Here is a 56,972-nt window from a genome sequence, read left to right as displayed (position 1 = left end):
CACCTACACGTAGTCAGAACGGCAACCTGAAGGTTGCCTCCTACCTCAAACGGTGGCTACATAGCGGTGGTTGACAGCACCACAAGCTATATAGTTTACTCTACAGCTTCTCAGGAGTGCCTTTGCCGATAAGTCCCCTCCAAAACATATCGGGCCACGCAACGGTTTTCTCCTAACTATATTACATCACAAGGGAGGAAATCTTATGACAAAATCAGCAATTGGAAGTTTCGCTATTATCTTTGGAGGTATCTGTCTATCACTAGAGCTATATGCTTTAAAATTCATACAAAGTTTAGAATTCAATACTGGATCGGCTAATCTTTATCCACTTGACTATGCCACTGAAGCACCTATGTCTATAGCTTTGATAATAAGCATCTCAATAATTATTTACGGAATAAGTTTGTCTAGAAGCAAGTCTGATTCAAAAAAATAATCTTACTATATTACGAGGGGAGGGTTATTGATGTTTGAAGTAAATATTGGGGATTCGTTTGGATGGATCGCTATAATGCCTGCACTAATCTACATTTTTATGAAAAGCTTTATATTAAAAATAATTCTTAGTTGTTATAGGAGACAATCACATGACGAAGTTAAGACACATAATAGTAGGTATAATTACACTCATATATTTAATGCTTTTTCTTAGTAAAGTTGAGATATCGCATGGTATTTTCACTGTTTTACTTAGCATAATACTTTTAAATCAGGTTATAGATGAGTGGAACGTTTATAAAGAGACAGCAAAGAAAATACATTTATTAATTCCAATAACTTTTTTAGTAATTATTATTATTTTCTTAGTATCATATATATTGTTTTAATTAAGAAGGAGCTGTTTTAAGTGAAGAGCATATCAAGGTGTCCGTATTGTGGTAAAGAAATGCATTTAGGCTTTATTCACCAAGATAGACGTGCCTTAAAGTGGATTCCCGAGGAAAAAGACAAAGGTCCCTTTCTACAAATGTTTTCAAAGGGTATTAAACTTACAGACTCACTCACAACAAGTAGTGTAGAGGCTTTCTACTGTAAAGATTGCGAAAAAATTGTAATTGATTTAGAAGGTAACACTCGCTAGTTGATACTCCCCATAGTGGAAGCTAGGGGTACTACGCCTAAAAAGATAAAAAATTGTCTTAGTAAAGAGGGAGGAAAAGTTAATGGAAGTAAGTATCATGCCATCAACAACTCAAGTGTTAATGAGAGGTATATATATTGCATTGTTGGGAGTCGGAGTATATGTATCTATTCTAGGAATAAAAGCTTTGAGAGCCTATGTAAAGAAGAATTCTTAGATTATACATACTAAAAACATTCTATCTAAATATAGTTCACATTATAATTTTTCGACTTTGCGTAGTGTACTCCTATAATAGTGTATAATTAAAATACTTAAAAGAAAGGGCTGATAAAATGTTAAAAGTAGAATTTCTAAAGGAATATGAATTCAAGCAAAACGCGGAAGATAATGACGCATATTGGGAGAGAGTGGATTTCACTCCAAGGCAAAAAGCACAAATAGCTAATAGTCAGTTTGGAGAAGGTTGGACTGAAGAAGAAATAGAAGATATGCCTATGGTTATAAATGCTGACTTAAAAGAAATGGAATGTGGTATATTTTTTGATGATGAGTACAGGGAAATAGAACCAGAAGATATACTTCGACTAATGAAATTAGTTAACATAGCTTCATTCGAAAAATAAAGTGTGAGTCACCTCTAACCTAAAAGTTTCAGGTGACTCACACTTTATCTTGATTTTGCTTATGAAAAAGCTCCAAATATTGAAACTAATTCAGCTTTACTATTATTATCTCTATCTTACTTAGCGCCAATGTGTATGCCACATAGTATATCCTCGAGACTGTATCGCTGTCACAGCCTCCATCTTCAATCAGACGGTCGTACAGTTCGCTTATCCCCTCTACATCCTCGCTATGCTTAAGCTGTATCTCCCTTAGCAGCTTTTCGTCTACTTTGTCCTTCAGCAGTATTCTATATCTCATATCGTCTCATCTCCTTCATATATCTAAATGTATTATGTTTTGAACGCTATTTCCCAAGCAGTGTCGAGTGTATCTCCACTCCGTACTTTCGCACCATCTCCGCCTTGGCCTTTCTGTAGGAGTCTTCTCTTCCGCTATGTCCCCTTCTGTCTATATACCTATGGGCCATTTCGTCTGTAATTACATCCAGCAGAAGCTCCGCTAGAAGCAGCCTCGCTCCGTCTGTAAACTTGCCCTGGCCGTCCACGTAAAGCCTTACAGTTGGTGCTTCCGTATTTATAAGTATTGTCCTCTCTTCTCTGCTGTAGACAGCCCTATCCATATCGTTTCCGAGGTTTCTAAGCTCGTATCCCCTGAAAACAGCCGTGGATTCTTCCATATCCCACTTGGGCCTTGGCTTTCTTTTTATAGCGGACTCCAGCCTATGAGGAGCTTCTTCTCTAACTACTATTTCACAATTTGCACTGTAGCTTCCCACCGTAGCCTCAATGCTCCCCCTGACTGGCTCTTCCGCTCTCCCTTCGAATACGAGCGTTCCGTCCTCAGTCAGTTCTGATACTTTGATTTCGGCAAGTGCTGGCACTATTCCAAGTGTCTTCGGGATATCCGTTTTAAACGAAATCACATCTCCTCTTCTCAGCTTAGAGCTGTCTACATAGAGAGATATATGGAACTTCCTGCCCACTTTTCTGTAGTAAAACGAGTCCGTGAATTCTATGGGGCTTCTGCTGCCTTCATCTTCACCGTTTGAGACCCTTATTCCAAGCTCCTCAAAAGCTATCCTGTTCATCTTCTGGAGCACTGATTCTATAAGGCTGTCCGTCTTCTGCGAAGTCTTTGCCCTGTCCACATGGCTCAGCCTGAGCTGTTCGCTCTTAACTGCATTGCTGACCATTTCGCTTACTGAATCAGAAAAAGCCTGCACAAACAAATCTTTCATATTGAGCCCGTCACGCTCGTCGCTTATGACCGCCATGCCATCTGCGAGCATCTGGGACAGCCCATCGCACTCCACTGTTCCAAAAAGGTATTCTGTTCCAAGCTGGTTTTCATACTTAAAAAACTGGCAGTCAAGCACTGCGGCTCCCGACAGCACCAGCAGTCCGTTTGTGCGCCTGTCCCCCTTGGTTTCAAGCTCTTCGTCTAGTGCCCTCTTTAGGGTAAGCGTAAAGGTATACGGTCTTTCATTGTATTTAAAATCCCCTATCTCGTTTGGCCCCAAGAGTATTTCCGATTTAGGCTCTATATACTCCAGCTTCTCAAACTCTCTCAAATTTTTTGGAAGGTTCAAGTTCACTATGCCTATATCTCTTCTGAAGATTATGTCCCTCAAGTATATATTCTCTGCAAGACTTTCCTTTAGCGATTGGAATTGAGATACGCTCACTTCTCTATTCTCCACGACTATCCCGACTTTAGTTCCCGAGCCACCTTCCGGTATCATAAGCCTTTTGTAGTCCTTCTCTGTTGCAGCTCTATCTCCGTCTCCATCGTCAAATAGGTATTCCCCTGTTTCAGCTCTGTAGAGGTCCACTCTGCTGAGTTTACCATCTTTTATGCTTTCAATCCATCCATGTCCCAATCCGTATATGGCCTGCTTAAGTCCACGCCCGAAGTATCCTCTTCCCACTGTTTCTCCTTTTGAAAGCGAGCTAAAGGCGCCTCCGTAGGTCAGTATGGACTTAAGCCTTTCAAAGTCCATTCCCTCGGCTTGATCGGATACAGATACAAAGGCCCCGTTCCTGTGTCGCTCGTAGCCTATATTTATCACTCCGCTTACAGATCTTCCTCTTCCCTCCTGCCTTGTATAGCTATCGTCACAGTTTGTGATAAGCTCTATCAGAGCTTTATCTACAGATGCAAAACGCCTTGAATCTATATCTATGACCCTCTGGTCAACTGGTAGTATAGAAACCGCCATAAAATCACCCCTTAGATTGTTTTATCTTGAGTTTATACCCCCTTTCAAAGTTTTTTCCCAAGACAAGCAAAAGCCCCGGCCATATTTCGGCCGAGGCTTTATATTGTATTATACTCCTAAAAACATCTTCATGTCTTCGTCTACTGAAGTTATTCCGCCTATTCCGAAGTTCTCCACAAGCACCTTTGCCACGTTTGGCGAAAGGAACGCAGGAAGAGTAGGCCCTAGGTGGATGTTCTTAACTCCTAGTGAAAGTAGTGCAAGCAGTACTATTACGGCTTTCTGCTCATACCAAGCTATGTTGTAGGCTATAGGAAGCTCGTTTATGTCGTTTAGCTCAAACACCTCTTTAAGCTTAAGCGCTATAACTGCAAGCGAGTAAGAGTCGTTGCACTGTCCAGCGTCTAGAACTCTAGGTATTCCGCCTATATCTCCAAGCCCTAGCTTGTTGTATCTGTACTTGGCGCATCCCGCTGTAAGGATGACTGTGTCCTTTGGAAGCTTCTCGGCGAACTCAGTGTAGTAGTCTCTAGACTTCATTCTTCCGTCGCATCCTGCCATTACAAAGAACTTTCTGATAGCTCCAGACTTAACAGCGTCTACCACCTTGTCGGCTAACTGCATAACCTGTGCGTGTGCAAATCCTCCGACTATTTTCCCAGTCTCTATCTCTGTAGGAGATGCGCATTTCTTGGCGTGCTCTATTATGGCAGAGAAGTCCTTGTTTCCGCTCGAGTCCATCTCTATATGAGTGCATCCTGGGAATCCAGAAGCTCCTGTAGTGTAGATTCTCTTTCTTATTTCGTCGCTCTTAGGCGGCACTATACAGTTTGTTGTGAACAGTATCGGCCCGTTGAAAGAAGCGAACTCAGTCTGCTGTTTCCACCAAGCGTTTCCGTAGTTTCCTACAAAGTGGTCGTACTTCTTGAAAGCTGGGTAGTAGTTAGCTGGAAGCATCTCTGAGTGAGTGTATACGTCTACTCCAGTTCCGTCAGTCTGCTCTAGAAGTCTCTCCATGTCCTTAAGGTCATGGCCCGAGATAAGTATTGCAGGGTTGCTTCTAACTCCTATATTAACCTCGGTTATTTCAGGGTTTCCGTATGCAGAAGTGTTGGCAGCGTCTAGAAGCGCCATTACGTCTACTCCGAACTTTCCAGTTTCAAGCGTGAGCGCCACTAGATCGTCTATAGAAAGAGTGTCGTCCAATGTTGCAACTAGGGCCTTTTCTATAAATGCAAATATGTCGTCCTTAGTAGATCCAAGGTTGTAGGCGTGCTCGGCGTAGGCAGCCATTCCCTTCAGCCCGTAAGTTATAAGCTCTCTAAGCGATCTCACGTCCTCGTCTGCTGTGGCAAGCACTCCTACAGACTTCGCCTTTTCATCATATTTAGACTCCGGTGTTCTCCAAGTAGCAGCATCTGCCGTTATAGGCTCGACTGCCGAACCGCCTTCCCCTCTTCCGAATAGTCTGTCCAATAACGACCTCTTCTTAGGCTCCTGCGTCTTCATGACTTCCGATTTTATCTTGTCTCTAAGCTCGAGTCCTTCTGTTATAGTTCTCACTATTGCGTCGTAGTCGAAGTTGGCATTTGTGATGGTCATGAAAAGACCTTCCATTATAAAGGCATCGCCTGCTGAAGTGTCCAGCTTAAGCTCTCTGGCTCTCTGGTTGTAGAGCGCGATCCCCTTAAGTGTGTGTACTAGTAAATCCTGTATATTAGCTACAGCCGAAGTCTTTCCACATACACCTCTCTGTGTACATCCAGTTCCATTGGCTGCTTCTTGACATTGATAACAAAACATGCTCATATCGTATTCCTCCTTGATTTCATCTTATGTACATATAATACCTCTTTTAGAGCTTAGCCTCCGTGACTGACATCAAACTTATACGTGATATATATCACAACTTCTTTTTATACTTGTAGCTTATGTCCATATCGCAGGGGTAAAAATAAACACAAGAATAATTTATGGGGGATGATGGATATGAGTGGAAAAATTCTTATATACGGTGGAAGCGGAGCTGTGGGCTTTGCCAGTGCAGAGCTGTTGAAAGACGCAGGATACAATCTGCATCTTGTAGGCTCAAATGAGGAAAAACTTAAAGCTGCGGCCCAGAAGCTAGGAGCAGATATATCAGTAGCAGATGTAAAAGACCCTGAGTCTTTTTCAAAGGTGGCTGAAGAAGCTGGAAAGGAGCTCGCGGGCCTTGTATATGCAGTTGGAAGCATAAACCTGAAGTCGCTGAGAAGGCTTAGTGTAGAGGATTTTATAGAAGACTTCAGATTAAACTCGCTAGGGGCAGCGCTGGCTATCCAGTCTTCGCTCTCGGCACTTAAGAAGCATAAGAACTCTTCAATCGTGCTCTACTCTAGTGTAGCCGTCCAGCAGGGGCTATCTATGCACGCCTCTCTCAGCATGTCTAAAGGCGCTGTGGAAGGACTTGTGAGGTCGCTTGCAGCAGAGCTGGCGCCAGATATAAGGGTAAACGGAATAGCTCCTTCCCTTTTGGGCGACAGCAGCCTTTCGTCTTCTATCCTGAGAGACGAAAAGACCGTGGACTCCATGGCCAAGACACATGCCCTAAAGAGGCTTGGGAGTGCAAGCGACATAGCCAGCCTCACTGCATTTCTGATTTCAGAAAAGGCCTCGTGGATTACAGGCCAGATTATGGGTGTAGACGGCGGAAGGTCTGTTATCCAGGCCTAGTGTGTGTGTTTCTTAGGAGGTGGTGTCTATGGCTGAAAACATGATAAAAGACTATGAATTCGACAAGTTTGAAAACCCCTATTCCAATTTCAAGCGCTCAGAGCTTGGGGACAAGCTGGCCAAATTCGAGAGGCTTGTAAATAATTTAGATATACCCGTGCTGATCATAATCGACGGGTGGGAGTCCTCCGGAAAAGGATTTGTACTGAACGACCTCATAAGAGAGCTGGACCCTAGGCTCCACAAGGTGAGCGTGTTTGAAAACCCCACCGAAGAGGAGCGGGAGCGCCCTTTCCTCTGGCGTTTTTGGAAGAAGACACCTGCCAAAGGGAATATTGCCGTATTCGACAGAAGCTTCTACTTTAACCTGATGAACGACTTGAATATAGACGGTGATGAGTTGAAGCAGGCCATAGCGGATATAAGCTCTATTGAAAAAGAGCTGTATGAAGATGGAGCTATAATAGTGAAGTTTTTTCTCCACCAAAAGGAGAAGACTCAGAAGAGCAGGATAGACGAGCTCAGAAAGGACAAGCACAGGTCTTTTCTGGTGACCGACGAGGACGAAGCGCAGTACAAAGATTATGACAAACACCTCGCCCACTTTGATAAAATCCTGAAGCTCTCTAATTTCGACTACAGCCCTTGGAATATCATATCCACTGAGGACATGAAGTCGGCTTCCAAGAAGATACTCGGTTCTACACTCGATGCGATACAGGATGGAATAGACCGTTATATAGGCATGCAAAACGGAGGGATGAGGTATATCCGACAGTATATCCCCGAGAAAAGGCCTCTCTCCAATGTGGACTTGAGCCTTTCACTTAGCAACGAGCAGTATGTAAGCGAACTTAAGTCGCTTCAAGAGGAGGCCGGCAAACTGGCCTATGCGCTCTACACTCACAGGATACCAACTGTCATAGTGTTTGAAGGCATGGACGCAAGCGGAAAAGGCGGAGCTATAAAGAGGCTTACAAGGCTTATGGACCCGAGAGGATATGAGGTAATCCCAATTGCAGCTCCGGACAAGACGGAGAAAAGCCACCACTACCTCTGGAGGTTCTTCAACTCCGTTCCCAAGCGAGGTAATATGACTATATTCGACAGAAGTTGGTACGGGCGAGTTATGGTGGAGCGAATAGAGGGCTTCGCCAAGATAAGCGAGTGGGACAGGGCCTACGATGAAATAAACAATATGGAAAAGCATCTACACAACTTCGGCACCCTTTTGCTCAAGTTCTTCATATATATAGACAAAAACGAGCAGCTGGAAAGATTCGAGGGCAGGGAGCACAAGTCCGACAAAATCTACAAGATAACTGACGAGGACTGGAGAAACAGAGAGAAATGGGACGAATATATCGAAGCTATGAACGAGGTGCTTGTAAGGACAAGCACTGAGTACGCCCCTTGGACTATAATAGAGGGAAAAGACAAGAAATACGCCAGAATAAAAGTCCTTAAGCAGTTTATAGAGTCAGCTAAAGAGGCCATAGCAAATGCCAATAAGTCTTTGTAAGAATCCTCTGTCTATGATAGTATATTCTGTGAATGGAGGGATTTTTAATGTCAAAACTGCCAAATTGCCCAAAGTGCAATTCAGAATATACCTATGAAGATGGAACGCTGCTCATATGTCCAGAGTGCGCCTACGAGTGGACTGCTGGCTCGGAGTCTGAAAGCGACGAGCTTGTGGTCAAGGACTCAAACGGAAATGTGCTTCAAGACGGAGACTCTGTAACTGTAATCAAAGACCTCAAGGTCAAAGGAGCTTCTTCTGCCATAAAGAAAGGCACAAAAGTGAAAAATATAAGACTTGTAGACGGCGACCACAATATCGACTGCAAGATAGACGGATTTGGAGCTATGAGCCTCAAGTCTGAATTTGTAAAAAAGGCATAACAAAAGACCAGGAGCTTTCCTGGTCTTTATGTCATTATGTCCACTATTAGTCCCTTTATGGCGTCTATGCTGCCGAGTATCTTGGTGTGCTGAAGAGGGCTTTTGGTGAATTCATTTGTCAGGGAGTTCAGCTCTCTGTCTACATTCTTTATCATGGAATGCACCCTATGCCTTCCCCGCCTGTCTAGAAAGCTGTTTTGTGAAAAGACATTGGAGTTTTCGGTCGCTACCTTCATGAATTCCCTCACCAGCTTCTTGTACTCTATCACGTTTTTCAAGCTGAGATTGTCCTTTAAAATATCAGCCTTTTCATTTATCTTCTCGAATATACCCTCTAGCTTTGTCCTGACTTCGTCCGACTTTATCTTCTCAAACTTCTGGGCAAATCCGCTTTTCTGTGCGGTAATCTCTTTTTTGTCGCTATTGTTGTTCACGCTATTTTGACTGCTCAGAACTTCTTGATGCCTTGGAGCAGACCCTACCCCTCTTATGTTTTCCAATTTACACATCTCCTTCTCATCCGATCAAGTGTCTCGAATTAAGTATATCACTTAACTGAATTATCGGCATACTGTTTTTTACACTTTAGAGGACAGTCCTCCTATTAAACAATTTATGTCTTTATGTCGATATAGAATTTTAGAAAGCAATACTGGAGGTGTTTTCACCCGATGATAGAAAACAGAATAAACTCTAAATATTCAAACGCCATAAGCTCTTACACTTCTTTAAGCTCCTCTTCTAGGGTAGTTGGAACTTTGATAGAGAAGATAAACAACAACATAAAGCTAGACTTAGGCGACAACCGCATTTTCAGCATTGAGCTAGTCGAAGACATGGATTTAACTGTAGGAGAGACAGTCTCTATAGAGAAATCCAATATAAAGAAGTCAAGCCTCGAGAAAGACGTGCCAGACGCTCCACTGGCGAAAAGCCAGTCAGATTTTTACTCGCTTCTCCTAGCTGAGTTCAACGCTGAGATTTCTAGCGAAAATATATCGGCACTTGAAAAGATGGACAGACATGGGATTCCTTTAAATTCTGAGAACTTTGAAGCCTACAGAATTGCCCGAGACTCTTTCAGACAGATCGAGAGCTCTCTAAGCTATGATTCAGCTGTAGCGCTTGTCCAGCAGGATGTCGATCTAGAGAGCGAGTCTATAGACTCTGTGGCAAGGCGACTGTCGGATATATCGTCTGAGCTTGAAGGCACAAGGCGAATTGAAGTCTCCGGCGGAAGCGAGCTCTCGACAGAGCAAGCTGAGGATATCGCCCTAGAGATATATGGAAGCCGTATGGGTAAAGATATAACCGACATAATAAAGGCTCTTCACCGTGAAGGCCTAAGCATAAGCAAAAAGAATATAGACAAGATAAACGACACTTTCTACAAGCTGAACGACTTGCGCGATGTCAAAGACGCAACTTTTGTGGAAGCTCTTGGGGACGAGCTGGATATAAGCATAGACACGCTCTACAGGCTCAAGAACTATTCAGCCAAACTAGACTCGTCTGAACTTTCAGAGGCTGATATGATAAGACTTCAAAAAATGCTGTCCAAATCGTATTCAAGCTCCTCTAAAAGCCCTGAGCTTTCAGATTCAGTTGTCCAGCTCTCTGACGAAGATATATCAGAGTTTTTAAAGTCCATAGGAGTTGAAGCTTCACCTGAGTACGTTGATATGGCCAAAAAGCTTGTGATTCACGGAATCGAAGTGAATACTGAAAATCTGGCCGCTTTAGATCATATGAAGCAGTCGCTTTCTCATGTGCTTGGAAGCCTCGACTACGAAAATTCGTCTGCGCTAGGTTCTATCGGTGTCGACATAGAGAATACCGATCTGAGAGAGCTGTCTGCCGAGCTGAAACTCATGAAAAACAGTCCTGAGATAACAGAAACAGAGCTTCTTTCTCTTTTGAAGAGATCTCAGGATATAAAGGTTTCAGAGCTTCCAAAAATCTCTTTGAGCTCCGAGCCTGCCCCTGAAATAAAGAGCATCGCCGATATTTCCGATATATTCAGCAACTTGGAGCGACTCGACTTGAACGCTATATCTGTGCAGATAAAAAGAAACCTCCCTCTGACTCTTTCTGGCATAAACGAAGGATTCCTCACAGCTGAATCCTCGACTGCTCTTGAAGTCGACAGAGTGGACAGCTCTGCTCAAAATATGCGCAGGATAGATGAAGTGTACAGAAGCTTCCAGTTCTTGAAAGCCGAGCTCACTACAGCCATGGTCTCTAAGTCCGTATCAGAGAGTATTTCGCTTGAACATGTGGATATAGTGGTGGCCTCTAGGTACGTGGAGCAATACCGTGACAATATGCTCAAGTTCGAGCGTGACAAGTCTCTGAAAGCCGAATCGCTAAAAGAGAGCCTGTCTGAGATTTCAAGCAGTGGGGACGACGCAGCTCTCCTTGTCCTTAAAAGCAAGAAGCCGCTCCTACTTTCGGAAATCAGAAGCGCCCACGCTCTTCTTGCAAATAAGGATCAGTTAGGACACAAGCTTTCCGAGTTTTCAAGCTTGACGCATTCTGAAAAGAGCGGCGAAGCTTTGGCTCTTTTGCAAAAGCTAAAAGAGAGTGTATCTGCAATATACAGGAGTCTTTCACGCTCTAGAGACGAAGTGGAAGCTTCCTATAGAGATATGGAGCAGCAGCTCAAAAACATGGAGTCCAGCTCAAGTTTGTTCGGAAGAGATGAAGAGCTGGCTCGTGGAAAACTATCTGAAGCCTTTGAAAAGTTAGATGAAAACAGGCGTCTTTCTCAAGAAAATAAGATAGTCCAGCTGCCTGTATATATGAACGGGCAGTTCTCAAATTTGAATATGTACTTTAGAGATAGAAAACAGCGTAACTCGGCTAAAGACCCGGATGACATATCAGCCGTCATAAGTATAGACACAGCGAACATGGGAAATCTGAATATAGGGCTTGAAGTCGAGTCTAAGAGTATCTCGCTTAAAGTAGGTGTTGAAAATCTTGATTACAAAAACAGCCTCGAAAAGAGCATAGGAGCTTTTTCAACCTCTCTTGAAGAGCTTGGCTACTCGCTCGCCTCTCTCGATTTCCACGAGCTAGACGGCGCCAGCATGCTGGACAATTTTACATCGGAATCTGAGTCTGCCGAAAGACCGAAGGTCATGCACTCAGGTGCTTTTGACTTGAAAATCTAGGAGGTAACAATGGAAAGTAAAGATAAAGATAATTCAGACGCTCCTATCATCCCAAACGATGTGCCTGAAAGCTTTTTTGAAATTGTCTCAGGGCTTCTGAGTGCAATAGAGGAAGCCGACAGCTCTGAATCGCAGTGAAAAATAAACCCGCAAAGCAGATTCAAACACCTGCACTTGCGGGTTTTTCAATGTCTTTAGCTATATCCCTACAGTCTCTCCATTTCTGAGCTTCGTCCTCATCTCGGATACAAGCTTGTCTATCGCTTCAAGCTCTGAAAGCCTGGCCTTTTCTTCTGGACCTGTCTCTATTATACTTTTTATTCCGCCGTTCTTTATGACTATCCTCCTGTCGGCCATAAGGGCGAGACTAGGGTCATGGGTGGCCATAAGCACTATCTTCTCTTCGTTTACAAGTACGTCTAGCGCCTTCTTTCTGTCTATACCGGCATTCTCTATTTCGTCTATAAGCACTATAGGCGAAGTGCTGAGTATGGCTGTGTCCGCAATCATAAGGGCTCTAGACTGCCCTCCGCTAAGGCCTGTCACAGCTGTATCCAAGCTGAACTTCTCGCCTGCAAGTTCGTTTGCGGCTTCAACTATTCTCTGCACCATTTCCTCCACGTTCTCCACCAGCCTGCTCTTGGCGTGTAGCTCCAGAAACTCCCTTACGGTCAGGTCCATTACAAAGTTCATGTTCTGCGAGAGCTGGGCTACAAGCTTGTTGCTTGTGGAAAACCTGTTGCTCTTGTCCGGAGTTTCTCCGTTTACAAGTATCCTTCTCTTTGTAGGGGTGTCTCCATCCGCCGCCCACTCTATGTCGGCAAGCAGCCTGCTCTTCCCAGACCCTGTAGGCCCCACTATCGAGACTATCTCGCTCCTCTTTATGGTGAACTCTCCAAAGCTTTCAGTCTCTCCGCTCTTGTTCACTCCGGCCAATATCGTAAGGCTCTCTACCTTGTCTTTTTCAAGCCCAAGAAACTCAACCATCTGGGAGATATACTCGGCCAGGTCCTCTTCCAGCTTTTCCGTATCTATGGCCCACTCGTCTATCTCCTCTAGCGTGTAGCTGTTCAGATACTCCCTGAAGCTCATATCTCCAATGGATTCTAGGTCCAGCTTGTTGTCCTCAAAGAACGAGTCCACAAAAGGGTATTCGCTTCTTAAATCCGCTATTTTCTTTGAAACTATCTTCTCTCTATTTATCATCTTCATCACCTAGCTCTATTTTTCTGACATTTCCCATCTGGTAGTCGTCTCCTATTCTCGTCTCCCCGAGGCAGTACGAGCAGAGCGCCGAAGGCATAGGGAATCTCAGCTCCTTACCCTTCACAGTCTCTATCTCGTTTTTCTTATCCCGAAGCAATGTGCTGAACTCGAAAGCCCCTTGACCGGTAAGCCCGTTTACATGGATTATTACGGCCTTAGGATTCACCGAGTTGACTCTAGAGGCGAATACCTCTCGCTCAGCCTGCGAGACTATGTCCCCTTTAGTTATCACAACTATGTCCGCTGTCTTCAGCATAGGACCTATCTTTTTAGGGGTGTTTATTCCGCTTAAGTTGTCTATCACACACACCGACACTATGTCTTTTATATAGGGCGAGCATCTGTTGCAAAGCCCGGCGCTCTCGGTTATGAGCATATCCAGCTCCTGATTTATGCCCCAGTTCACCACTTCCTCTATATTGCTCACAAAGTAATGGTCCGGACAGAGAGAACCTGAAAGGCCTTTCCTCACAGGCACTCCGGCCTTTCTGTAGAGCTCGTCGTCGTCTGTATAGAGGCAGTCGAACTTCACCACTCCCACCTTGAGCCCTTTCATCTTTATCGCATCTATGGTCTTCAGTATCACCGAGGTCTTGCCCGACGAAGGCGGTCCCGAAACTGTCACAAGGTTCATCTAAATCTCCCCCTTCACTGCTCTGTTGAATATGTCTTCGCAACTCGCTATGAGCTTGCCTATGTCATTTGAATTTATGAAATCCCATCCTACCCACATAAACTTCTGGGTCTCGTCAAGTTTGTTGTCCACTTCCGGATTCACGCTAGGAAATCTTCCGTTGTGGGAAAGTATCTCTCCCACCTCTTTCGAGGCGAAGAAGTCCACAAGCGGCTTCAGCTTTTCGCTCTTTTCGCTCTTGCTCAGCATAAATATAGGGCTTATTATGGCTCCGTCCTCCGGCCACACAGGCTCCATAGGGTCGTTCTCTCTTATCATATTGGTGAAGAAATAAGGCATTATCGTAACCACTGGCTTATCGGAGCTCTTTCTGTACGACTTGACCATCTCCGCTGGGTGCATGCTGGACTTAAGTATCCTGCCTAACTTCACCACCCCGTCTTCTCCGAAGTTCTTGTAGACTGCTAGAAGTATGGAGTTGAAGAGGTCGAAATCGGCTATAGGAAGGCTGACGCTGTTGAAAAATTCATCTGAGAGCAGTTCCTCCCAGCTCTTCGGTATCTCTCTTCCGTCAAGCTCCTCTGTATTTACAAGGAAGACCGCCGGCACTACACCTACCATAGAGTAATGTCCGTCTGGGTCTCTCAGGTTTATCTCCTCGTTTTCAAAGTCCGAGTTGTATCTTTCAAATCCTGTTATGTCTTTGAAAAGCTCGCTGGACCTGTACTTTCCAAAGAGCTCTTTGTCGAAAAACAAATCGAATCCAGCTGAAATAAAGAGGTCTGGAATCGACTCCTCTCCCTTTTGCTCTAGCGACTCGATCAACCATCCCAGTCCGCTTGAAGCGGCCTTCAGCTCGTGCTCTATTTCAAACCCAAGCCCTTCCGAGTTTTCAGCCAGCCATTTTTCAAAGGACTCCATAAGCGGAAACTTCACAGGGCATGGAAGCACACCTGCTATCTTTACGGTTTCACCACTACCGCCGGTGCTTGTCTCTTCTCTGCTCTCTATTCTCTCTAGGAGCTGCTCTGAAAATCCCTCTGCGCTTATCTTTTTCAGCATAAGGGCCTTTTCAAGCGTTATATGCTTTCCAAACTTCGCCCGCTGCTCTGCATCTGCCATATTCTCAAATCCAATTGAAACTAGAAGCTCTATGGCCTCTGGATGTTTTTCAGTTATCTCGTATAGGGTGTCTTTTATGCTAAAATACCTATTCTCCATTCAATCCATCTCCTTGCATTTTTCTTATAGCTATATACTATCAGCTTTGGCGATGAATCTGCTATGATTTTAATCACATATAGAGTATGACTTAAATCACATTATATCCATGGCGGAATAGATATGCTTTCTACTACAAGCTCCCCTGTGTACTCTTTTGAACTGGGATTTTCAAATCCAACTTTAGGGTACTGAAGAGTCACTGTCTTGTCTGCTTTTACAGCTACACCCATAGGCTCTCCACTGTCTCCATTCAGCCCTGATGGAATATCCACTGAAACCTTGTATCCCTTGCTTTGGTTTAAAGACTCTACCATATCCCTATAAAGCCCTTTTACTTCGCTTGAAAGCCCTGTCCCAAATATGGCATCTACGATAACTTCACTTTCCATCACAACGCCTCTTGCATGCTCCAGCTTTTCTTCAGAGTCGCTATTTTCTCCAAATAACTCTATAATCTCTATCTCTTCATTCTCCGGATTCTTATTCTTAGACAGTCGCACTAAGATTTCGAAATTTGTCTTTGCATCCCCTTTCAGCTTACTAGAAGAGCCTAGCAGCACCACACTTACACTCTTGCCCTCTATATAGAGATACCTCGCCACTCCCAGCCCGTCTCCGCCGTTGTTCCCAGCTCCCGCTATAACTGTATACTTGTCTCTGTCTCTTGGAATATGCTTTAGCACCTTCAGCACTGCATTTTCCATAAGCACTATCCCAGGTATCCCGTAGTCCTCTATCGCTTTTCTGTCTATCTCTCTCATCTCTTTCGCTGTAACATATCTCATATCTATCACCTCATTTTGTTTCTACCCACCAAATCTCTGTACAATTAAGAAAGTCTTAAGAAATAGCCTCGCTTTTCCTTAAGAACTCTCTGATATATTTGAATTAAAGGGAGGTGCTGACTGTTGTGCTATAATCTACTTAGAATAAAACTTGGAGGTAACGGAATTGAAAATACTTGCTTGCGACGACGACGCTGAAATACTGGAAGCACTTAATATCTATCTCTCTAACGAAGGCTACACTGTCTTTAAAGCTTCAAATGGAGCTGAAGCCCTGAAAGTGGTCTCTGAGAACGAAGTGCAGCTTATAATAATGGATGTGATGATGCCTGTTATGGATGGGCTTCGAGCTGTCATGAAGATCCGGGAGTCTCAAAACATCCCGGTGATAATGCTGTCTGCCAAGTCGGAGGACACCGACAAGATAATGGGGCTGAACATGGGGGCAGACGACTATATGACAAAGCCATTCAACCCGCTAGAGCTGATAGCCAGGGTGAAGTCCCAGCTCAGAAGGTACACTTCGCTTGGAAGCCTAGAGAAAAAGACCAGCGTCTATACAACTGGCGGACTTTCCATAGACGACGAGCAGAAGTCTGTGTCCGTAGACGGCGAGGAAGTCCAGCTGACGCCTGTGCAGTACAAGATACTGCTCTTGCTTGCATCTAATGCGGGGAAGGTCTTTTCGATAGATGAAATATACGAAAGTGTCTGGAATGAAACTTCTTTCAGCTCCGAAAACACAGTGGCTGTACATATAAGAAGGATAAGGGAGAAGATAGAGATAAATCCTAAAGAGCCAAAATACTTAAAGGTGGTGTGGGGAATTGGATACAAAGTCGAAAAGCTTTAGCCATTCGCTCTTTGCAAAGGCGCTGGCGTTTATAATTGCCATAGTTTGCTTTACAGGGGCGATTTACAGTTTTATAGATATGGTTTCAAATAATAGGGTTGGGCTTGATTTGCTCTTTAAAGACAACTACTATGAAAGTCAAAATTTCACAAGTGATATACAAGATGTGGTCTCTCCGCTTCAAAACCTCTCTAGCTACAAAAGCGAGGAGAATATAAAGAGCGGTGGAACTGTCACCGACGGTAAAATCTCGTCTAAAAAGGATGTACTTTATTCGGATTTCGAGATGAATTCATCCTCATATGATCCTAACCTAAGCTACGAAGAGAACTATGCCGTATTTGAAAAAGTTGAATCTGAAAAAATAGCCAAGCTGAAAGATGAAGTTATCTCAGATGATCTACATGCCTTTAAACTGGGTATGGAAGCTCTGAAAGAAGCTGTTTCTGAAGGTCTGCTTTACTACTATAGCGATGGCGAAGTCATATTTTCCAATACAGATTCCATAGAGGCAGACGATTTCAAATCATATCCTCTGTACCTAATAAGCGAGCGAGGCATAACTAATGTCTACCCTTTGGAAGCTGAAGTCGCCTTGAATAATTTTTCGAACAATTTTGGGCTATTCTCTGAACAAGGTTCTTCAACTATATATATAGCCTTTAAAGAATCTGCTCTTGAGAAGAAAACCTTGGAGTTTGAAAAAAAAAGAGACAGTTTAAGAGAAGATTCATTGAAAACAGCTGGCTTCCTGATGGGTCTGTTCGCCTCTTTTATATACTTATTGGTGGTAGTTGGTAGAAACAGCTTTAAGGACGATTCAGTCCATTTAAGCCGCTTCAATAAGCTCTACAACGATATAAATCTATTTCTATGCTTTACGACTGTAGGGGTCTGGTTCGTCATAATGCAGGATTTTTTCCGAAGCGACAGCTTGAAGATACTGATGGTTCCTACAGCCTTGTTGGGCTCTATAGGGCTTCTCTTGGTGCTCTCTATGGTAAAGCATATAAAGAACAGAAGCTTTTTAAAACACACTCTAGTTTATACGCTTGGCTCTAAGTTCTTCGGCTTCTTTAAAAGCGTATACAACAGCGGGTCCGTGGCGGTAAAAGTAGTATCTGTAGCCATAGCTTATCCGCTCCTTGTCGCCGCAACCTTCTTTATGTTCCCAGTGACCATAGGCCTTGGAGCTTGGTTTGCCTACAAAAAAGCCAAGGAATTCCTGGCTGTTTCAGACGGGGTTTCTAAGATAAAGAGCGGAGACATACGTCACACAATAGAGCTTTCCGGTGATGGAGAGTTCAAGAAGCTCGCGGACGATATAAACAGCCTAAAGGATGGGCTTGGCGCAGCAATAGAGAGCGAGCTCAAGAGCGAGCGGATGAAGACTGAGCTTATTACAAACGTATCTCACGATATAAGGACTCCGCTGACCTCTATAATCACATATATAGACCTGCTGAAAAGCGAGAGCGATCCGTCAAAGCGTAGCGAGTATATAGGTGTGCTTGAACAGAAGTCTCAGAGACTTAAAACACTTACAGATGACTTGTTTGAGGCGGCAAAAGCCTCTAGCGGAAGTATTCCCGTGGAACTTCAGAAGATAGACATAGTCTCCCTCTTGAAGCAGGGCTTTGCAGAACTTGACAGCGGCGGTAAGAATCTAGAGTTCAAAGTTGACTCCAGTTTCGAGAATCTATTTGTCATGGCAGACGGAAAACTGCTTTGGAGGTCTATAGAGAACCTGCTTTCCAATGTATTCAAATACGCCCTCCCAAACTCCAGGGTATATCTGGACTTCTCTGAGTCCCAAACAGATGTATTCCTCACTATAAAGAATATCTCCTCCTACGAGCTGAATATAAGCTCCGAGGAACTTATGGAGAGGTTCAAGCGAGGAGACGAGTCTAGGGCCAGCGAGGGAAGTGGACTTGGGCTTTCCATAGCCAAGAGTCTGCTTGAAGCCCAGCATGGAAGCTTAGTCATTGAAATAGATGGCGACCTGTTTAAGGCCATAGTGAAAGTCCCTAAATACAGCCAATAAAAGACCTAGCTAGTCAGATATCCTCTGATTAGCTAGGTCTTGGCTTTTAATACCCAAGTTCGTCTAGTACCCCGTTCACTTCGTCTTTGACTCCGCTTTCCACGTCTAGGTATACGAAAGTGTTCTCTATAGTGGAGATAGCCCTATACCTTCCATCGCTGTTCAATGTGTATTTTGCAGAGTTCTTTCCGCTTACATCGGTCTCTGTAGCGCTTGATCCTTTCTGGGCCTCAAAGTTGGCCTTGTTCCCATTGTAAGCCTGGGCCGCCTGCTCTATTGTCTCCATCTCATAGAACTCTATCTGGTAGCTGTCCTTTAGCGCTATGTAGACCTTTTTCACTCCTTCTGAGCCCTCAAACTGAGATGTCGCATCCTGCACCTCGTATCCCTTTTCCTCCATCTTACTCTTGAACTGGTCGGATGTAAGCGCAGTCTTTTCCCCACAGCCAGCCAGCGCAAACATCATGATTGCAAAAACAGATAATAGCATAATCAATTTCTTTTTCAATTTAATCCCCTCCCTTGTACGGATTTATACCTCCTGATAGACTCTTATAAACAATTTTTATGGCCAGAGAGCCAATATATCGGCCGTACTGCATAATATAATTTCAACGCAGTATCTTATTTGGAAGAAAGGTGAACACAATTTAATTCCTACAAATACATCGGAATATCTTAATATATATTGAAAAATGCATATTTATGTTGTAGAATGAAAATGTTTTCATAAATGAGTTTTTCGTGAAAAGCAATATATTTTAAGAAATGGGGGAATGAATTTGTTAAAGACAATAAGGGGAAAGCTTATAGCACTTATCGTACTGCTTATAGCTGCAATAGTTTTTTTAGGTCTGTTTTCCACAAATAGTCTAAAAAAGGTAAACGAAAAATCCACAGAGATTTCTAGCATATGGATACCAAGAATAATCCTAGCTGAGGAGCTAAACACGCTAACTTCTGACTTCAGAGTCAACGAATACGGGCATTTAGTTGATTCCGACAGCGGTGCTATGGCAGAGAGGGAAAAGATCATGGAAGAGCTGAAGTCCATGATAGACAGCAGGCTTTCAGAATATGAAAAAACTCTTTCTGACGATAGTGATAGAGAGCTTTACAAAAAGGTAAACGATGAGTGGAACAGTTATCTGCAGACTCATCAAAAAATAATAGAAGCTAGCAGATCAAACGATGAAAACGCCGAAAAGCAAGCCGGGGCCCTAATGACAGGAGAAGCAAAAGCCTCTTTTGATGAACTTTCGGGAACTTTGCTTCAGATAGTGGAGTTTAACAAGGACATGGCCGCTAAAGCAAATACAGATGCCGACGAGCTATTTGAAAGCACTGAAATGATATCTATAGCTATAATAATAGCTTTATCCGTGATTTCTATCATTCTAGCTACGATCATAATATCCAAGATAGTAAAGTCGCTGAACATCTTGAAGCAAGAACTAACAGTGCTTGCGGAGAGCGGTGGAGATTTGACTCAGGAAATCGTGGTCGACTCAAAAGACGAGATCGCAGATCTGGCCAAGGCTGTAAATATGTTCTTGTCTAAACTAAGGTACACTGTGCAAAGCGTCAAGAATGCAACTGAAACTACTGTAAAGGTAAACGGTATAATAGAGGCGAGCCTAGACGAGCTAAAGCTGAACATAGAAGAGGTTTCGGCGACGACAGAAGAGCTCTCCGCTGGAATGGAAGAGACAGCCGCTGCCTCTGAGGAGATAGCTGCTACTACAAAAGAGATAGAGCGAGCTGCCGAGTCGATAGCCAGCAAGTCCCAAGAGGGGGCCATAGCCGCTGGAGAGATAAATGTAAGAGCTAGAGAGACAAAGGCAATAGTGATAAAGGCCCAGAGTAAAGCAGACGAGATATTTGTACAGACCAAGTCTGAGCTAGAAGAGGCCATAGCTGAGTCCAGAGTGGTGGATCAGATAGAAGTACTGTCTCAAGCCATAATGGACATAACTTCTCAGACTAATCTGCTGGCTCTGAATGCAGCCATAGAGGCCGCAAGGGCTGGAGAGGCTGGCAAAGGCTTCTCTGTAGTGGCCGAGGAGATCAGGAAACTGGCACATCAGTCTGAAGAAAGCGTAAACCAGATACAGAATATAACTGGAAAGGTCATGAGATCTGTGGAAAACCTGTCTGACAGCTCAAACAAGCTGCTTACATTTATGTCTGAAAACGTTTCAAACGACTACAAGACGCTTATAGACGTGGCTGAAAAGTACAGCGAGGATGCCTACTTCGTAGACAGCCTTGTGACAGAGTTCAGCTCGACTTCCGAGGAGCTGCTGGCATCTGTTCAGGATACGATGCAGGGCATCGATCAGGTTGCAAGCGCCGCGAACGACGGGGCCGAGGGAACTACAAACATAGCCGAGAAGGTCGCAAATGTGGACCACAGCACAAACGAAATCGTAGTAGAGATGGCAGACAGCAAAAAAGCTCTAGATGAGCTAAATCAAGAGCTGGATAAATTTATAGTATAAGAATAAAGGTCTTGGGAACCCCAAGACCTTTATCTTTTACCACCACTTGTCGAACTTGTCTCTGTCTTTATAGCCCAAATAGATATACAGCTTTCCATCATGGTCTCTAAGCCTTATAAACCTGTCAGACGATTCAAACTCGGTAACACTCTCGTCGTCCATCTTGCTGTAGGCGTACTCAGCTTCGTCTCTAAAGTAGAACTTCAGAATCTCATCAAAGACAAGCGGTATCTTTTCTGATCTCGGTACATCCTCGTACTGCCAGTCCCTTACCACTATGGATACCTCGTAGATGTCTGGCCTATCTCTGTATACCCCTATTGGATTGCTCAAGCCAGGAACTCCGTCCCAGTTTCCGCTTCTGTCCTTTTCAAACCCAAGCTCTTCTATCAATACATCCATATTAGACTCATGGCTTTCGCTCCAAGGAGTCTTTATCTCTAGCACTTTGTCCTCAATCATAAGGGCTACTATAGAGCTCACCTCTGCACGGCTTATTGGCTCGTCAGGCTTGAAAGTCTTGTCTGGGTAGCCCTTTATATACCCAAACTTCGACACCGCCTCTATGCTTTTTTTAGCCCAGTGGCCATTTACGTCTTTAAATTCCACAGCTTTGCCATAATCTTTTATCTCTCCGTTTTTCTTTAGATAGTTGTGCACCATCGTGACGAATTCTGACCTTACGATATTGTTTTTAGGCTTGAAAGTCTTGTCTGGGTAGCCGTTCACTATGCCTTCAAGATAAAGGTGCTCTATATAGGGCTCGCTCCAAACTCCTGATATATCCTTGAGCTCAACCGAACCGGTCTTCTTTTCTCCCACATATTCAGATACTATCTTGCTCGCCTCTTCCCTCGTTATATCCTTATTCGGCTTGAACGTTCCATCGGGATAGCCGCTTATTATGCCCTCGCTTATAAGCAGTCCTATCCTTTCCTCAGCCCAATGACCTCTTATGTCCGACGTCGCTTCCGCTTTTTGCTGCACAGGTACAAGCCCTATGCTTAACGTGGCCAGAAGTGCAATCGCAAATTTGCTTCGCTTTAACATTAAAAAACTCCTCTCATTTCTGATATATACTATTATATCTTACCACCACATTAACTCTTTTGCCATGATTTTTGTTACAAATAAAACAAGAGGCCTATAGGCCCCTCACTTTCTAACTGTTCCCTTATTTATATTTACATAGTATCGCTTGCCCTGTTTTCTGCTCTCCATAAGTTGGTCTATCAGCTCCTTGTACTCAGAGTCATCCGATATCCTCTTATGGCTCTCCAAGAGATATAGATTCTTTGTCTGTGGCCTTTTTCTGTAAAGCATGTTGTGTATTATCTGCTTTGCGTATTTAAAGCTCTTGATATGAGTATGCCCTTCTCCAAATTCCAGATTTGTATTGTGGACTATATGCCCATTTCCCACTCTGTAGATATTGAAGTTCTTCATGCTGAAAACTACCAACAAAATCATCTCCTCATATTTAATTTTTTATTAAATCGAGTATCTCTTGACTTTATTTTGACTTATTTCAGCGAAAAAATGGTTATAGAAAAGTTAAGGACCGGTTACATCTGTATTAAAAAACCCCTTAGAGCTTGTCTAAGGGGTGTCATAATCATATTTTAAATTATATTATGTTTATGTTCTCTGCTTGAGGACCTTTAGCTCCTTGAACTAGGTCAAAGCTAACTGCTTGTCCTTCTTCTAGAGTTTTGAATCCTTCTTTGTTTATTTGTGAGAAGTGTGCGAATACGTCTGCTCCGTCTTCTCCTGTTATAAATCCAAATCCTTTTTCTGAGTTAAACCATTTTACTGTACCGTTCATTGTGATACCTCCAAAAATTTTATTATTTTAATTCCAGTAAAAAATGTTGCGTTTGAAATTTCTGAAGTGTACCTAATGAAGTTTGAATCTCAGAAATTGTGTAACATATATTATTTTTACTTTTGAATTAAGCTTATAAATAATGATACCACATACTTCTTTTAAAAGCTACCTTTTTTTAAAATTTTCCAAGAAATAATTTAATAAGACCCTGAACTAAAGGTTTTTTCAAATTGTAATCCCTAGTTTAAAAGTATATAATTGTATTAATAAGAAGTAATAATTCTTTGGAAAGAGGAGATATCCAATGAAAAATAAAATAGTATCTCTGATTATAGCTTCTCTGGTCTCGGTTCTGCTCATTCTGGGCTTTTCCCTGATATACAAAGAGCAGATCGATTCTGTCTCAAAGCAGAACAGGCTTTTAGCTGTTCAAGAGCTTACAGTCTATAGCGACAGAGTTCAAAGCATAATAAACACCAGTCTTCAGTATGCGGAGTTTATAGACCTCTTGGTTACTACAAACCCCGACATTCCAGAAGAGACTTTTGAGAAGTATTCAAATTTGATATTGAAAGACCACACTATCATAAAAAACATAGCCATAGCTCCAAACGCCATTGTGAAGCATATCTATCCGCTTTCAGGAAGCGAAGCCGCTCTCAATCACGACTTGCTTTCTGACAGCGAGCGACGCCCGTTCGTCAAGGCTGCAATAGAGTCTAAAGAGTCCGTAACTCAAGGTCCTGTCAAAGCAAAGCAGGGCGGGTATTTGGTATTCAACAGAAAGGCCATATTTTTAAATGAAAACAGCAAGTTCTGGGGACTTTCAGTCATAACTATAGATTTCGATGAAATAATAAAGAAAATAGGACTTGCCCCTGAAAAAAACGGCTACCTGCTTGCACTTAAAGCTAGAAAGACTGACGGCAAAAATGACTTTATATGGGGAAACCCTGAAGTGTTTGACAAGGACTACCTTGGAAAAAATATCTCACTGCCAAATCAAACATGGGAGCTCGCCATATACCCCGTGGAAGGCTGGGCTTACAGGGAAAATCACTCTAATGGCATCGTCTATTTTTTCTATGTGATTGTGGCAATAGCCTTCTGCTTTGTGTACTTGACGGTAGAGCACTACCAGAGCAAGATAACCCTCTCAAGGAAAGATCCTTTGACGGGAACTCTGAACAAGATGTCTTTTCAAGATTTTGCAAAAAAGCAGCTTTTGAAGAGCAAGAAACGTCATGCCATATGTGTTATAGATTTGAACGGATTTAAGGAAGTAAACGACACTTTTGGACACCCTGTAGGAGATGCCGTTTTAATAGAAATAGCAGATAGGATAAAAACAACCCTTAGGAGCACAGATCGTGTCTCTCGGTTTGGTGGTGACGAGTACATTCTTTTTTTAAATGACTTACGTGAAGAAAAGAGTCTGAAACTTGTCCTAGACAGAGTCAACAGCATCACTGAAGAGCCTGTAGTGGTAGGCGACATCGAGATTGAAACTAAATTTGCCCTAGGCTATGCAGTCACACCTGACGATGCGGCCACCTACGAAAAGCTCTACGCCATAGCTGACAAGAGGATGTACAAGCATAAAGAGTCTCTAAAGAACTCAAAAGAAAATAGCCAAGATTAATAAGAAATTAATCTTGGCTATTTTTATGGTTCTAAACCGTGAACTTGCTCATATTGATGTTGAGCCCTTCTGAAAGCTCAGCTTGAGACTCGGCCACCTTAGAAACTTCATCTATAGACCTTGTCACCTCTGTCATATTGTTTGAAATCTCCATGCTGCTTGCGGTGGCTTCTTCCACTGCGCTTGACACAGACTCTATGGATTCGTTTATCTGGCTTATAGACTCGTTTATCTCGCTCGCCCTTCTGTTGAAAGTGTCCATTGAATTTTTCACAAAAGTAGCGTCTTCAAGGTACTTCTCCCCGACCTCCGCCAGAGTGTCGTAGTCAGCTATTACCTTATTGTCTATAAACTCCAGGAGCTTCTCTGATCCATTTGAAAGCTCGTTGAAAGCTGTGTTCACCTCTCCAACCATGCTGTTTATCTGGTCTACAGTGCTTGTAGAGGCTTCTGCAAGCTTCCTTATTTCGTCAGCAACTACCGCAAAGCCTTTTCCGTATTCGCCGGCTCTAGCCGCCTCTATGGCTGCATTCAAGGCAAGCAGGTTTATCTGCTCCGAGATGGCCTGTATCGAGTCGGACATGACCTTTATCTCTCCCACAACTGCGCTTTTCTCTATTGAGTTCTTTATCTCTTTCTGTCTTTCAATGTAAATGCTGTAAGCCTCCTTTTTTGAAGTCTCTGCATTAGACTTCATGTCCTCGGCTCTTCTGGATATTTCAATTGCATTTTCGTTTCCATTAACGGCATCTTCCACAAGTGCGCTTGAAAGCGAGGATATCTGATATCCCGAGGCCCCTATTTCCTCTATTGCAGCCGAAGTCTGCTCCATCCCAGCCGCTATTTCCTGAGTGGCCGAGCCTACACTTTGAACTTGCCCGTTTATCTCTTCCACAGTTGCGCTGAGCTCTTCGCTTGAAGAACTTACGTCCATGCTGTTCTCACTTATAGTCATTATTAGACCTTTAAGATTTTGAGTCATAAGCTCAAATGACTTGCTGAGTTCCCCTATCTCGTCTTTCCTCGATACGTACTTCTCATCTATAGAGCTTGAAAAGTCTCCGTTTGCAAGCTTTTCAGAGTGTTCAACCCCTGCTTTAAGCCCTGAAACTATGCTTCTAGATATCACGAAGCCTATTGCAACAGCAAGGATTATGCTGACTATAGTTGCCGATACGGCTATAGCTCTTCCTCTAGCAGCATGTGCATCGCTTTTCTCCTTTAGCTCGCCTCCTAATTTCCCGTTCAGCTCTTTCAGATCTCTCAGTATCTGCTCAGCTGACTCTCTCTTAGAGGCCGCTTCCTGATTTAGCTTTATTGCTTCCTCGTATTTGCCTTGCTCTAGCAAACTGTATACTTCATCTCTAAATTCTCTGTACTCACTATTTGTATTTAAAAAGCTATCCAGCAGTTCAATTTCGGCTTCAGAATGATCTGTACTGTTGTACTGCTCTATCAAGCCGTTATTCGTTTCAGCCAGCTTTCCTATTTTTTCTTTAGATGCCTGAATATCCGACGGCTGAATATTTCCTGAAAGCGCCTTGAATATTATCTGGCTCACTTCAAATCTCGCATCAGCTTGGTTAGTCTGAACCTCTCCTATAATGGCATTTGGAAGCATCCTCTCCTCGTAGATTGAATCCAAGTTTGCACTTATCCCCTCGATTGTAGACACACTGTAGACCCCGACCACCGCAGTTATGACTGCCAGCAAGATGAACCCGGAGACTATCTTGGTCCTGGTTTTTAAATTGTTGAAAGAACTTATCATACTATGTATCCCCCCTGAAATGAAATTAGAGCTTAGATTTGATCTAAGCTCCAACTTCATTATATTATACAGCGGATTTTTATACAACGCTGTTAACTATATTGCAATAGGATATCTCTCCTGCTTGGAAAGTGCCTTCGCGCTGTAGACAAACTCCTCAAAAAGCCTTTCCATTCTTCTGTCTCCAGAAGAAGCCAACGCTTCCGGATGCCACTGTACCCCTACTATAAACTTATGCCTCGAGTGTTCTATTCCCTCTATAAGCCCGTCAGAGGATATAGCAGTCGCTCTGAACCCTGGAGCAAGCTCTTTTATGGCCAAGTGATGGAACGAGTTCACCTTCAGAGTCTCTCCAAGCAGTTCTCTTAAAATAGATCTCTCTTTAGTTCTAACCGCATGGCTCTCTGGGTCTTCGCTCTCGAACTGGTCGTGAGCCTCTTCGCATCCCTCTATATACTCGAGATCTTGATGGAGGCTTCCTCCAAGCGCCACGTTCAACACCTGATGACCTCTGCATATTCCTAGCACTGGAATACCCCTCTTCACTGCGCCTTCAACTAGAAGTATGTCGAACTTGTCTCTCTCCGGAAGCGTCTCGTTCAGCCTTGGCTTTGGAGCTTCTCCGTACTCGCTTGGATCTATGTCATGTCCACCGCTCAGTAGCAGAGCGTCTATTCCGTCTAGCTGTATGTCTATTATCTCCTTATCTGCCGTCATAGGAATTATCACCGGTACTCCTCCTGACTTAACTACTGCCTTGACGTAGTCTTCGTTTACATAAGCTCTTCTTGAGCCAGTGAAAGGCCCGTTCTCTATATCTAAAACACTTCCCGATATTCCTATAATCGGCTTTGCCATAAGTTATCCCTCCAATCATCTTATTTCTTAAATTCCAATCAACTTACTATGTATTAATTTATATTCTACCTACTTTCTCTGCTCTTGTCAAGCAAAAAGGCCTCAAAAACAGTTGTTTTTGAAGCCTTTTTGACTATTTTTTTAAAAAAGCATGCAGACTGCTCTGCATGCTTTGATCTCATATCAGTCTATAAAATTACTGTGTATCTTGCCTTTTATCTTAACCCCCAAAGCTCTAAGCACCTTATCCAATGCTTTTAGTGTTATGTAGAGCTTTTCTTCGTAGCAATTCTCCCCCATATGACCTATCCTTAATACCACTCCTGCCAAGTAGTCGAAAGCCCCTGCTATCATTACACCTTCTGACAGCATGCCATCATATATCTCTGAGTAAGACAAGCCTTCAGGTATCACAACAGAGGTCACGGCATTTGAGCGCGAGTCTTTTGCATATATCTCAAGTCCAGAGCTCTCGAGTGCCGTTCTCACTCTTTCAGCTATTTCAGCATGCCTTTCTACTGTAGTCTGCTCTTCTATTATATTCTGGACAGCTTTGCTCAAGGCGTAAATATCGCTTATAGGCTGCGTATACGGGAACCACTTGTTTTCATACCAGTTTTCCCATATCCCCAAGTTGCAGTAGAATCCAGCTACAGGCGTCTTCCTGCCCTTCACCGCATTCCAAGCCCTATCGCTTACGCTCAGGAAAGTCAGCCCTGGCGGTGCCGACAGACATTTCTGCGAGCCCCCAAGAGCTATGTCTATCTTCCACTTGTCTACTAGCAGTTCTTCCCCTCCTATAGACGATACAGAGTCTACAACAGAGATTATGCCGTGTTCATCCAAAAGAGGGCATATTCTGTCCACCGGGTTCAATATCCCTGAAGGAGTCTCGCAGTGGACGAGTGTAGCCAGTTTGAAGTCGCTGTCCTGCTTTAAAAACTCCTCCAGTGCAGCTACGTCCAGTCCCCTTCTGTAGTCTGACTCAAAGTAGACCACTTCCGCACCGTACATCTTGGCGAAGTCCCCAAAACCTCTTCCAAATATGCCGTTGTCTATGCAGAGCACTCTGTCTCCGACCTCTATCAAAGAGGCGCATGCGGCTTCAAGCCCGAGTATCCCTTCCCCGTCCAGGATGAGCACTTTGTTTTCAGTGTTCAAAAGCTGTCCTATCTTCTCGCAAGTCTCCCTGTAGAACTCATAGAAGCTCAGATCTATGTCAGGATTTGTTATCTCTTTAGACATTGCATCTCTTACATCTTCCGAGACATACGTAGGCCCCGGCGTCATTATAAGCGGCTTTTTCATCTTGCACCTCCTAAAGTACTTTCGACTTCTTAAGCGCCGGAACTATAGCTAGCGCGCCAGCTCCTCCAACTATTATCTGAAGTAGATTTCCCCCTACAGAAGCCGCTGGAGTGATCCAGTTCCCAAAAGTCACAGCCTCTCCTACATAGTAGCCAGCTATCATTATAGCTCCTCCAACTACTATTGCAATGGCGTTTCTAGCGAAGCTATCTCCAGACTCTCCATTCTTAGTTGCAATCATTCCTACAACATACCCCATTATCGCCCTAGTTATGATTGTGGTCGGCGCCCAGATAGTGTACTTTGAAAGTATGTCGAACATGCCCATTGCCACCGAACCTGATACGGCTCCTATTTTCTTTCCATATACGAGTGCAAGTATATAGGACATCCCTGTTCCAAGGTGCACCAGCCCTCCACCATTAGGTGTAGGCAACTCGAACTGTATTAGAGTCGCAACATATACAAGCGCTATAGAAAGCCCCATTATAACCATTTCTCTTGTCTTGCTTCTCTCGCTTCTTCTCTTTATAGAGCTATTTTCAATTGTATGGTTCAATTGTATCCCTCCTCTGTTTATTATTCTTGAATTTATTATATAACAGTTTTTTTCGGGATACAATATCTAATTTAGTTTTAAATTGTATCGATTTAATTTCTATGTGCTGTAAACCGCCTATCCACTCTTGTCTTGTAGAGATATCTCATAAGCACTGGAAACAAAATCAGTGCAAGCATTAGCACCAGCCCTACGACCGATAGCACAACTTCATTTTTATCGGATAAAAACGAGAACGCATAGCTCACGCTGTTGTTGACCATGTGTATAACTATGGGAGCCCAGATGGACCTTGTCCATGCGAGCGAAAGCCCAAGCACAATCCCCAGAAAGACAGTGTAAATGCCTTGGGCTACGTTGAAATGGTATATTCCAAACAGCAGTGCTTGAACTACCACTGTGGCCTTTATACTCATTACTTTCTCAAGCTCTCTAAAAATCAGCCCCCTGAATATCACTTCCTCTACTATTGGTGCTGCTATCCCCACACTTGCAAACACTATGAACTTGTTTCCCTTTAATATAAGCTCCATATTCTCCATATGCTCTAGATAAGCGGAGTCTAGAAACATCGAAAGCCCGGCTAAAAGCAGTGAACTTACAGCTAGTCCAGAAATTCCAAGTACAGCGGATGTAGCTAGATGTCTTCCCGAAATAGCCCTGAACCTGCACTCATTTAAAAAACTCTTATCTCGCAGCCTTAAAATTGCGATATAGACAAGCACTGCCGTGATTCCTGCCATTATTATGGTGCTGCCAACTCCTGATTCCGGCTGCATTCCAAATTGCTCCAGAAGTTTAGACAAAAACGAGTATCCAAGCTGTAGAGACATGTATACAGTGAGATAAAAAAATACCCAGGCAAATGAGACTGTAGCTTTTCTAGTCATTGTTCCCCACCTCCATTTCCGTATATGAAAAAAGCCTAGATATCTAGGCTCTAGTATTTAAAAGTTGTAGAAGAGGTTTTCTGTAGGATATTCAGGGTCACTTGTAACCTCTATTCCAAGCTTTCTGAAAGTCTGCTCATCGTTTGTGTTCAGTATAGTGGTTGAATGGGCCTGACATCCCCTTAGCTCTGAAAGCTTCTCCATGGCTGCCTGCGCTGTAGGGTTTGTAGCCGCCGAAATGCTCAGCGCTATCAGTATCTCCTCGCAGTTTAGCGCAGTGTTCTTGCTTCCGAACTTGTCTCTCTTAAGCCCTATTATAGGCTCTAGCACAACTGGAGAGATCAGGTGGAGGCTGTCTGAAATATTCGCCAGATGCTTTATGGCGTTTAGTGTAGCTGCCGCCGTTGCGTCCATAAGCAGCGAGCTTCTCCCTGTGAGTATCTCTCCGTCGCATAGCTCTATGCTTGTAACAGAGCAAACCTCTGCTTTGCATGCATTTTCCTTTAGCTTTGCAGAGTATACTCTGGCCGGCTCCACTACCTTTCTGTCTGATTCCTTTAGGTTTAGCTCATCCATTATCAGCTTTATTCTCTCTGAAGTCTCCTTGTCTGCATAGCCTTTCTTGTAGTCGCATATCGTATGGAAGTACCTTCTTATTATCTCTTGCTTTGAAGCTTCTCTTACAGCTTCGTCATCTACTATTCCGAATCCTACCCTGTTTACTCCCATATCTGTAGGCGACTTGTATACAGATTCCTCTCCAGTTATCTTCTCTATTATCCTCTTTAGCACTGGAAAACTCTCTATATCCCTGTTGTAGTTTACTGCAACTTCATTGTAGGCATCGAAGTGAAATGAGTCTATCATATTGACGTCTTTGAGGTCAACTGTAGCAGCTTCGTACGCTATGTTCAGTGGATGCTTAAGAGGCACGTTCCAAACAGGGAATGTCTCGAATTTAGAGTATCCAGCAGACTGTCCGCATCTGTATTCGTGGTAAAGCTGGCTCAGGCATGTCGCAAGCTTTCCGCTTCCAGGCCCAGGAGCTGTGACCACCACTATTGGCATAGTGGTCTCTATATAAGGGTTTTCTCCATATCCCTCGTCGCTGACTATGGTGTCTACATCTGTAGGGTATCCCTTCGTCTTTCTATGTTTGTATACCTTTATGCCTCTTCTCTCAAGCTTGTTTATAAACACGTTTGTAGAAGGCTGGTCATCGTATCTTGTTATCACGACACTGTTGACTAGGAGCTCGTACTCTCTAAGGTCGTCTATAAGCCTTAGCACGTCCATATCGTACGTTATCCCATAGTCTCCTCTCATCTTGTTTCGCTCTATATCTCCGGCATATACGCATATAACTATCTCCACTTTTTCTCTCAACTTGTAAAGTAGCTTTATTTTAGCATTTTCATCGAATCCAGGTAATACTCTTTTAGCGTGAAAGTCTCCTATCAGCTTTCCTCCGAACTCCAGGTAAAGCTTGTCGTAGTTGTTCACCCTCTCTAGGATGTATTTTGACTGCTCTTCTATATACCTCTGATGATCAAATCCTGTTTTATTCATTCGAATCCTCGCCTTTCTTGTCTTTTATCTTAATTTTTATATAACCCAAAATAACAAAATAAAAGCAAGGCTATGCCCTTGCTTTGCTTAGCTGCTCTAGAAGTATCAACTTCATAAGCTGATGAGGAAATGTCATGTCTGAAAAAGAAAGCTTGTAGTCGCTCCTCTTCGAGACTTCCCTAGAGATTCCAAGCGAGCCTCCTATTACAAAGGCCACGCTTTTCTTGTCCCCTAAGCTGGAAGTCATAAGGCTTCTAAACCCCTCTGAATCCAGCTTCTTGCCGTCTATTTCAAGAGTTATGACGTAGTCTTCTGGAGCTACTTTAGACAGTATCCGCTCCCCTTCTAAAGACTTTATTCTCTCTTCCTGCTTGGAACTTCTCGTATCAGGGGTCTTCTCGTCCAAAAGCTCTATGACTTCAACCTCATAGCTTTTCTTAAGCTGCTTTATGTAGTAGTCTACTCCCTTCCTCAAGTAATCCTCCTTGAGTTTCCCGACTGTTATCAACTTTATCTTCAAGTCCTACACCACCAAGAATCTGGGAGGATTGCTGCAGTATTCACAGCTCTTTGGACTCGCCCAGTCTGTAAAGCTCACTTTGTCTAGCTCGTATACGTCTGGAGACTGTCCATAAGTCTCTACAAATTCCTCTATAGCAAGCTCAAGATGCTCGTTGCAAACTACATACATAGCTTCTCACCCCTATTACTTTTCCTATATTATAACTCTTTCTAGGCCAAAATACAAAGAGAGGTTTGGCTTAAAAACCAAACCCCTACTTAGGGACATCTGCAAGCTTCACCAGTAGATCTCTAGTCTGTCCGCTTCTGACTATTCCGATCCTTATTTCCTGTCCCGGCTTATATCTGTAAAGCCTCTCTCTAAGTGCTTTGAAGCTCTCTATTCCATCTCCGTCTATGCTCACTATCACGTCTTCAGGTCTAAGTCCAGCCAGTTCAGCAGGTGAATCCGCAGCCACTTTAGCTACCAGGACTCCCACTTTGACACCTAATTCTCTGCCTGTCATCTTCTGATACCTGGCCACATCTATTCCCTCTATGCCTATATATGCTTCTCTGAATTCCCCTGTCCTGACTATCTCTTCCACTATTGGCTTGGCCATATTTATAGGGAGTGCAAACCCTAAGCCTTCTCCTGAAGATATCTTGAGTGTGTTTATGCCCACTACCTCTCCTTTGGAGTTCAGAAGCGGCCCTCCGCTATTTCCAGAGTTTATGGATGCGTCTGTCTGGAGAAGACCTTCCATCTTGTTGAACTCGTCTATTGACACAGATCTGTCTACTCCACTTATTATTCCAGAGGTGACCGTCCTTTCAAATTCAAGTCCCAGCGGATTCCCTATGGCTATTGCAAGCTGTCCTATGCTCACGTTTTCTGAGTTTCCAAGGTGAGCCACGTCCAGGTTTTCAGCTTCCACTTTAACTACAGCAAGGTCCATCAGAGTGTCATACCAAACCGCCCTGGCTTCCTTCTCTTCTCCGTTCATAAACATTATCTTTATGTTTTGAGCGGCGCCATTTGAAATCACATGTGAATTTGTAAGTATATAGCCGTCTGCGCTTACTACTACTCCAGACCCTACCCCTTGAACTTCCTGAGTGCTCCAAAGGTCCTGAACCACTTCGGTTGTAGTTATTCCGACTACGGAGCTCATAGCCTTCTTCGCCACTGCTTCCACCGTCGTAACATCGTCAGATGGATTTATAGTTATATTGCCAGTGTTCTGAGTCTGCTGAGTGTCCTGAACTGGCTCTTTCTCGGTGTTTAGTGAAAATGCAACTGAAAAGATAAGTGCCCCCAGTATTGCGGAAACCACTGACACCAGCACATAAGAAGGATATGACCTTGTTTTCCCTTTGCCGTTTTCATCCCAATTCTCGTTCATAAAATCACCTCTCTAAAACTCTAAATCTCGTACACTTTAGTGGACCTATCCCTGTATGTCATATCTACAGAGAGCGATCCCATTCCTGCATCTTCAAGCACGTTTCTTACAGTCTGATATGCCAATTCCGGAAAATTATTCTCCATGCTCAAATGCCCAAGCACAACTCTGGCATTTTCATTCAAGTCGAGATTTCTGACTAGAACCCCCGCCTCTTCATTAGAGAGATGTCCAAGCTTTCCAAGAACTCTCTGCTTTAAAAACTGAGGATATCTGCCTATTTTAAGCATATTGGGGTCGTGGTTGGACTCCACCATAAGCAGGTCTGAACCTCTGAGGGCCTCTTCTACTTCATTCCCGGCCACACCTGTATCTGTAAGTACCGATATCTTTTTGTTCTTGTTGTAGAAAGAGTAGCCTAGCGGGTCTCTAGCGTCGTGAGATATACTGAAAGGACTTATACCTATGTCCTTTATCTCAAAGCTCTCTGAGTTCTTTATCACCCTTATGTTCCTGTCTTCCAGCTTGCCCAAGGAGTCCCTCATGCCTGCCCAGGTGCCCTCGTTCGCATATATCGGTATGTCAAACCTTCTTGAAAGTATTCCTACACCCTTTATATGGTCCTGATGCTCGTGGGTCACAAGTATCCCGTCGATAGAAGAAGCTTCGGCGTCTATGCCTGCAAGAAGCTCTTGTATCCTTTTGCCGCTCAGTCCAGCATCTAAGAGCAGCCTGGCTTTTTCTGTAGCTATATACTGACAGTTCCCACTACTTCCGCTTACAAGAGAACAAAATCTAAAACCCATTTAATCCCTCCGTTTTAAGATGTCTTAAGGTTTTCCTCGGCGCTTTCCACTTTAGTTATTCTAGCTCCAAGAGCTATAAGCTTGTCTTCTATATTTTCATATCCTCTGTATATGTGGTAAGGCTCATTCACCACAGTCGTTCCCTCTGCCATAAGCCCAGCTATTATAAGTGCAGCTCCGGCTCTTAAGTCTGTAGCCCTTACTTCAGCTCCGCTCAGGCTCTTTGCCCCCTGAACTACAGCCGTCCTTCCTTCCACCATTATATCTGCGCCCATTCTGTTTAGCTCGTCTACAAACTTGAATCTGCCCTCGAACATATTCTCGTTTACTATGCTAGTGCCAGCAGCCCTAGTGAGCAGAGTAGTCATTGGCTGCTGAAGGTCTGTAGGGAAACCTGGATAAGGGAGAGTCTTTATGTTTATGCTCTTCAAGCTGTCTGTTCCTATTACCCTTATGCTGTCTTCATACTCCAGCACTTCCACGTCCATCTCTCTCAGCTTGGCAGTTATGGCCTCTAGGTGAGTAGGTATCACGTTTTTAAGTGTCACGTCTCCTCCTGTTCCAGCGGCAGCCACCATATAAGTTCCGGCCTCTATCTGGTCAGGTATGACTGTGTGCTCCGCCCCGTGAAGCGACTCCACTCCTGTTATCTTTACGGTATCTGTTCCAGCGCCTACTACTTTTCCTCCCATTGAGTTAAGCAAGTTGGCTATATCCACTATATGAGGCTCTCTGGCCGCATTTCTTATTATAGTCGTGCCTTCCGCCATGGAAGCCGCAAACATTATGTTTATGGTAGCTCCTACGCTCACCGTGTCCATATATATGTCGGCCCCTACAAGCTTGTCGGCCTTGCAGCTTATTATGCCGTGGTTTATCTCCACTTTTGCCCCCAGCGCTTCAAATCCCTTTATATGTAGATCTATAGGTCTGCTCCCTATATTGCATCCTCCAGGCAGCGATATCTCAACATTTTTGAACCTTCCAAGCCCTGCTCCTAGCAGGTAGTAGGATGCCCTTATACGAGACGAAAGCTCGTGTGGAGCCTTGCATTCCTTTATGCTGCTTGTGTCCACCTTTGTCTTTCCATCTCTGTCTGTTGCAATCTTGGCCCCGATGCACCTCATTATCTCTTTCAAGCACTCTATGTCCTCTATCTTAGGCAAGTTGTTTATAATGCACTTGTCCCCTGCAAGCACTGTTCCCGCAAGTATAGGAAGTGCTGCATTTTTAAATCCAGTTATAGATACCTCTCCGCTTAGTTTTGTTCCGCCCTCTATTATCAATTTCTCCATTCTATTTTAAACTGACCCTGTCAGTTTGCACCCCGCTTTCTATTTTATTTTGACCTCTAGTCCTATAGTTTTCTCTGTCCAAACCGTGTTTTTTTCAATTCAAGTCCAGCTTCCATTATACTACAAACCAATTATTTTGTGTTAACAATAAAAGCTATAAATCAAAAATCTATCAATCTCTTTTCATTATACCACCTATGGCTTTAGTTCTTTCGTCTTATATTGAACACTCCTAGGTGACTGACTTCATCCACCTCTCTGAAAATAGCCTTCTTATGGATATTATGCTTTTGGCCACTTCCTCTAGAGATATCAGTGCCACGACTCCGTATACCGGAAGCTTGAACACATAGGCACCTATTATGGATATCGGAACGCCTATGCACCACATCGTGAAGGCCTCTGTCCTTAGCCCGAACTTCGCATCTCCTCCGCCTCTGAGTATCCCTATTATAAGCACTACGTTCAGCGACCTCAACGTGAATATCCCGGCTGTTATATAGAGTATTATCTTGGCGCTTTGCCTAACTGACTCCGATATGTTGAATATAGAGACTATCCCTCCAGCTGTAAGCGCTATTAGTATTGAAAGCGCAACACCCAGGTATATAGTGAGGATAAAGGAGTTGTAGCTGTACTTTTTGGCTTTTTCGTAGTTTCCTGCTCCAATTTCCTTCCCTATCATTACAACAGAAGAGGCCCCCATTCCCAATACCAGTATAAAGAAGAAGTTCTGAACCGTATTGTATATCTGTGCCGCTGCAAGCGCACCGCTCCCTATTCTGCCGTATATTATGGAATAGACAACTGTGCCCATTCCCCAGAGCAGTTCATTCAAGAGCACGTCTTTCACTATGGAGTATATCTTCTTAGTAAAGTCCATACTTATCTCGAACACTTCTCTGACATTTCCCCAGAGTACCTTATTTGTTCTAAATACGTATATGAATAGTATTATAAACTCCAGCGCCCTAGCTATAACAGTCCCCAGCGCCGCTCCTCTAACCCCCATAGGCTCAAGTCCGAACTTGCCAAATATGAAGATGTAATTGAGCCCACCGTTGGCAAAGAGAGCTATTATACTGGTGACCATAGGCGGCTTAGTCTTTTCTACACATCTAGAGGCAGTTGCAATCGCCACCGACAATGCATTGAATAGATAGCTAAGCCCGACTATCTTTATGTATCCGCTGCCTTTCTCGATCACTTCAGCTTCCTTGTTGAATATAGAAATGACCCATTCCGGGAAAAACCATAGCACGACTGTAAACAGCACTGCCACAATCGCAGACCCGATAATCGAAAGCCCCATAACTCTCCTTATGTTGTGTCTGTCGTCTTTACCCCAGTACTGGGATATGAAAACTCCGCAGCCACTTGAAATCCCCAGGGATAGTATGTAGAAAAGCAGGAATATCTGGTTTCCTATGCCTACAGCAGCTATGTCTATATCTCCGAGCACCCCTACCATCAGCGTGTCCAGCATGTTTAGGGATGAAACTATCAGGTTCTGAATCACTATGGGAATAGCTATCGCTGAAAGCAGCTTGAAATACTCTCTGTCTTTAAAAAGTTCTCTGTTCAATGTACTTATCATTTAATCGTTAACACATCCTTTTCATCTTTATAAAGTTGATTATACTACAGTTTCTGATTTTTTTCTCTAAAGCGCGTAAAAAGACCCTTGAGACTTGCGTCTATTGGGTCTTTCTGCTCTTTTATATATAGTTTTCAGGATTCACCTTTTCTCCGTTTTTTATAACCTCGAAGTGAAGATGTGGCCCTGTGCTGTTTCCTGTGCTTCCTATTGCAGCTATCACGTCTCCTGCATTCACAACATCTCCTACGCTTACATATAGCTGGCTGCTGTGCGCGTAAAGCGTCTCGAATCCATTCCCATGGCTTATCTTCACCATATATCCGTATCCGCCGTTGTTGTATCCAGCGTAAGTCACCTTTCCGCTGTCAGATGCCACTATTGTAGTTCCTGTAGGAGCCGCTATATCAAGTCCCCTGTGGATAGTCCCCCACCTTGGACCGAATCTAGACGAAATATATCCGTTTGCAGGTGTCTGGAAGTTCCCTGTCCCAACTCCCGATGGCCTCTCTTTCGTTCCCTTGACTATGACTTTGCTGACAGGCTCTAGCAGTATCTCCTCGCTCAAGACTTCCGATTTTACTTCATTTCCGTTTACAGACGTCTTTTTTATCTTTTTCTTGGACTTTCCGTTCACTCCCTCAGTCTTGACCGCTTCAGTGTCATTGTACATCTCTTCGCTTGTCTCGTATGTCGTTTCAAACGCAGTCTCTTCTTCGACCTCTAGCTCTTCTACAAGCTCAACTGTTATATATGGCTTTGGCGAGTTTATCTTTACAATCTCGCCGTCCCTTACTTTTGTAGGGTCCTTGTCAGGATTAGCTGCTTCTATAGCCTCTGACGTGGTGTTGTAGTCTTTCGAGATGGTCCAGAAGTTCTCCCCCGGCTTCATCTCATGCTCTACTACCTCTACTCCGCCTGTCTCTATTATTTCCACCGCTTCTTCAATGCTCTTTACCTGGTTTGCATCCACTTTTGAAGCTTTCGGCTCTACACTCTGAACTATTTTGGCCTCTACAGTGTGCTCTGTCCCGTACTTCTCCATGTTTCTAGACTTAAGGGACTCCACTATCTTGGCTGCATCTTCCTGAGAATCTACTGAAACTACAGCTTCGCCTTCTATTACTATGTCCACTGCGTCTACAAGGGCCACTACTTTTTCCTCTAGCTTGGACTTAAGCTCTTCAGGCTCTATCATCTCAGCCTTTTCGGCCTTCACCGCTTCAACCTCTATAGCCTCGTCTAGCACTACTTCTTTCTTGTACTCTGTTGACTTTTCATCCTCTATAGACTCCAACACCCTGTCTATACTGCTCTTCTTGCTCACAACTCCTACTACCTCTTTGTCTACTTTGACTTCATAAGCCTTTCCAGACTCTTGGTAGACTGCAAATCCTATTGTGGAACTCAACAGCACAGCTGTAGCCATTCCGATCCCTACTGTATTTCGCTTATCTTTTAAAAAGCTCTTTATTCGCTTCATTTGTTTACACTCCTTATACTTTACTGTAACTCTTTTGTAATAAATCCTTTTTAATTATAGCACAGTATGGTTTTTTTTCAATACATCTTTTTGAGAAGCGAAAGTCACATACCTCTAAAGCCTTTTGTATACTTGTATCCACGAATTAAAAATTTTTCGTAAAATAAAAAAAGCCAGAAATATGGCTTTTTCTGGCTACTGTATATTTGCTTTTAAAATCTGATCCACCACCTGCTGTCCAGACAGCGCCACCATGGGCATTCCGCCACCTGGATTCACGCTTCCTCCTACAAAGAAGAGATTGCTGTAGAACTCGCTTCGCTTAGGGGTCTTGAAGCCCTTGTTTTTTTCCTTGTCTGACACGACACCGTATATAGCCCCTTTGTTGGAGTAGTACATATCCCTTATAGTCTCGGGAGTCCAAAGCTCCTCTGTGACTATATGCTTTCTAAGGTCTGTAAGTCCCATCCGCTCCAGCTTCAGCAGCACGTTCTCCTTGTACTCCCCATAATCTGCTTCTGTAAATGGATTTTCATCGTCTACGACAGGTATATGTGGAAGTATCTTTATCACCTCGTACCCTTTTGGCCCTTGGCCTTTGTCTGTCTTCATAGGAGCCACCAGGTATATGGTGGGGTCTTTAGTAAGGCCCCTTTCATGAAAGATCTTTCTAAAGTGAGTTTCTGGGTCCTTGGAGAAGAAAAAATTGTGATGCCTAAGCTGCTCGTACTCTCTGTCCACTCCCAAGTGAAGCGCAAACCCCGAGCAGGCTGGTCCGTATTTGTCTCTATACGGCTTTATCGAATCGTCGCTTTCCCTTGAAATCTTTTCATAGAAAGGTATGACCTCCATATTGGAGACCACTATGTCTGTGCCTAGTGTCTCTCCGCTGTTCAATTCCACCCCGGTTATTCTAGATCCCTCTCTCGTTACGCCTGTGACTTCTGTTTCTTTTAAAATCTTCACTCCCACCTCGCTGGCCAGCTTTTCAAGCCCTTTGGCCAAGTTGTACATTCCTCCATCCACATACCAGAGCCCGAACTCCCACTGCACATATGGCAGCAGATTGAGTATAGCAGGTGCATCGTAGGGAGACGATCCCACGTACTTCACAAAGAAATTGAGTATGTCCACCATGTACTCGTTTTTTATCCTCTTTCTCACCCCTTGGTCCATGGTCGAAAAATAATCGCTCTTGCCTAAGATCTTGAAAGGGTTGTAGTGCTTGAATATGTCTAAAAGCTTCTCACTCTGGTTTTTAAAGTAAACAGCATCCGAGAATTCGTACAGCTCTCTGGAGTACTCCATAAAGGTCCTGAGGTCACCCACTTCGCTTTCGCTTAAGCATGACGGCTCTTGTTTCATTTTTTCAATATCGCCCTCTAGGTCCAATATCTTCCCGTCTTCAAAGAAATTCCTCCAATGAGGCTCTACTCTGCTTATAGTCACATAGTCCTCCATCTTTTTGCCGTGCATTTTAAAGAGCTCCTCGAATATATGGGGCATGGTCAATATGGAAGGTCCAAGGTCAAATGAAAATCCGTCTTTTTCCAGCACGTTCAGTTTCCCCCCTAGATGACTGTTTTTCTCAATCAGAGTTACTTCAAATTGTCCTCTACGTCTGGCAAGTGATATAGCCGCTGAGATACCTCCAAGCCCTCCGCCAATCACTGTCACCTTCTGCTTGTCCATAAAACATTCCCCCTCACACTAGTATATATACGGAATAAATCTGTACCTTTCAGCTTTCCACACTCTGTAGCTGTCCCCTATCGTATTCTCCATCACAATCTCTTCCTGAATCATCCTCTTGTTTAAAAGCCTGCCTACAATTGCGAATGCAAATAAAAATCCCACTATATTTCTGAAAAACAGCGGCACCCCTATGGAAAGCAAGAACAGTCCCAAGTAGAGGGGATGTCTCAGTATTTTATAGGGCCCGTCGCTTACGAGCTCATGGTCACTTTCAACCTCTACATCTCTTGTAAAGTACTTCCCAAGGTATACTGCTCCCGAGTACCTGAAAGCTATTCCTGAAACATAGCACAAGAGTCCTATCCAGTTCATCGCAGTTCCGGCCAACCCTCCAACAGCAAAAAGCTCTGCGTATGAAAGCGATAAAGTAAGCGCTATGCTGGCCACTATTGAAGCCAGAATTCTCAGAAACGACTTTTTTTCGCTGTAGTCCCCATCTTCATGCCTAGATGGAAGGACTATAAACTCACCTATCCAGAGTGCCGTAATCAAATAAAACACTATGTACCGCCAGTCTAATTTAAAAAATATATCCACTTCTATCTCTCCCAATATTATCTACTTTAATACCCTATATACCTTAAGAGGCGTACTTTATTCACTCTTCTGAAAATATTTATATCCTGGAATTGTGATATAATGAGACTAGAAATTGATTGAGGTGATTCAAATATGGCATTTTTCATAGAGACTACAAAAGTGGACTTGGGCTCTACGCCAATAGAAAATATATTCTTAAACGACTTTATGCCAATGGCCGACGGGACACATGTGAAAGTCTACCTGCTGGGCTTTAAGCTCACAAGAGACGACGACAAGCATCTTGTAATCACAAACTCCTTGCTTGCCAAGCACTTGAGCATACCGCTTTCCGATGTTTTGGCCGCTTGGGACTTCTGGGAGCAGAAGGGCATAATCATAAAGCACCCTAAGGAAAACTCGGCGGATCAGTTTGACTACGATGTAGAGTTTAAAAGTCTTGTACAGCTCTATATTACAAACAACTACCAGATATTTATGCCAGAGAAGCCACAGCCCAGAAAGAGCGTGGACACGCTCTACAGGAGCACTGTGGACGATCTTGTTGAAGTAAGCTACAATCCCCATATAAGCGATATGTTCAAGAAAATAGACCATATAGTCAGAAGGCAGCTTCAGGCGGTAGAGCGCACGAAGATACTGGACTGGTTCTACAACTACAACGTGTCTCCCGAAGTCATAGTGCAGGCCTTCTATATAGCCGTGGAAAAGCAGGGCAAGAAAAGCGTAGGATATGTCGAAGGGATAATCAGAAACTGGTACGACCTTGGAATCACCAACGCAGAGGAGCTGGAAAAATACCTTAAGCAAAACGAGAGTGCGTACCACAGATACCAGCAAGTCAAGAAAGCCATAGGCGCCGTAAATACGATTCCTACAGAGAGCGAAAAGAAGATAATGAACAGGTGGTTTGAAGACTGGAAGTTCTCCACAGAGCTTGTGATGAAGGCATGTGAGAAGTCCTCTAGCACAGCTAACCCAAGCGTAAACTATATAAACGGAATCCTGAGCTCTTGGCATGAAAAGGGGATCCGAACTGTGGAAGATGTGGAAAGAGAAGCTTCCAGCTACAAGTCGGAAAAGCCTCGCTCTAATCCACCTGCTGTCAAGAAAACAGCTTTCCACAATTTCGAGCAACGCTCTTCTGGCTACTCGAACGAGGACTTAGAGCAGCTGATAAGAGAGAAAAACAAAAGCAAGTAGAAAAGTATAGAAAAGCAGAGGTGAAACCTTGAACTCAAAATTAAATGAAATACTAAGAGAATACGGTCGAAAGAGAGACCGTGCCGTAGCTGAACAGAAGAGGCGACTTGAGCTTATATATGCAAAAGTACCTAGAGTGAAAGAGATAGACTCGGAAATAGCCAAGACAGGTGTCACTATAGCCAAGTCTCTTTTAAACGATCCCGACTCCTACGAAGAGAATTTAGCCAAGGTAAAGGCGCATATGAGCAAGCTGAAGTCTGAAAAAGCCTTTCTTCTGACAGAGAACAACATCAGTTTAGACCAGCTTGAAGTCTCCTACGAATGCTCTGCATGCAGCGACACCGGGTACCTGAAAAATGGATCTAAATGCAGCTGCCTTAAGCAAAGGCTTATAAGGGAGTCCTATAAGATGTCTAATCTAGACAAGAAACTTAATTCAGAGAATTTTCAGACTTTCGACATAGACATCTTTTCAAATGAAAACTTCGACGGCGAAGCCCTGACTCCACGAGAAAATATGATGGAACTTGTAAACACAGCTGAAGTCTTCTGCATCAACTTTGACAAGGACAATGGAGAAAACCTGCTGTTCTACGGAACTACAGGGCTTGGAAAGACCTTTCTATGTAACTGCATAGCAAAGTCGCTTCTAGATAAAGGGAAGGTGGTCATATATCAAACGGCCTTTAAGATAATGGAGATTGTAGAGGCGCATCGATTTAAAAGGGAAGAAGGCTCTGTGTTCAGCAGAGAAGACTACAATATGCTGTTTGAAGCAGATCTGCTCATAATCGACGACCTTGGAACAGAGCTCTCCAACTCCTTCACCATAACTGAGTTCTTCAATATAATAAATTCAAGGCTCTTGAGTGGCAAAAAAACCGTTATCTCGACCAACCTGTCTCCTAGAGATATTTCAAATATCTACACCGATAGAGTCTTTTCAAGGCTTTTTAGCCAATTCAATATGCTCAAGTTTTTCGGTCCAGACTTGAGATGGGAAAAAAAGAGGAACAGGGGCAGTTAAGCCCCTGTTCCTCTTTTTGTTGCTTTTATTAAAGTAGTTCTTTTCTAAGCTCTGCTCCTGATTTTGGTGAAAGATATGCATATGGAATGTCGAATACAGTAAGCGCACCTACTCTTCCTTCTGAAGCAAATCTATTTACCGCTCTTGCGCATGCAACTAGCACGCTTGAAGTGAACTCTGGATTGCTTCCAAGGTTTAGCTTGAACTCTATAACTTGGCTTGTTCCTTCTCCAGTTCTACCTTGACGGAAGACGCTTCCTCCATGAGGCATTCCAGTGTGCTCGCTCTGGAACTCTTCTTCTGAAATAAAGTTCACTGTAGTCTTGTAGTCTGCAAAGTAGTTAGGCATTGTAACTATTTCCTTCTCTATGCTCGCCGCATCTGCCCCTTCTTCCAGCACTATATAGCATACTCTTTCATGTCTGTCTGTAGCTGATATGTCCAGCTTTTCCCCAGCTCTCACAGTAGACAACGCATCTTCGCTAGGAACTGTATACTGAACACCGCGCTTAACTCCGCTTATCCTTCTTATTGCATCAGAGTGACCTTGGCTAACTCCTTTTCCCCAAAAAGTGTACTCGTCACCCTCTGGAAGCACGCATTCTCCGAGAAGTCTGTTTAGAGAGAAAAGTCCTGGGTCCCACCCTGTAGATATAAGGCTTGTGTTTCCGCCCTCTTTAGCTGAGCTGTCCACCATTTCAAAATACTCAGGAATTTTAGCATGAGTGTCAAAGCTGTCCACTGTATTGAAATGCTTAGATATCTCAGGCCCTTGCTTCTCTAGATCAGTCGCAGACCCCCCGCATAGAAGCATTACGTCTATTTTCCCCTTGTAAGACTCTATATCCGCCATACTTACAGCCGTTGCATTAGTGTCTATGCTCTCAGGCGATCTTCTTGTAAAAACCGCTACAAGCTCCATATCTGGGTTTTGAGATATGGCTTTTTCCACACCTCTTCCTAAATTACCGTATCCAACTATACCTAATCTTATCTTACTCAAATGCATTCACTCCCTTGTTTTTTTCTTTCTCTATATCTTGCCACAATTTTTTGCTTTTTTCAATCAAAATTTAAAGCCTGTATTTGGAATCGCATTTGAACGTAAAAAAAAAGCCCTAGAATCTTACGTTCTAGAACCTTCCTTTTATTGGAGCTGGTGAGAGGACTTGAACCCCCAACCTACTGATTACAAGTCAGTTGCGCTACCGTTGCGCCACACCAGCATGTTTTGTGTGTGTTGTTTTTTTGGCGACCTGGAAGGGACTCGAACCCTCGACCTCCAGCGTGACAGGCTGGCATTCTAACCAACTGAACTACCAGGCCGCGTTTGTTTGTTTCATATTTTTTTATGGTGGTCGCAGTAGGGCTCGAACCTACGACCCCCTGCTTGTAAGGCAGATGCTCTCCCAGCTGAGCTATGCGACCACTTATGGTGACTCTACCGGGAATCGAACCCGGGTTACCGCCGTGAAAGGGCGGTGTCTTGACCGCTTGACCATAGAGCCATAATTGGTGATCCATCCGCGACTCGAACGCGGGACACCCTGATTAAAAGTCAGGTGCTCTACCGACTGAGCTAATGGATCATCTTGTAGCTGTCCCCAACCACAAGATATATATTACCCTATTAACTTTAAAGTGTCAATATTTTTTCAACATTTTTTATTTTTAATTATTTAGAGCCCAAGAGTCCCCTATTTTCGGACTTTCTCAGGCTCTAGTTGTCACTCTATATAAGCGCGTTTCTTATTATAGTCTCATTTCTCTTAGGTCCTATGGAGACTATGCTCACTCTGACCCCTGTTAGCTCTTCTATCTTCTCTATATATCTCTTGGCGTTTTCCGGCAGCTTCTCGTAGTCCTCCACGCCTTCCATCTCTTTGTCATCCCATCCATCTATCTCTTCGTACACCGGTTCACATTTAGAAAGAGTCTCTAAGCTTGCAGGGAAGTCCACTATTCTCTCTCCCTCTAGCTCATACCCTACGCAGAGCTTGAGCTTCTCGAATCCTCCAAGAGTGTCCAGCCTTGTAACTGCTATGTCTGTAAGGCCATTTATTCTGACTGCATAGTTAAGCATTACCATGTCCAGCCATCCGCATCTTCTAGCTCTTCCAGTCGTAGTTCCGTATTCGTGTCCTTTTTCCCTTATGGCATCTCCCATCTCGTCGAAAAGCTCTGTTGGGAATGGTCCTTTTCCAACTCTAGTTGTATAGGCCTTTACAACGCCTAGCACTCTCTCTATGGCTAGCGGACTTATTCCAGCACCTATTGGAACTCCTCCCGATATAGGGTGAGAAGACGTAAGGTATGGATAGGTTCCAAAGTCAAGATCTAGAAGCGTGCCTTGAGCTCCTTCAAACAAAACTTTCTTGTCCGACTTTATGGCGCTGTCCACAGTTACAGATGTATCTTCCACATATTTTTCTATCTGGTCTAGATAGCCTCTGTACTCCTGAACAATGCTCTCTTCGTCAAGTGGCTCTTCGCCATATAGCTTTGTTATTATCTCGTTCTTTTCTCTTATATTCTTTCTGAGCTTCTCTTCAAAGCTCTCTCTGTACTCTGCATCGCAAATTCTAAGCCCTACTCTGTCCACCTTGTCTCTGTAGCAAGGACCAATTCCCTTTACAGTAGTTCCGATTTTCTCTATCCCTTTTTTTCTCTCCTCCAGCTCGTCCAGCTTTAGGTGATATGGAAATATGATATGGGCTCTGTCGCTCACTCTCAGGTTCTCAACTCCTATGCCCTTTTCCTTGAGGTACTCTATCTCTTTTACTAGTGACTTAGGGTTTACCACAACGCCATTTCCTATTATGCAGCTTTTGTCTCCGTAGAATATTCCAGACGGTATAAGATGCAGCTTGTACTCCTGATCTCCAACTTTTACCGTATGTCCTGCATTGTCACCGCCTTGATATCTGACTATATAGTCCGCTTTCTCAGCCAGATAATCCGTGATCTTTCCCTTTCCTTCATCTCCCCACTGCGCTCCTAATACTACCAAGGTTGACATATATACCACTCCTTATGTGAATTGTCGTCTATAACATGCTATCAAAACGCTTTTTTGATGTCAATTCATTTTCGAATATTTTTCTCTGTTTCTATTTAATCATTCGTATTTTAAACTGATCTATTTTGACTTGCAGTTTATACTCACAATGTTATCAACAGAACTTTGTCTCTTTTCTCGCTATTATTCAGTATTTACCCCTACTTATCCACTTATCCACAAAGTTATTCACATTTTTTTCAACATGTCTTTGTGGATACTGTATTGTACATATTTTTGCTAAGCCTCATCTTGTAGTAGCCCAGCATTATAAACGGCCCCACTATCCAGAAGCTCTGCCTGAACTCCTCCTCTTTGCGTTCTTTCAGCTCCTCTATTACAGCGTCGTAGTACTCGTCCTCAAGCCTTGCATAGTACTGTCTTACATGCTCAAACCCAAGGTTTTCATAGCATCTTATAGCTCTCTTGTTGTGCCTTGCGACGTCTAGAAAAAGAGTTCTCATTTTGAGTTCGTTAAAGTAGTAGTCCAGAAATATCCTCAGGCTTTCAGTACCATATCCACAGTTTACATAGTTCATATCAAAAGTTATCCCCAATACAGCAGTTTTGAAAAGCCTGTTTATGTCTCTTATGCTTATAAAGCCTATCACTTTCCCACTGTATGTCTTTACCGAGTATGACTTCATATTCTTTCTGGCTATTCTAGCTTCATACCAGCCCTTGACATTGCCGTCTTTTGTAGTTAAAAAGTGATACTCCCTTGAAAGTATATCCTCTGCCTTTTTCCAGTTCATCATCTGATATACGTCCGAAAGCTGAAGGCTTTCTATATAAATCCTTTCCCCTTTTATCATCCTATCCTCCAAAAAACTCCCCGCAGGCTGTGGGGAGTTTTCTATGCTGAACAATTTTATTTAAAGCTCTCTATCAAACTCTCTCCTATTTCCCTGCCAAACTCTGTGCATTCATTTTCTTCTTGGTCCTCTTTAGGGACAAACAGAACCTTTAGTCCATCTCCATGGGGCTTCAGCTTTAAAAGCTTGAATATGTTGTTCACTATCCCAACAGCTTCCCCGCTCCAGCCGTAAGATCCGAACGCTCCTGCTATCTTGCCCCTGCTTGTCACGGGATTTATGGCCCCGAAAACTTGGTATATCTGAGGAAACGTATTCTGATTTATGGTAGGCGTACCTATCAAAATGGCATCCGCCTTCTCTACCTTGCCCTCTAGCGTTTCAAAGCCCACTCCAGATTCCACGTCCAGAAGCTCTACATCTATATCTCCAGCCGATTCAATGCCTTTGGCTATCAGCTCCGCTATCCTCTTTGTGTTCCCATAAGCTGAAACATAAGTTATAAGTGCATTGGGTTTGCCCTCGTGTTTGTGCTCAAGCGAATCCTTGGCATATTGCTTAGTTGTCTCGACCCATTTCTTCCAGTTGTCCCTCAAAACAGGTCCATGTCCTGGAGCTATTATGTCTATATCCAGCTTTTCCACCTTTTCGATGGCGTTTAGCATATGCTGGCTGAATGGACTCATTATCACGTCAAAGTAGTATTTGAAAGCGTCGCTGAAGTCCCCAACCAGGTCTTCAAATACATTTTCGTTGCAGTAGTGGCATCCAAAGGAGTCGCAGCTGAAGAGCACCTTGTCCTCTTCCACATATGTGTATATTGTGTCTGGCCAGTGCAGGAAAGGGGCCCCTATAAACCTGAGCGTCTTATTGCCAAGGTCTAGCGTATCTCCATCGCTGACTATTATATGCTTAAACTCTTGATTCGTTATATCTCTTAAAAACTTTACTCCCGTCTTGCTGGCAACAACCGTGGCGTTTGGAGCTATTTTCAGAAGCTCCTTCAGATTCCCAGAGTGGTCCGGCTCAGTGTGGTTCATCACTATATACTCTATCTCTTCCGGATTCACAACACTCTTTACCTTTTCAAGATATTCTTTCTGATATGTGTCTTTTGAAGTCTCTATTATCGTCTTTTTATCTGCGTCTATAAAGTAGGAGTTGTAAGTGGTACCGTACTGAGTCTCCATGACCACGTCAAAAGTTACAAGAGTTGGGTCTAATATCCCTATCCACTTTATGTCTTCTTTTAAGTTCAAAACCTTGGTATTGTCCATTGCAAAGCCTCCCTTTTATGGTTCAACTCTATTTTTCTCTAAGTTCAGGAATTTAGTGTACTCGCCCACGAATACAAGCTCTATATTGCCTATAGGCCCATTCCTGTGCTTAGCTATTATAACCTCACCTATGTTTTTCTTCTCTGAGTCAGGATCGTAGTACTCGTCTCTGTAGAGGAACATAACTATGTCGGCGTCCTGCTCTATGGCCCCTGACTCCCTTAGGTCCGAAAGTATAGGTCTGTGGTCGGACCTAAGCTCAGGCGCACGCGAAAGCTGCGAAAGAGCAACTACAGGACAGTCTAGCTCCTTTGCAAGCCCTTTTAGCCCCCTTGATATAGAGGATATCTCCTGCTGCCTGCTCTCGGTTCGACCTTCTCCAGACATAAGCTGAAGGTAGTCTATCATCACAAGATCAAGCCCCTTTTCTATCTTAAGCTTTCTGCACTTGGCCTTCAGCTCTGTAAGCGTTATGCCCGGTGTGTCGTCTATAAATATATTAGCCTTGGAGAGTGGTCCCATGGCGCTTATAAGCTTTGGCCAGTCGTCCTCGCCTATGTTGCCGTGTATTATCTTTTGAAGCTCTATATGGGCCTCTGCACTCAGCATACGTTGCACAAGCTGGTCTTTGGACATCTCCAAGCTGAATATTCCTACAGAAGCTCCTCCCTTTAGCGCCGCATTTATAGCCACGTTCAAGGTGAAAGCCGTTTTTCCCATCGCAGGCCTTGCCGCTATAAGCACAAGATCCGACTTCTGAAGCCCTGAAGTCTTGTTGTCCAGGTCTATAAATCCAGTAGTCACCCCTGTCAAGCTGCCCTGAGACTCCGCCATTTTCTCGATCTTTGAGAGACTCTCTATAAGCACTGTCTTTATGTCCTCTGGCCCCTCCTGGTTTCTCTTCTGGGTTATGTCAAATATCTTTTTTTCCGCCTGCTCTACTATACTTCCTATCTCTTCGTTGTCTTCGTAGCTCTTGGCTATTATGTCGCTTGAAGCTCTTATCAGCTTTCTCAGTATGGATTTTTCCTCCACTATGCCGCAGTAGTACCTTATGTTCGCCGTAGTGGAAACTTCGTTAGACAGCTCCGCTAGATAGACCGTTCCGCCTATGGCCTCTAGTATATCCCTCTTCTTCAGCTCCTCTGAAAGCGTTATGAGGTCCACCGGCTCGTCTCGGGTGAACACAGATATTATGGACTCGTATATCTGCCTATGGGCTTCATGGTAGAAGTCTTCAGACCTTATCATCTCAACTCCGGCCACTATTGCCTCTCTGTCTAAGAGCATAGCTCCTAGCACTGACCTCTCGGCCTCCAAGCTGTGTGGTGGAACTCTTCCTACTGTTCCGGCTCCTATTTCGTTTGTTTCCATTCCATTTCTCCAATCTAAATTTCTTTCTATAAGTATATTATATACTAGTACCTGTCTTTTTAAACACAGAAGTATACAAAATAAACGCCAGAGATATTTCTGGCGTTTCTAGTTATTTCTGCTCTTTTACAGATATTTTAAGCTTTCCTGCTATCGAAGGGTATACCTTTACTTCGGCGAAAGTAGTTCCCGCCGTCTTTATATTCCCTCCATCTATGTCTATCTTTCTCTTGTCCACTTTTATTCCATGGTCTTTTTCAAGTAGTTCCGCTATATCCTTGCTAGTTATAGATCCAAATAGCTTGTTGTTTTCGCCTACTTTTGTAACTATCACCACTTCTGTCTCTGATATCTTCTTTGCAAGTGCTTCGGCAGCCTTTTTCTCTTCAGCTTCTCTGAACTTGTCAGACTCACTCTTGTCCTTTAGCTCTTTCAGGCTGGCTTCGTTTGCCTCCTTTGCAAGCCCCTTAGGCAGCAAGAAGTTTCTTGCATATCCGTCTTTTGCATTTACAAGCTCCCCAGACTTTCCTATTCCCTTTACATCCTTTAATAAAATTACTTTCATTATATTTCACCTTCCTCTATATATTTATAAATAGCTTTTTCTAAAAGCTTCTCACTTTCATCTATACTGCTGTTTTCAATTCTTGTCCCAGCGGAGTTCATATGTCCTCCCCCTCCCAGCTCTTCCATTATGACCTGTACATTGACATCGTCTATAGACCTTGCGCTTATATGCACATCGTTCTTTATCCTAGAGAGCACAAAGGATGCGTCTACGCCTTCCGTATTCAATAGCTCGTCTGCCGACTGGGCTGCTACAAGTATGGAGCTTTCGCTTTCTTCTTCTAACCTTGAAATGGCTATATGCTCCTCTATTATTCTAGAGCTGGCCACGACTTTGGCCCGCAGCTTCAGATCGCTGAAACTGCCTTTGAAGAGCTTTCTGACGGCCTCTGTATCTGCCCCGAACCTCCTCAGAAATGCTCCTGCCTCGAAAGTCCTTACGCCTGTCTTCACGGAGAAATGCTTTGTATCCAGCGCTATGCCCGCTAGAAGCGCCTCTGCCTCGTGCTTCTCTATGTCTATCCTGTCGCTTATGTAGGACAGTATCTCTGTCACGAGCTCGCATGTGGAAGATGCGTAAGGCTCCACATAAGTCAGAACTGGCTCTTCTATGAACTCCGCTCCTCTTCTGTGATGGTCTATGACTATGACTTTCGAGCATTTTTCAAGTATCCTGGCAGATTCAACCTGGCTTTTCTTGTGATTATCCACCACTATGCAGAGGTTTTCACCTCTCATCATATACATGGCCTCTTCAGGGCTTATTATATGTTCCATAAGCTCTTTCGACTGAGACTTCAAGTTATTGTACATAAGCTTTATAGAACTATTTACCCCTTTTAGAACTATATATGCATTTTTCCCTCTGCTTCTGACCGCCCTGTACACGCCTATAGAGGCTCCAAAGCTGTCTAAGTCGGGAGACTTATGTCCCATTATAAAAACCACTTCTTCCTGGTCTATCAGCTTTCCCAGTGCATGGGCCACAACTCTAGCTTTCACTTTTGTTCTCTTCTCCATGGTCTTGCTCTTTCCTCCGTAGAAATCCAGCCTGTCTCCTGACTTCACAACAGCTTGATCCCCACCTCTTCCTAGCGCTATATCCATAGCGTTTTGAGCGTGGCTGTATGTCTCTTTCATATCCTTTCCCTTTGCTCCAATCCCTATGCTTATGGTTATCGGAAAGTTCCCGCCGTACTCCACGTTCTTTATATCGTCCAGTATTTCAAACTTCCTGTTTTCTAGAAAGCTGAGATATCTGTTTTCAAAGAATATAAGGTACTTGTCTTCATCTAGCTTTTCCAGTATACCGTTTATTCTATTTGAAAGTCCCTTTATCCTCTTGTCTATGTCTATTATATAGCTTTTCTCTTCAATGTTGTTCCCAAGCAAAAACACTTCCTCGTAGTTGTCTATGTATATTAGACCTATACATATGCTCTTTTCCTCAAGTTCGCTTATCTTTTTGCTCAAGTCCGTCCTGTCTATCCAGTAGAATATAAATATCTCTTCTTCTTCAAACTCGTTTAGCGCCCTGTTGTAGTGGACTTCATAGAGCCTGTTTCTGTGGTTTACATTGAAGGAGCCCCTCTCTTTTTCCACATAGTCAAGGCTGAACCTTGGAACTATCTCGTCCATTCTCTTGCTGTATATATTCTTGTTTTCAGCTATATCAAGGAATTCCTCGTTGTTCCAAACCACTTTCCCGTCCTTGTCCAGTATGCTGAGTGGAAGAGGGATGCTCTTGATTGTATCTTTGTTTATAAGGCTGTTCTTGCTCGATATGTCCTCTATAGACTCAAGCAGCTCCAGCTTTTTCCCTATCATGTACGTAGCAACTGTGACTATGGATAGCGACAGAAACATCACTGCCATGCCTAGCAGAAAATTATACTGTACAATTATCAGCGATATGATCAGAATAAGAGCTATCTGTACATACAGCTCAGCCTTTATGACCTTTATATTTTTGTTTTTCGGCATAATTTCCCCCCGGACATCAGTCCTTTATTTTTCTGAAGTTAAACACTATATCCAAAACTCCAACAAAAGATACAAACATGCTAAGTGCTACATTAAACGCCAAAAAAACCAGTATGGTGGTTCTAATTGCTCTATTGATTCTAGTTTTCCCTAAAAAGTACGCTATCACTCCTATACCCTGTATAAATACAACTAAGTACAGTGCTGTAGTAAGGTTGAGTACTAGCGCTTCGTATACAGGTAGCCCCATAAGCTTTATGGCAAATGTAACTATTAAAATCACTACAGCCGCCACTGAAAATTTGGAGGACAGCCTGAAATTGCTCAGCTTCAAAGTGTCTACATGAGATATCCCGTTTCTTTTTAGAATATGCGATGCCACCCAGTAAGAAACTACACTTATCATGAAAGCTCCTGACACCATTATAACAGGGAATATAGCTACCATAAACCCTATGGACTCCTCCATTGCCAGTTTGATCGAAGCTATATCGTAGTTTTCCGTGTTCGAAGCGCTTCCCAGCTGCTCTATAGTTTCTTTAAGTCCAAGTCTAAGGGACGACTCTAGCGATTCAACTACGTCGACTTCGAAAATCAGCTTCAGTGCTACAGATATAGCGGCCAGTGCCAAGAACATATAGGTGCCTCCAGCTAAAACTATCTTCGAGACTCGTTCCCTTCTATTTATATAGATACTGAGTACTGCGGCAATCCCTATATAAAGCGACAGAGGAAGCACATATCCCATGCCCTGCACTGACGATATCGCCATTATAGAAATAGCCATGCTCAATATGCTGTACTTTAAGCCGTGTTTCACGCCCACTATGACACTGAATGCAGGGAATATCAGCATAAGCAGCGAAAATCCATTCACACCGAAAAAACCTGTAATCGATGTAAGCAAAATTGCAATCGATAAATCTTTTAGCGTAGTTCTGCTCTCTTGGTTGCTCAATTTAAACCCTCTTTTCTTGTTTTAAATATGTATCTAAAAAAACGTCGACATCGTCGACGTTTTCTATTATTCTGCTGTATATGGTAAGAAAGCTACTTGTCTTGCTCTCTTTATAGCTATTGTCAACTCACGCTGGTGAATTGCACAGTTTCCTGAAACTCTTCTTGGAAGTATCTTTCCTCTTTCAGTCACATACTTCTTGAGCTTATTTATGTCCTTGTAGTCTATTACAGACTTCTTGTCTGCACAGAAGCTACAAACTTTCTTTCTAGTTCTGAATCTTCTTGCTCCAGCCATTCTCTTTCCCTCCTTTAGAATGGAATATCCTCATCATCTATCGAATCGTCAAGATGAAATCCTTCTGTGTTAAAATCTCCAGAGTTGTTGCTCTGTTGAGGTCTAGATACGGCACTTGGATTTCCGCTCGAAGCACCGTCTCCCCAGTCTATAAACTGGACTCTCTCTGCAACCACATCTGTAGTATACCTCTTGTTTCCGTCAGCCGCTGTATAGCTTCCTGTCTGGATTCTTCCCTGGATAGCTACGTTCCTTCCCTTTTTCAAGTAGTTCGCACAATTCTCTCCTTGTTTCCCCCACACGACTATGTTTATGAAGTCCGCTGTAGGCTGACCCTTGCTCTCCATCTCCTGCTTCTTGTCTCTAGACAATTGCTTGTCTACAGCTATAGAAAAACTAGCTACAGCTGTTCCGCCATTTGGCAGAAATCTAAGCTCTGGATCTCTAACAAGTCTTCCAATCAATACAACACTATTCAAGAAAAGCACCTCCACGGCTGTCTATTATTTTTCAAGATTTATTATCATGTTTCTGATTACACCATCAGTTATCTTACATATTCTCTCAAGCTCTGCTATTACAGCTGTCTCAGCTTCAAAGTTTATAAGTGTATAGTAGCCCTCTTTGAAATCGTTGATTTCGTAAGCAAGCTTTCTGTTACCCCAGTCGTCTAGAGTAGTCACAGATCCAGCTGACTCTATTACGCCTTTTAGCTTTTCGATTATCTCGTTTCTGTTTTCTTCAAGAACTTGTGGAGAAAAGATAAATACTCCCTCATAGTTTCTCATTCAATTCACCTCCTTTTGGACTTAACGGCTCTATTCTGTGATAGAGCAAGGATTACGTCACATCCATAAAATTATATCATCTTATAGAGTTTAAATCAAGTTTTTTATCCTTGATCCGAAGATGAAATGACTTTTTTCACTCGCTTTACAAAGTCTTTTCTAGGTATCCAGACTTGCCTGTCGCATCCAAGGCATTTCACTTTAAAGTCCACCCCTGTTCTGACTATCTCCCATTTGTTCTCACCGCAGGGATGGCCTTTTTTAAGCTGAACGACGTCTCCTACACTGTAATTTTGAACCATGCAATCACCTCTTTCCGATATCTTCACAAAGATAAGTATATCAGACCCCTATATGTGTTTGCCATATAAAAATAGAGACACCTAAGCTTTGGTACTCGGTGTCTCTGCATCTATTGACTAGTATATCTTTGTAGCAGTTCTCTCTTTGCTGTTTCTTATAATTCTGAATATACCTTTTATAGAGATATCCTCGTTTTCAACTAGGTTCTCCATTATGCCCTTCACCTTATCCAAGTCCTTTTCTTCAAACTTTACCGAAAGCCCACAGCTCGCAGTTATCTCTCTAGGTGTCGGTATCATTCTAAGCTCTATCCCTTCCTCTTTAAGCCTCTTCTCGCTTTTTATGGCGTGGTGAGTTGAATTAAAAGAGATTACAAAATTATCAACTTCTATCATATGACCATCCCTGTCCTTAAAGTTTTATAGTGTTGGAAGCCTCCATGAGCTTCTCAACTATGGTGTACATATTTGTGACTCCTCCTACTTCTAGGCCGTCTTGAAGCCCGTAGTAGTCTAGGCAAGTTCCGCAAGACAGGATTTCAACCCCTCTTGCTTCAAGCTGCTTTATATCCTCTATCACAGCTGACCCTGTAGTAGTCAGCTTTATTCCTGAGTTTACGAAAAGCAGTGCTGAAGGAAGCTCTTCCAGTTCAGTAAGTGTATATATAAAACCCTTTATGAGCACTGCTCCAAGCTCGTCGTTCCCATGTCCCATCTTGTCCTTGTCGAACATGATAACCGTGTTTTTAGACACGTTTTCATCTGAATCTTTTTTCGCTCCTGCTCCAGCTATTTCTACCTCTACGCTTCCTGCAGTTATATAGTAGTCTCCCTCTTTCTGATCTACTTTGAAATCAATATCCATGCTCTTCAAAAGCTTGCTTACATTCTCTTTGGCCATTTCATTGTCCACTATTGTGACTATACCTTCCCCTGCTCCTATGCTTTCAAGCGCCTTTTTAGTCATTATCACAGGCTTAGGGCAGTTTTCTCCTCTTGCATCTATCTCTATCATCATTATCTTCCTCTCATCTGTATTCTAGTACATTCCTATAACAATACTTTATTATATTTTGAGTTTTCAAACAACAAGCACTTGGAATTCTAGATATAGATTTTTTCTATGTACTCGACTTTACTCATGTAATCTTTTATTTTTCACTAAAAAAAATCCATCTACTCTAAAAGTAAATGGATTCTCTATGGCGGAGAGGGTGGGATTCGAACCCACGTGGGCTTGCACCCTAACGGTTTTCAAGACCGCCCCGTTATGACCACTTCGGTACCTCTCCAAATTGGTGATCCATCCGCGACTCGAACGCGGGACACCCTGATTAAAAGTCAGGTGCTCTACCGACTGAGCTAATGGATCATCTTGGCTGGGGTAGCAGGATTTGAACCTACGCATGTCAGAGTCAAAGTCTGATGCCTTACCGCTTGGCGATACCCCATCGTTTTGGCGCGCCTGGGAAGATTCGAACTCCCGACACACGGATTAGAAGTCCGTTGCTCTATCCTACTGAGCTACAGGCGCATTTGGAGCGGGTGAAGGGAATCGAACCCTCGCAACTGGCTTGGAAGGCCAGGGCTCTACCACTGAGCTACACCCGCATATTTTGGTTTTTTTATTTAATTTTTTGGTTTTAAATGGTGGTCGCAGTAGGGCTCGAACCTACGACCCCCTGCTTGTAAGGCAGATGCTCTCCCAGCTGAGCTATGCGACCATTTTTGGTGACTCTACCGGGAATCGAACCCGGGTTACCGCCGTGAAAGGGCGGTGTCTTAACCGCTTGACCATAGAGCCTCACAGTTTTAGTTGATTTTTTGAATTAAATTGGCTCTCAGGGTGGGACTCGAACCCACAACCTTTCGGTTAACAGCCGACTGCTCCACCGTTGAGCTACCCGAGAACATTTAAATCACTAACCAGCGACGTCCTACTCTCCCAGGTCGCTTCCAACCAAGTACCATCGGCGCTGAAGGGCTTAACTTCTGTGTTCGGTATGGGAACAGGTGTGACCCCTTCGCTATCGTCACTGGATATGTCGCTCGAACTTCCACTCTCACAGCCATTCACGTTATGTGAAATGTCCTGCTCTCTCAGCTTCCTAAATCTAAAATCTGCGAACTCGCTTGCGCTCAGACACACAGATTTCTAAACGATTTACTCGCTTCTATTACAGCATTTCAGCTATAACATTCACGACGCTATTCGAATTGAAATATTCTCGCTTCTGTTTTGAGAAACTAGTGTTTCTCTATTGAGCATCTGTACACTCAAAACTACACAGTGAATATATCCTTTTGGTCAAGTCCTCGATCTATTAGTATCACTTAGCTGAAGACATTGCTGCCCTTACACCTGTGACCTATCTACCAGGTAGTCTTCCTGGGATCTTACTCTGTTAACCAGATGGGAAATCTAATCTTGAGGGATGCTTCGCGCTTAGATGCCTTCAGCGCTTATCACTTCCAGA

The 56,972-nt window shown here is 43.4% G+C and carries 56 protein-coding genes, 13 tRNA genes and 2 rRNA genes; 15 read left to right on the top strand and 56 right to left on the bottom strand.

Annotation, left to right across the window (positions count from 1 at the left end; genetic code table 11):
• The first annotated feature begins 205 nt into the window (after nt 1-205).
• From EUAN_RS09780 to EUAN_RS09765, 4 genes are all read left to right on the top strand, one after another.
• Nucleotides 206-439, top strand: a complete 234-nt coding sequence (locus EUAN_RS09780; RefSeq protein WP_071064127.1) for a hypothetical protein — start codon at nt 206-208, stop codon at nt 437-439.
• Nucleotides 440-850: 411 nt separating this feature from the next.
• A complete protein-coding gene (locus EUAN_RS12895; protein ID WP_281182095.1) occupies nt 851-1,084 on the top strand; it encodes a PF20097 family protein in 234 nt (77 codons plus the stop codon).
• Between the two features lie 82 nt (nt 1,085-1,166).
• On the top strand, nt 1,167-1,301 hold the full coding sequence (locus EUAN_RS12970) for a hypothetical protein (protein WP_281182094.1): 135 nt from the start codon (nt 1,167-1,169) through the stop codon (nt 1,299-1,301).
• 118 nt (nt 1,302-1,419) lie between these two features.
• Nucleotides 1,420-1,710, top strand: coding sequence for a hypothetical protein (locus EUAN_RS09765; protein WP_071064123.1), 291 nt, complete (start codon nt 1,420-1,422; stop codon nt 1,708-1,710).
• 85 nt (nt 1,711-1,795) lie between these two features.
• On the opposite strand, the gene EUAN_RS09760 is transcribed toward EUAN_RS09765, so the two are convergent.
• The 3 genes from EUAN_RS09760 to hcp all read right to left on the bottom strand — a co-directional run bounded on the left by EUAN_RS09760 (nt 1,796) and on the right by hcp (nt 5,741).
• The gene (locus EUAN_RS09760) at nt 1,796-2,011 is read right to left on the bottom strand and encodes a hypothetical protein (RefSeq protein WP_071064121.1); all 216 of its coding nucleotides are present in this window, start codon (nt 2,009-2,011) and stop codon (nt 1,796-1,798) included.
• A 46-nt stretch (nt 2,012-2,057) separates the two neighbouring features.
• Nucleotides 2,058-3,932 carry an ATP-binding protein gene (locus EUAN_RS09755; RefSeq protein ID WP_071064119.1) on the bottom strand — a complete coding sequence of 625 codons (1,875 nt, stop codon included), beginning with the start codon at nt 3,930-3,932 and terminating at the stop codon, nt 2,058-2,060.
• A 108-nt stretch (nt 3,933-4,040) separates the two neighbouring features.
• Nucleotides 4,041-5,741 carry a hydroxylamine reductase gene (gene hcp, locus EUAN_RS09750; protein ID WP_071064117.1) on the bottom strand — a complete coding sequence of 567 codons (1,701 nt, stop codon included), beginning with the start codon at nt 5,739-5,741 and terminating at the stop codon, nt 4,041-4,043.
• Nucleotides 5,742-5,921: 180 nt separating this feature from the next.
• Between hcp and EUAN_RS09745 the strand changes: the two genes are divergently transcribed.
• The 3 genes from EUAN_RS09745 to EUAN_RS09735 are packed head-to-tail and all read left to right on the top strand — an operon-like array spanning nt 5,922 to nt 8,549.
• Nucleotides 5,922-6,644, top strand: coding sequence for an SDR family NAD(P)-dependent oxidoreductase (locus tag EUAN_RS09745; RefSeq protein WP_084655889.1), 723 nt, complete (start codon nt 5,922-5,924; stop codon nt 6,642-6,644).
• A gap of 28 nt (nt 6,645-6,672) precedes the next feature.
• On the top strand, nt 6,673-8,166 hold the full coding sequence (pap, locus tag EUAN_RS09740) for a polyphosphate:AMP phosphotransferase (protein WP_245674484.1): 1,494 nt from the start codon (nt 6,673-6,675) through the stop codon (nt 8,164-8,166).
• Nucleotides 8,167-8,213: 47 nt separating this feature from the next.
• Entirely contained in the window at nt 8,214-8,549 is a 336-nt protein-coding gene (locus EUAN_RS09735) for a zinc ribbon domain-containing protein YjdM (protein WP_071064113.1), read from the top strand.
• A gap of 26 nt (nt 8,550-8,575) precedes the next feature.
• On the opposite strand, the gene EUAN_RS09730 is transcribed toward EUAN_RS09735, so the two are convergent.
• Nucleotides 8,576-9,049, bottom strand: coding sequence for a YaaR family protein (locus tag EUAN_RS09730; RefSeq protein ID WP_169817377.1), 474 nt, complete (start codon nt 9,047-9,049; stop codon nt 8,576-8,578).
• A gap of 171 nt (nt 9,050-9,220) precedes the next feature.
• On the opposite strand from EUAN_RS09730, the gene EUAN_RS09725 reads away from it, so the two are divergent.
• Both EUAN_RS09725 and EUAN_RS12965 read left to right on the top strand, forming a co-directional pair.
• On the top strand, nt 9,221-11,725 hold the full coding sequence (locus EUAN_RS09725; RefSeq protein ID WP_071064111.1) for a DUF6240 domain-containing protein: 2,505 nt from the start codon (nt 9,221-9,223) through the stop codon (nt 11,723-11,725).
• Between the two features lie 9 nt (nt 11,726-11,734).
• A complete protein-coding gene (locus tag EUAN_RS12965; protein WP_281182093.1) occupies nt 11,735-11,863 on the top strand; it encodes a hypothetical protein in 129 nt (42 codons plus the stop codon).
• Between the two features lie 60 nt (nt 11,864-11,923).
• On the opposite strand, the gene EUAN_RS09720 is transcribed toward EUAN_RS12965, so the two are convergent.
• From EUAN_RS09720 to EUAN_RS09705, 4 genes are all read right to left on the bottom strand, one after another.
• Nucleotides 11,924-12,937, bottom strand: coding sequence for an ATP-binding cassette domain-containing protein (locus tag EUAN_RS09720; RefSeq protein WP_245674483.1), 1,014 nt, complete (start codon nt 12,935-12,937; stop codon nt 11,924-11,926).
• On the bottom strand, nt 12,921-13,625 hold the full coding sequence (locus EUAN_RS09715; RefSeq protein WP_071064107.1) for a GTP-binding protein: 705 nt from the start codon (nt 13,623-13,625) through the stop codon (nt 12,921-12,923). Before EUAN_RS09715 ends, EUAN_RS09720 begins: the two co-directional genes overlap by 17 nt.
• Nucleotides 13,626-14,846, bottom strand: coding sequence for an ABC transporter substrate-binding protein (locus EUAN_RS09710; RefSeq protein WP_071064105.1), 1,221 nt, complete (start codon nt 14,844-14,846; stop codon nt 13,626-13,628).
• Between the two features lie 101 nt (nt 14,847-14,947).
• Nucleotides 14,948-15,634 (bottom strand): NAD(P)H-hydrate epimerase, encoded by a 687-nt coding sequence (locus EUAN_RS09705; RefSeq protein ID WP_071064103.1) that lies wholly within the window; start codon nt 15,632-15,634, stop codon nt 14,948-14,950.
• Nucleotides 15,635-15,800: 166 nt separating this feature from the next.
• Here EUAN_RS09705 and EUAN_RS09700 point away from each other — a divergent pair, with 166 nt between their 5' ends.
• Nucleotides 15,801-16,487 (top strand): response regulator transcription factor, encoded by a 687-nt coding sequence (locus tag EUAN_RS09700; protein WP_071064101.1) that lies wholly within the window; start codon nt 15,801-15,803, stop codon nt 16,485-16,487.
• Nucleotides 16,462-18,534, top strand: coding sequence for a sensor histidine kinase (locus EUAN_RS09695; protein WP_071064099.1), 2,073 nt, complete (start codon nt 16,462-16,464; stop codon nt 18,532-18,534). Before EUAN_RS09700 ends, EUAN_RS09695 begins: the two co-directional genes overlap by 26 nt.
• A gap of 46 nt (nt 18,535-18,580) precedes the next feature.
• On the opposite strand, the gene EUAN_RS09690 is transcribed toward EUAN_RS09695, so the two are convergent.
• Nucleotides 18,581-19,042: a hypothetical protein gene (locus tag EUAN_RS09690; protein ID WP_084655887.1), complete on the bottom strand. Its 462-nt coding sequence runs from the start codon at nt 19,040-19,042 to the stop codon at nt 18,581-18,583.
• A 274-nt stretch (nt 19,043-19,316) separates the two neighbouring features.
• Here EUAN_RS09690 and EUAN_RS09685 point away from each other — a divergent pair, with 274 nt between their 5' ends.
• Nucleotides 19,317-21,035: a methyl-accepting chemotaxis protein gene (locus EUAN_RS09685; RefSeq protein WP_071064097.1), complete on the top strand. Its 1,719-nt coding sequence runs from the start codon at nt 19,317-19,319 to the stop codon at nt 21,033-21,035.
• A gap of 36 nt (nt 21,036-21,071) precedes the next feature.
• Here EUAN_RS09685 and EUAN_RS09680 read toward each other — a convergent pair whose 3' ends face one another.
• From EUAN_RS09680 to EUAN_RS09670, 3 genes are all read right to left on the bottom strand, one after another.
• Nucleotides 21,072-22,085, bottom strand: a complete 1,014-nt coding sequence (locus EUAN_RS09680; RefSeq protein ID WP_071064094.1) for an S-layer homology domain-containing protein — start codon at nt 22,083-22,085, stop codon at nt 21,072-21,074.
• Between the two features lie 105 nt (nt 22,086-22,190).
• Complete coding sequence (locus EUAN_RS09675; protein WP_169817376.1) at nt 22,191-22,481, bottom strand: hypothetical protein; 291 nt, start codon at nt 22,479-22,481, stop codon at nt 22,191-22,193.
• A gap of 181 nt (nt 22,482-22,662) precedes the next feature.
• Nucleotides 22,663-22,860 carry a cold-shock protein gene (locus tag EUAN_RS09670; protein WP_071064090.1) on the bottom strand — a complete coding sequence of 66 codons (198 nt, stop codon included), beginning with the start codon at nt 22,858-22,860 and terminating at the stop codon, nt 22,663-22,665.
• 307 nt (nt 22,861-23,167) lie between these two features.
• Here EUAN_RS09670 and EUAN_RS09665 point away from each other — a divergent pair, with 307 nt between their 5' ends.
• Complete coding sequence (locus EUAN_RS09665; protein WP_071064088.1) at nt 23,168-24,505, top strand: diguanylate cyclase; 1,338 nt, start codon at nt 23,168-23,170, stop codon at nt 24,503-24,505.
• A gap of 31 nt (nt 24,506-24,536) precedes the next feature.
• On the opposite strand, the gene EUAN_RS09660 is transcribed toward EUAN_RS09665, so the two are convergent.
• From EUAN_RS09660 to EUAN_RS09590, 15 genes are all read right to left on the bottom strand, one after another.
• On the bottom strand, nt 24,537-26,276 hold the full coding sequence (locus EUAN_RS09660; RefSeq protein WP_071064086.1) for a methyl-accepting chemotaxis protein: 1,740 nt from the start codon (nt 26,274-26,276) through the stop codon (nt 24,537-24,539).
• Nucleotides 26,277-26,372: 96 nt separating this feature from the next.
• Nucleotides 26,373-27,134 carry a gamma-glutamyl-gamma-aminobutyrate hydrolase family protein gene (locus EUAN_RS09655; RefSeq protein WP_071064084.1) on the bottom strand — a complete coding sequence of 254 codons (762 nt, stop codon included), beginning with the start codon at nt 27,132-27,134 and terminating at the stop codon, nt 26,373-26,375.
• A gap of 183 nt (nt 27,135-27,317) precedes the next feature.
• Complete coding sequence (locus EUAN_RS09650; RefSeq protein WP_071064082.1) at nt 27,318-28,442, bottom strand: pyridoxal-phosphate-dependent aminotransferase family protein; 1,125 nt, start codon at nt 28,440-28,442, stop codon at nt 27,318-27,320.
• A gap of 10 nt (nt 28,443-28,452) precedes the next feature.
• Nucleotides 28,453-29,001, bottom strand: coding sequence for an ECF transporter S component (locus EUAN_RS09645; RefSeq protein WP_245674482.1), 549 nt, complete (start codon nt 28,999-29,001; stop codon nt 28,453-28,455).
• A gap of 92 nt (nt 29,002-29,093) precedes the next feature.
• Nucleotides 29,094-29,891, bottom strand: coding sequence for a CPBP family intramembrane glutamic endopeptidase (locus EUAN_RS09640; protein ID WP_071064080.1), 798 nt, complete (start codon nt 29,889-29,891; stop codon nt 29,094-29,096).
• Between the two features lie 57 nt (nt 29,892-29,948).
• Nucleotides 29,949-31,460 carry a DUF1846 domain-containing protein gene (locus EUAN_RS09635; protein WP_071064078.1) on the bottom strand — a complete coding sequence of 504 codons (1,512 nt, stop codon included), beginning with the start codon at nt 31,458-31,460 and terminating at the stop codon, nt 29,949-29,951.
• A gap of 70 nt (nt 31,461-31,530) precedes the next feature.
• Nucleotides 31,531-31,980 (bottom strand): 23S rRNA (pseudouridine(1915)-N(3))-methyltransferase RlmH, encoded by a 450-nt coding sequence (gene rlmH / locus EUAN_RS09630; protein WP_071064076.1) that lies wholly within the window; start codon nt 31,978-31,980, stop codon nt 31,531-31,533.
• A gap of 3 nt (nt 31,981-31,983) precedes the next feature.
• Nucleotides 31,984-32,151 (bottom strand): CxxH/CxxC protein, encoded by a 168-nt coding sequence (locus EUAN_RS09625; protein WP_071064074.1) that lies wholly within the window; start codon nt 32,149-32,151, stop codon nt 31,984-31,986.
• Between the two features lie 85 nt (nt 32,152-32,236).
• Entirely contained in the window at nt 32,237-33,367 is a 1,131-nt protein-coding gene (htrA, locus tag EUAN_RS09620) for a serine protease HtrA (protein ID WP_071064072.1), read from the bottom strand.
• A gap of 20 nt (nt 33,368-33,387) precedes the next feature.
• Nucleotides 33,388-34,173: an MBL fold metallo-hydrolase gene (locus EUAN_RS09615; RefSeq protein WP_071064070.1), complete on the bottom strand. Its 786-nt coding sequence runs from the start codon at nt 34,171-34,173 to the stop codon at nt 33,388-33,390.
• Between the two features lie 14 nt (nt 34,174-34,187).
• Entirely contained in the window at nt 34,188-35,468 is a 1,281-nt protein-coding gene (locus tag EUAN_RS09610) for a UDP-N-acetylglucosamine 1-carboxyvinyltransferase (protein ID WP_071064068.1), read from the bottom strand.
• Between the two features lie 232 nt (nt 35,469-35,700).
• On the bottom strand, nt 35,701-37,065 hold the full coding sequence (locus tag EUAN_RS09605; RefSeq protein ID WP_071064066.1) for an MATE family efflux transporter: 1,365 nt from the start codon (nt 37,063-37,065) through the stop codon (nt 35,701-35,703).
• Nucleotides 37,066-37,186: 121 nt separating this feature from the next.
• Complete coding sequence (locus EUAN_RS09600; RefSeq protein WP_071064064.1) at nt 37,187-38,548, bottom strand: peptidoglycan DD-metalloendopeptidase family protein; 1,362 nt, start codon at nt 38,546-38,548, stop codon at nt 37,187-37,189.
• A 195-nt stretch (nt 38,549-38,743) separates the two neighbouring features.
• Entirely contained in the window at nt 38,744-40,240 is a 1,497-nt protein-coding gene (locus tag EUAN_RS09595) for a phytoene desaturase family protein (RefSeq protein WP_071064062.1), read from the bottom strand.
• Between the two features lie 18 nt (nt 40,241-40,258).
• On the bottom strand, nt 40,259-40,804 hold the full coding sequence (locus EUAN_RS09590; protein ID WP_169817375.1) for a methyltransferase family protein: 546 nt from the start codon (nt 40,802-40,804) through the stop codon (nt 40,259-40,261).
• A gap of 171 nt (nt 40,805-40,975) precedes the next feature.
• On the opposite strand from EUAN_RS09590, the gene EUAN_RS09585 reads away from it, so the two are divergent.
• Nucleotides 40,976-42,046, top strand: coding sequence for a DnaD domain-containing protein (locus EUAN_RS09585; RefSeq protein ID WP_071064058.1), 1,071 nt, complete (start codon nt 40,976-40,978; stop codon nt 42,044-42,046).
• A 28-nt stretch (nt 42,047-42,074) separates the two neighbouring features.
• The gene (locus EUAN_RS09580; protein WP_071064056.1) at nt 42,075-43,076 is read left to right on the top strand and encodes an ATP-binding protein; all 1,002 of its coding nucleotides are present in this window, start codon (nt 42,075-42,077) and stop codon (nt 43,074-43,076) included.
• Nucleotides 43,077-43,104: 28 nt separating this feature from the next.
• Here the strand turns inward: EUAN_RS09580 and EUAN_RS09575 are convergent, their stop codons facing one another.
• The 29 genes from EUAN_RS09575 to EUAN_RS09435 form a co-directional block, all read right to left on the bottom strand.
• Nucleotides 43,105-44,085 carry a diaminopimelate dehydrogenase gene (locus tag EUAN_RS09575; protein WP_245674481.1) on the bottom strand — a complete coding sequence of 327 codons (981 nt, stop codon included), beginning with the start codon at nt 44,083-44,085 and terminating at the stop codon, nt 43,105-43,107.
• 142 nt (nt 44,086-44,227) lie between these two features.
• Nucleotides 44,228-44,302, bottom strand: a tRNA-Thr gene (locus EUAN_RS09570).
• 23 nt (nt 44,303-44,325) lie between these two features.
• A tRNA-Asp gene (locus tag EUAN_RS09565) sits at nt 44,326-44,402 on the bottom strand.
• A 26-nt stretch (nt 44,403-44,428) separates the two neighbouring features.
• A tRNA-Val gene (locus EUAN_RS09560) sits at nt 44,429-44,504 on the bottom strand.
• A gap of 5 nt (nt 44,505-44,509) precedes the next feature.
• Nucleotides 44,510-44,584: transfer RNA gene (locus tag EUAN_RS09555), tRNA-Glu, on the bottom strand.
• Nucleotides 44,585-44,589: 5 nt separating this feature from the next.
• Nucleotides 44,590-44,665: transfer RNA gene (locus EUAN_RS09550), tRNA-Lys, on the bottom strand.
• Nucleotides 44,666-44,808: 143 nt separating this feature from the next.
• Nucleotides 44,809-46,095, bottom strand: a complete 1,287-nt coding sequence (locus EUAN_RS09545) for an adenylosuccinate synthase (protein WP_071064052.1) — start codon at nt 46,093-46,095, stop codon at nt 44,809-44,811.
• Between the two features lie 239 nt (nt 46,096-46,334).
• Complete coding sequence (locus EUAN_RS09540) at nt 46,335-46,949, bottom strand: GNAT family N-acetyltransferase (protein ID WP_071064149.1); 615 nt, start codon at nt 46,947-46,949, stop codon at nt 46,335-46,337.
• A 56-nt stretch (nt 46,950-47,005) separates the two neighbouring features.
• Nucleotides 47,006-48,226 (bottom strand): FprA family A-type flavoprotein, encoded by a 1,221-nt coding sequence (locus EUAN_RS09535; protein WP_071064050.1) that lies wholly within the window; start codon nt 48,224-48,226, stop codon nt 47,006-47,008.
• 15 nt (nt 48,227-48,241) lie between these two features.
• Nucleotides 48,242-49,600: a replicative DNA helicase gene (dnaB, locus tag EUAN_RS09530; RefSeq protein WP_071064048.1), complete on the bottom strand. Its 1,359-nt coding sequence runs from the start codon at nt 49,598-49,600 to the stop codon at nt 48,242-48,244.
• 112 nt (nt 49,601-49,712) lie between these two features.
• The gene (rplI, locus tag EUAN_RS09525) at nt 49,713-50,165 is read right to left on the bottom strand and encodes a 50S ribosomal protein L9 (protein WP_071064046.1); all 453 of its coding nucleotides are present in this window, start codon (nt 50,163-50,165) and stop codon (nt 49,713-49,715) included.
• A complete protein-coding gene (locus EUAN_RS09520; protein ID WP_071064044.1) occupies nt 50,165-52,150 on the bottom strand; it encodes a DHH family phosphoesterase in 1,986 nt (661 codons plus the stop codon). Before EUAN_RS09520 ends, rplI begins: the two co-directional genes overlap by 1 nt.
• A gap of 16 nt (nt 52,151-52,166) precedes the next feature.
• On the bottom strand, nt 52,167-53,108 hold the full coding sequence (locus EUAN_RS09515; protein WP_071064042.1) for a DUF2232 domain-containing protein: 942 nt from the start codon (nt 53,106-53,108) through the stop codon (nt 52,167-52,169).
• A 66-nt stretch (nt 53,109-53,174) separates the two neighbouring features.
• Nucleotides 53,175-53,405 (bottom strand): 30S ribosomal protein S18, encoded by a 231-nt coding sequence (gene rpsR, locus EUAN_RS09510; protein WP_071064040.1) that lies wholly within the window; start codon nt 53,403-53,405, stop codon nt 53,175-53,177.
• Nucleotides 53,406-53,419: 14 nt separating this feature from the next.
• Nucleotides 53,420-53,884, bottom strand: coding sequence for a single-stranded DNA-binding protein (locus tag EUAN_RS09505; RefSeq protein WP_071064038.1), 465 nt, complete (start codon nt 53,882-53,884; stop codon nt 53,420-53,422).
• Nucleotides 53,885-53,908: 24 nt separating this feature from the next.
• The gene (gene rpsF / locus EUAN_RS09500) at nt 53,909-54,193 is read right to left on the bottom strand and encodes a 30S ribosomal protein S6 (RefSeq protein WP_071064036.1); all 285 of its coding nucleotides are present in this window, start codon (nt 54,191-54,193) and stop codon (nt 53,909-53,911) included.
• Nucleotides 54,194-54,297: 104 nt separating this feature from the next.
• Nucleotides 54,298-54,495 (bottom strand): DUF951 domain-containing protein, encoded by a 198-nt coding sequence (locus EUAN_RS09495; RefSeq protein WP_071064034.1) that lies wholly within the window; start codon nt 54,493-54,495, stop codon nt 54,298-54,300.
• Between the two features lie 117 nt (nt 54,496-54,612).
• Nucleotides 54,613-54,891: a putative Se/S carrier protein gene (locus EUAN_RS09490; protein ID WP_071064031.1), complete on the bottom strand. Its 279-nt coding sequence runs from the start codon at nt 54,889-54,891 to the stop codon at nt 54,613-54,615.
• A gap of 16 nt (nt 54,892-54,907) precedes the next feature.
• Nucleotides 54,908-55,513: a sulfurtransferase-like selenium metabolism protein YedF gene (gene yedF / locus EUAN_RS09485; protein WP_211266344.1), complete on the bottom strand. Its 606-nt coding sequence runs from the start codon at nt 55,511-55,513 to the stop codon at nt 54,908-54,910.
• Nucleotides 55,514-55,698: 185 nt separating this feature from the next.
• Nucleotides 55,699-55,787 (bottom strand) — tRNA-Ser (locus tag EUAN_RS09480).
• Between the two features lie 4 nt (nt 55,788-55,791).
• Nucleotides 55,792-55,867: transfer RNA gene (locus EUAN_RS09475), tRNA-Lys, on the bottom strand.
• 4 nt (nt 55,868-55,871) lie between these two features.
• Nucleotides 55,872-55,946: transfer RNA gene (locus tag EUAN_RS09470), tRNA-Gln, on the bottom strand.
• Nucleotides 55,947-55,952: 6 nt separating this feature from the next.
• Nucleotides 55,953-56,029, bottom strand: a tRNA-Arg gene (locus EUAN_RS09465).
• Between the two features lie 3 nt (nt 56,030-56,032).
• Nucleotides 56,033-56,106: transfer RNA gene (locus EUAN_RS09460), tRNA-Gly, on the bottom strand.
• Between the two features lie 37 nt (nt 56,107-56,143).
• Nucleotides 56,144-56,219, bottom strand: a tRNA-Val gene (locus EUAN_RS09455).
• A gap of 5 nt (nt 56,220-56,224) precedes the next feature.
• Nucleotides 56,225-56,299: transfer RNA gene (locus EUAN_RS09450), tRNA-Glu, on the bottom strand.
• A 31-nt stretch (nt 56,300-56,330) separates the two neighbouring features.
• Nucleotides 56,331-56,405, bottom strand: a tRNA-Asn gene (locus EUAN_RS09445).
• A 14-nt stretch (nt 56,406-56,419) separates the two neighbouring features.
• A 5S ribosomal RNA gene (gene rrf, locus EUAN_RS09440) occupies nt 56,420-56,536 on the bottom strand.
• Nucleotides 56,537-56,799: 263 nt separating this feature from the next.
• Nucleotides 56,800-56,972 (bottom strand): 23S ribosomal RNA (locus tag EUAN_RS09435); the annotation flags it as partial.

Origin of the sequence: Andreesenia angusta, from assembly GCF_001855385.1 — a bacterium.
Taxonomy (GTDB): domain Bacteria; phylum Bacillota; class Clostridia; order Tissierellales; family Gottschalkiaceae; genus Andreesenia; species Andreesenia angusta.
This window is presented reverse-complemented; position numbering and strand designations above follow the sequence as displayed.

Excerpts from the sequence above, each read along its gene's own strand:
- EUAN_RS09780 (WP_071064127.1), top strand. The coding sequence starts at position 206 with ATGACAAAATCAGCAATTGGAAGTTTCGCTATTATCTTTGGAGGTATC.
- EUAN_RS12970 (WP_281182094.1), top strand. The coding sequence starts at position 1,167 with ATGGAAGTAAGTATCATGCCATCAACAACTCAAGTGTTAATGAGAGGT.
- EUAN_RS09765 (WP_071064123.1), top strand. The coding sequence starts at position 1,420 with ATGTTAAAAGTAGAATTTCTAAAGGAATATGAATTCAAGCAAAACGCG.
- EUAN_RS09760 (WP_071064121.1), bottom strand. The coding sequence starts at position 2,011 with ATGAGATATAGAATACTGCTGAAGGACAAAGTAGACGAAAAGCTGCTA.
- EUAN_RS09755 (WP_071064119.1), bottom strand. The coding sequence starts at position 3,932 with ATGGCGGTTTCTATACTACCAGTTGACCAGAGGGTCATAGATATAGAT.
- hcp (WP_071064117.1), bottom strand. The coding sequence starts at position 5,741 with ATGAGCATGTTTTGTTATCAATGTCAAGAAGCAGCCAATGGAACTGGA.
- EUAN_RS09745 (WP_084655889.1), top strand. The coding sequence starts at position 5,922 with ATGAGTGGAAAAATTCTTATATACGGTGGAAGCGGAGCTGTGGGCTTT.
- pap (WP_245674484.1), top strand. The coding sequence starts at position 6,673 with ATGGCTGAAAACATGATAAAAGACTATGAATTCGACAAGTTTGAAAAC.
- EUAN_RS09735 (WP_071064113.1), top strand. The coding sequence starts at position 8,214 with ATGTCAAAACTGCCAAATTGCCCAAAGTGCAATTCAGAATATACCTAT.
- EUAN_RS09725 (WP_071064111.1), top strand. The coding sequence starts at position 9,221 with ATGATAGAAAACAGAATAAACTCTAAATATTCAAACGCCATAAGCTCT.
- EUAN_RS12965 (WP_281182093.1), top strand. The coding sequence starts at position 11,735 with ATGGAAAGTAAAGATAAAGATAATTCAGACGCTCCTATCATCCCAAAC.
- EUAN_RS09720 (WP_245674483.1), bottom strand. The coding sequence starts at position 12,937 with ATGAAGATGATAAATAGAGAGAAGATAGTTTCAAAGAAAATAGCGGAT.
- EUAN_RS09715 (WP_071064107.1), bottom strand. The coding sequence starts at position 13,625 with ATGAACCTTGTGACAGTTTCGGGACCGCCTTCGTCGGGCAAGACCTCG.
- EUAN_RS09710 (WP_071064105.1), bottom strand. The coding sequence starts at position 14,846 with ATGGAGAATAGGTATTTTAGCATAAAAGACACCCTATACGAGATAACT.
- EUAN_RS09705 (WP_071064103.1), bottom strand. The coding sequence starts at position 15,634 with ATGAGATATGTTACAGCGAAAGAGATGAGAGAGATAGACAGAAAAGCG.
- EUAN_RS09680 (WP_071064094.1), bottom strand. The coding sequence starts at position 22,085 with ATGTTAAAGCGAAGCAAATTTGCGATTGCACTTCTGGCCACGTTAAGC.
- EUAN_RS09675 (WP_169817376.1), bottom strand. The coding sequence starts at position 22,481 with ATGAAGAACTTCAATATCTACAGAGTGGGAAATGGGCATATAGTCCAC.
- EUAN_RS09670 (WP_071064090.1), bottom strand. The coding sequence starts at position 22,860 with ATGAACGGTACAGTAAAATGGTTTAACTCAGAAAAAGGATTTGGATTT.
- EUAN_RS09665 (WP_071064088.1), top strand. The coding sequence starts at position 23,168 with ATGAAAAATAAAATAGTATCTCTGATTATAGCTTCTCTGGTCTCGGTT.
- EUAN_RS09660 (WP_071064086.1), bottom strand. The coding sequence starts at position 26,276 with ATGATAAGTTCTTTCAACAATTTAAAAACCAGGACCAAGATAGTCTCC.
- EUAN_RS09655 (WP_071064084.1), bottom strand. The coding sequence starts at position 27,134 with ATGGCAAAGCCGATTATAGGAATATCGGGAAGTGTTTTAGATATAGAG.
- EUAN_RS09650 (WP_071064082.1), bottom strand. The coding sequence starts at position 28,442 with ATGAAAAAGCCGCTTATAATGACGCCGGGGCCTACGTATGTCTCGGAA.
- EUAN_RS09640 (WP_071064080.1), bottom strand. The coding sequence starts at position 29,891 with ATGACTAGAAAAGCTACAGTCTCATTTGCCTGGGTATTTTTTTATCTC.
- EUAN_RS09635 (WP_071064078.1), bottom strand. The coding sequence starts at position 31,460 with ATGAATAAAACAGGATTTGATCATCAGAGGTATATAGAAGAGCAGTCA.
- EUAN_RS09625 (WP_071064074.1), bottom strand. The coding sequence starts at position 32,151 with ATGTATGTAGTTTGCAACGAGCATCTTGAGCTTGCTATAGAGGAATTT.
- htrA (WP_071064072.1), bottom strand. The coding sequence starts at position 33,367 with ATGAACGAGAATTGGGATGAAAACGGCAAAGGGAAAACAAGGTCATAT.
- EUAN_RS09615 (WP_071064070.1), bottom strand. The coding sequence starts at position 34,173 with ATGGGTTTTAGATTTTGTTCTCTTGTAAGCGGAAGTAGTGGGAACTGT.
- EUAN_RS09610 (WP_071064068.1), bottom strand. The coding sequence starts at position 35,468 with ATGGAGAAATTGATAATAGAGGGCGGAACAAAACTAAGCGGAGAGGTA.
- EUAN_RS09605 (WP_071064066.1), bottom strand. The coding sequence starts at position 37,065 with ATGATAAGTACATTGAACAGAGAACTTTTTAAAGACAGAGAGTATTTC.
- EUAN_RS09600 (WP_071064064.1), bottom strand. The coding sequence starts at position 38,548 with ATGAAGCGAATAAAGAGCTTTTTAAAAGATAAGCGAAATACAGTAGGG.
- EUAN_RS09595 (WP_071064062.1), bottom strand. The coding sequence starts at position 40,240 with ATGGACAAGCAGAAGGTGACAGTGATTGGCGGAGGGCTTGGAGGTATC.
- EUAN_RS09585 (WP_071064058.1), top strand. The coding sequence starts at position 40,976 with ATGGCATTTTTCATAGAGACTACAAAAGTGGACTTGGGCTCTACGCCA.
- EUAN_RS09575 (WP_245674481.1), bottom strand. The coding sequence starts at position 44,085 with ATGCATTTGAGTAAGATAAGATTAGGTATAGTTGGATACGGTAATTTA.
- EUAN_RS09545 (WP_071064052.1), bottom strand. The coding sequence starts at position 46,095 with ATGTCAACCTTGGTAGTATTAGGAGCGCAGTGGGGAGATGAAGGAAAG.
- EUAN_RS09540 (WP_071064149.1), bottom strand. The coding sequence starts at position 46,949 with ATGATAAAAGGGGAAAGGATTTATATAGAAAGCCTTCAGCTTTCGGAC.
- EUAN_RS09535 (WP_071064050.1), bottom strand. The coding sequence starts at position 48,226 with ATGGACAATACCAAGGTTTTGAACTTAAAAGAAGACATAAAGTGGATA.
- dnaB (WP_071064048.1), bottom strand. The coding sequence starts at position 49,600 with ATGGAAACAAACGAAATAGGAGCCGGAACAGTAGGAAGAGTTCCACCA.
- rplI (WP_071064046.1), bottom strand. The coding sequence starts at position 50,165 with ATGAAAGTAATTTTATTAAAGGATGTAAAGGGAATAGGAAAGTCTGGG.
- EUAN_RS09520 (WP_071064044.1), bottom strand. The coding sequence starts at position 52,150 with ATGCCGAAAAACAAAAATATAAAGGTCATAAAGGCTGAGCTGTATGTA.
- rpsR (WP_071064040.1), bottom strand. The coding sequence starts at position 53,405 with ATGGCTGGAGCAAGAAGATTCAGAACTAGAAAGAAAGTTTGTAGCTTC.
- rpsF (WP_071064036.1), bottom strand. The coding sequence starts at position 54,193 with ATGAGAAACTATGAGGGAGTATTTATCTTTTCTCCACAAGTTCTTGAA.
- EUAN_RS09495 (WP_071064034.1), bottom strand. The coding sequence starts at position 54,495 with ATGGTTCAAAATTACAGTGTAGGAGACGTCGTTCAGCTTAAAAAAGGC.
- EUAN_RS09490 (WP_071064031.1), bottom strand. The coding sequence starts at position 54,891 with ATGATAGAAGTTGATAATTTTGTAATCTCTTTTAATTCAACTCACCAC.
- yedF (WP_211266344.1), bottom strand. The coding sequence starts at position 55,513 with ATGATGATAGAGATAGATGCAAGAGGAGAAAACTGCCCTAAGCCTGTG.